The following is a 42,175-nucleotide window of genomic DNA, read 5'->3' as shown; positions in this document are numbered from 1 at the left end:
GACGGCCACGCTCGCGATCCCGGCATCCCGGCAGGCCCGAGCAACGCGGACAGCGATTTCGCCACGGTTGGCGATGAGCACCTTGCGCACGATGGATCTCCTCATGGCTTGTCCGGAAGCTGAATGTCAGCTTGTTCCGGGCGCTCATCAGGATCAAGGCGCCACTGTCCAGGCTTTGGTGAACTTCCTTCACAGATCCCGCAGTTCCGCGTAACAGGTGAGAGGCCGACGAGCAGAATGTCAGGGATATGTCAAAGATTCGGCCGGGTTACGGAGCCCCTGACGCCCCGTAACCCCCCAGGGCACCGCTTACGGGTGTCCGAGGCGGAAGCCGACTCCCCTGACCGTGACGATCCAGCTACTGGAACCGAGCTTGTTGCGCAGGCTGCTCACATGCGTGTCGATGGTCCGGCCCGGCCGCGACCAGGAGTCGTCCCACACCTGGACCATGAGCTGTCTGCGCGAGATGACGGCCTCGGGCTGGGAGGCCAGCAGGTGCAGCAGGTCGAACTCCTTGCGGGTCACCTCGACATGCCGCCCGTCGAGCCGGACCTCGCGCGTCCGTGCGTCGATGCGCAGCGATCCGCGCGTGATGACCTGCTCCACGGGCTGCTGCGGCCGGGCCCTGCGCATGACCGCTTCCATCCTGGCCATCAGCTCGCGGAAGCCGTACGGCTTGGCCAGGTAGTCGTCCGAGCCCGCCTGCAGGCCCAGCACCCGGTCGAGTTCGGTGTCCCGGGCGGTGACCACGATGATCGGCGTGTCGCACGTGGCCCGGATGCTCCGGCAGACCTCCAGCCCGTCCAGGTCGGGCAGTTCGAGATCGAGGAGGACCAGATCGGAGCTGCGGTGCACCTGCAACGCCTTGGCACCGGTGGCCACGCTCTCGGCCCGGTAGCCGTGCCGGCGCAACCCCTGGACCAGGGCTTCGGCGGCACGCGGCTCGTTCTCCACGACAAGGACCCGCACGGCTTCCCGCCGGGGACGGGTCCCGGCCTGCGCGGACGGCGCATGGGTGGGCAGCGGAACTAATCGATCTTCATGATTTCGACCAAGTATGTGAGGTTCGAGTGTGCCAGTGGACTGCTGTGTCATCTGCCGCTCCTGCACATCCGCGCGATGGGCGCATCACCAGTAGACCCTTCCGCCGCGAAGATACAAACCGGTACGCCGGTTTGTCAAAGTTTAAAAGTGCGAAGACACCCCTCCACCCGCCCCACCCTCATCCGACCGGCCTTCCACGAGTTCCCGCGACAAGAGGGTAGCTGAAGCCCAAGTCTCCCTGATTGAGCCAACTTTGCCCCCCATGCGCGAACAGGGGGCCGACGGCCACCCCTCCCTGATGCGACAGAGCGTCACCGCGAGTATACAAACCATGCAGTTGGTTTTATAGTTGCCGTAGTACCATCCCCCTTCCCCCAGGCCGCCAGGCCGCAGAAGTAGTCCCAGGACTGGAGCCGTCCGTGACCAAACAGGAACGGGGCGTCCGCACCCGCCATGCGCTGATCCGTTCGGCGGCCAAGCTGTTCGAGCGCCATGGATACGACCGGACGCGCCTGGCCGAGATCAGCTCGGACGCGGGTGTGAGCCCCGGCGCACTGCACTTCCACTTCAGGAACAAGGCGGCCGTGGCCGATGCCGTCGTGACCGCGGCCGCACGCGCCCTTCACCAGGCGGCGCACAGGGCCTCGCAGGGCCAGCCGAACGCGCTCCAGACGCTCACCGACATCTCGCACACCTTCGCCTTCCTGCTGAGCCAGGACGTGGTGGTGCGAGCCGGCTTCCAGCTCGGCTACGACACCGTCCGGCCCCCCAGCCTGAACCTCCGGCAGGAATGGAGGGAGTGCGTGGAGCGGCTGCTGGCCCGGGCCATGGACGAGGGCGTCCTCGCCGAAGAAGTGCCCCTGAAGCCGATGGCCGCGGCCGTGGTGGCGGCGACCACCGGCTTCGAAGTGCTGGGCAGGGGGGACAGGGAGTGGCTGTCGCGCCATTCGCTCACCGGGTTCTGGCAGTTGCTCCTGCCCCGGATGGCCGCCCCGCAGGCGCTGAGCACGCTGACCCCCGGCGGCACGGACTCCGTGATCGACGAATCCCTGCTCATCCCCGAGGAGTTCGTACCGGAAACCGGCCCGCAACCGCACGGTCGCCGTTGCCGCACCGCGCACTCATGGCCGTAGGACCACCTTGCCCGTGGTGCGACGGGCCAGCAGGTCCTCGTGCGCCCGACGCGCCTCGGCCAGCGGGTACTCGGCGCCGGTGACGGGCCGCAGGCGTCCCTGAGCGGTCAGCGAGAGCAGTTCCTTGAGCGGCTCGGTGAAGCCGCCGGGGCGGGCCAGGGCGGGGCGCAGCCAGAAACCGACAACTCCCGCGTTGAGGCGGCTGAGCCGCGCGGGATCAACGGGGGTGAACGGGGTGCGGGAGGCGTTTCCGTAGGTCACCAGGCGGCCGGAGTCGGCGAGGGAGTCGAGGGCCCGGTCGAAGAGCGGGCCGCCCGTCGCGTCGAGGATCACGTCGGCAGGCTCGTCCAGCGGGTACTCGGCCACATCATCGGCGCCCAGCGCCAGGGCGAGTTCCCGCTTGGCGGGGGTGGAGGCCATGGCCCGCACCCGTCGTGCGCCGAACTGCTTGGCCAGTTGTACGGCGAGGCTGCCGACACCGCCCGCGGCGGCATGGACCACGACGCTCTCACCGGGCAGCAGACGGGCGGCGGTACGCAGCAGGTGCCAGGCGGTCAGCCCCTGCATCAGCAGGGCCAGCGCCTGGCCCGCGGGCAGGTCGTCGGGGATGTCGATCACCGACTCCGCACCGGCCAGGGCGAGTTCGGCGTATCCGCCCGTCGTCCGGGCCAGGACCCGCCGCCCGTCCTGGGTCCTGCCGACCACCTCGCTGCCCGGTACGTACGGCAGCCGGTCCGGGCTCAGGTAGGAGCCGTCGACCTGGTGGGTGTCGGCGAAATTGACCCCGGCCGCCTCGACGGTGATCAGTAACTCGCCCTGTTGCGGGGCGGGTTCGGGCAGGTCGCGGAGGGTCAGCACCTCTGGGCCGCCGAAGCGGTCGAACTGGATGGCACGCATGACGGGTGAACGCCGCCCGCCCGGGCCGGTATTCCACCGTGTGACGACGCAGACCGTTTACCCGTCTGGTGTGAACGCGTCAACATGGGGCTGGAAGACTGCAGAGCATGATCGGAAGAAGCCAACTCCTGCAAGACAAAGTCATATTCATCACGGGAGCGAGCAGCGGCATCGGTGCCGCAGCCGCCTCCGTCTTCGCCCGGGAGGGAGCGGCGGTCGTACTCGCGGCACGCCGGAAGGAGAGACTCTCAGCCGTCGCGGCCGAACTGAACGACAAGGGATTCGACGCCTCCTACGTGGTGACCGACCTGACCCGCGCCCAGGACGTACGGGCGGCGGTCGACTTCGCGGTGGAACGCCACGGCCGGCTCGACGGGGCCTTCAACAACGCCGGCATCGGCGGCGACCAGGCACCACTGCACCGGATGAAGGACGACGTCTACGACTCCATCATCGACACCAACGTCCGCGGGGTGTGGAACTGCCTGCGTGCCGAGATCAGCGCCATGCTGGACAACGGCGGCGGCTCGATCGTGAACAACAGCAGTGTCGGAGGCCTGGTGGCCATACCCGCGGCCGCCCCCTATGTGGCCTCCAAGCACGCGGTCGTCGGTTTCACCCGGGCCGCGGCCGACGAGTACGCGCGCCAGGGGATCAGGGTCAACGCCGTGGCGCCGGGGTCGACCCGCAGCGAGATCACGGCCGACTGGTACGACCGCAACCCCGGGCTGGAGGAATCGATCCACGCGATCACTCCCCAGGGGCGCACCGCGGCCCCGGAAGAGATCGCCGAGGCGGCAGCCTGGCTGCTCAGTGACCGGGCGTCGTACGTCACCGGCGTCGTGATGCCGGTGGACGGCGGTTTCGTCAACCGCTGACCCCTGCGGCCGGCCCCCCGCGAAGGTGAGGACGCCCCGGCAGAACGGGCGTCCTCACCGGGCGGCCTAGGCCACGGAGGCAAGGGTGACGCTGAACGCCGCCCTGCCGTCCTGCACACCGGTGACCTCCACCCGCGTGACCCCGTCGCCCGCCGGAGGGACGACGGACGCATCGATCCAGCAAGGGGCGTCGAACTCGATGTAGTGAGCGTACGTGCTGGCCACCTCGACCGGACGGAACACCGCCGGACCGGTGGCGGCCTGTGCGGCCTGGCACGCCGCCTCTATCAGGACCAGCCCGGGAACATGGTCCACGGGGTGGTCGTACAGGGCCACGTTGCCGACGTCCGTACGCAGTTGCCACCGTCCGGGCCAGCCGGTGGGCGCGAGGACCACGTCGGACGCGTGGGTACGCCCGACGGTGGGCGCGGCCACGGGCGCGGGAACGGGGCCCTCGCCCCAGGCGACGTGCAGGTGCTCGCCGCGCAGCCGGCGGTAGACCGCGGGAGCTATCCAGCTGAAGTCGACCGCCGACTCCCCGACCGGGCGCCCCGCGTGCAGCAGGGCCAGCTCGACCCGCATCGAGCGGTGGCCCGTGCTCCGGCAGTACACCTCGACGGTCAGGTCGACCGGTTCGTCCCGGGGAACCCGGTAGTCCCGGTCGAGGGAGAAGTCCAGGCGCTCCATCAGCGTCTGGTGCGTCAGCGGAACCGATCTTTCCGCATGGGCGACGACCAGGCAGCTCTGCCTGATCGTCTGCGTGACTAAGGAGGGTTCACAGGGCCCGTCCGCCGCCGCGGGCCACCGCACCGTGACGGTGTACCGGTCGGAACCGCGCGGGGACCAGCCGGTGAGCAGGACAGCTTCCTCCCGGTGCAGATGCACGTACTTCTTGAGAACGTCGATCCCGACACGCCGGTCCACCTGACCGTAATCTGCAAGCAAACTATTGGACACGTTTCTCCCTCGAAAGGCCACTGAAGTCCCCTGCCCCAGTTAAGATACCGACCCATCGGTTCTTTTTTAAGAGATTGACTATTTCCCCAGGGAGCCCAGGCGTGGCACAACAGGAGCGGGCGATCCGGACCCGCAGGGTCATCTTGGAGGCCGCTGCCGCCGTTTTCGACGAGCTGGGCTACGAGGCCTCGACCATCTCGGAGATCCTGGAGCGGGCCGGTGTGACCAAGGGCGCCTTCTACTTCCACTTCCGCTCCAAGGAGGACATGGCCCGGGGGGTGCTCAGCGAGGCGGTGACGACCGAAGGCGTCCTGCCCCAGGGCCTCAAGCTCCAGGAAGTCCTGGACATGATGATGCTGATGGCCTACCGGCTGCCTCGGGAACCCATGTTCAGCGCCGCGCTGCGTCTGGCGGTGGACCGCAACTCACGGAGCATGTTCGGAACGCGCTGGCCCGACTGGACCGATCTCCTGGCGTCGTTGCTGGGCGAGGCCAAGGCGCGGGGCGAGGTGCACGCGTACATCGAGGAGACGGAGACCGCCCGCCTGCTGCTGTCCGCCTGGACCGGCGTCCGCATCGTGTCCGAGGGGATGCCGGGTGAGTACGACCTGCCCACCGAGGTGGCCGCGCTGCTCCAGCTGATGCTGCCCAGCATCGCCGTGCCCACGGTCCTCCCCCGGCTGGAGATCTCCACGGACCGTACCGCCCGGCTCTTCGCCCTGACGGACGGGGGCGATCCGGAAGACACTGGTGACACCTCCGGGAATGCGGCCGACCGGCACCCGTAGGCGCCGGTGGCGGCGGTCCTCCACCGGCCGCAGGGCCCGGCGGACCACGCTCACCACCGGCACGGGCGGCCCCTCACTTGATCCGGGCGGCGGGGGCGGCGGAAGGGGCCGGCGCCGGACCGCCGGGCCGGGGGCCGGTCACGCCCGCCCGGCTGACCCACAGGGCGGCCAGGGCCACTGCGGGCACGGTTGCCGCGAGGAGGAACCCGGTGGTGGGCGAGGTGGCCTGGATCAGCGGGCCGATCAGCAGCGGGGAGGCGAACTGCCCGGCGAAGGTGGCTGTTCCCGACAGCGAGGTGGCCTGGCCGCGTACGGCCGCGGGCACGCCCTCGCCGATCAGCACGGTGGTCACCGGGAAGAACACCCCCTGGCCGAGGCCGAACAGCAGCGGCGCCAGGAACAGCAGGGGGGCGTTGGGTGCGACGGCGAGCAGCAGGAAGGCCGCCGTCCACAGCGCCAGTGAACCCCGCAGCAGCACGCTGTAGGCCAGGCGGGTACGGAGCGAGGCGTACGCGAGGCCGATGAGGCTCATCGCGCCGGACATGCCCACGGTGTACAGGGAGACCAGCAGCGGATCCTCGACACCGGACTCCGCCAGGCGCTGCGGGAGGAAGACCACCAGCGCGTACAGCAGCAGCGAGCCGCAGAACTGCAGCCCGTACCAGACGAGCAGGATCCGGTGCCGGCGCAGCATCTGCCACGCCCCGATCCTTTCCCCGGCGGGACGGGCGGCCCCCTTCGGCCGCTCGCGGGGCAGGAGCAGAGCGGTGGCGATCCCGAGTGGCACGCCGATCAGGTAGACCCCGAAGGGAAGGTGCCAGGAGATTCCGCCGACGCCTCCGGCCAGCAGGGGCCACAGCACCCCGCCCATGCTGGTGGCCGTCCCGCGCCAGCCCATCGCACGGTCCTGCGCGGGGCCCTTGTAGAGGTTGAGCAGGGCCAGGGTGGTACCCGAGAACACCAGGGCGGCTCCGGCGCCGAACGCGACACGACTGGCGATGAGCGCCGGGTAGCTGTCGGCGACCAGGCCGGTGCCGCCCGCCAGCCCGTACAGGACGAGTCCGCCCGCCAGCGGCAGCCGCACGCCCCAGCGGTCGAGCATCCATCCGGCCAGCGGACTGGTCACGGCGATGGAGAGGCTGTGGGTGGTGATGATGAGGCCGGCCTCGGTACCGCTGAGCTGGAGGTCGCCGCGGATGACCTGGATGACCGGCGCCAGGATGGATCCCGCCATCACCGTCAGGGTCGAGGCGAACAGCAGGAGCGGCAGCGTGCCGGGCCGGACCGGGGCCGGTGCGGGTTCGGGTTCGGATTCGGGCGCGGGAGTGCTCACCGGGCTCCTTCCAGTACGGGGGCTCCGACTCCGCCGGGGCTGGCCAGACCGTGGTTGGTCAGGCGCAGGGTGCGGGTGTTGAAGGCCATGAAGGGCTGGATGAGACCGTCGACGAAGATCAGGAAGGCGAGGGTCCCGATGCCGACGGGTCCGCCCAGCAGCCAGCCGAGGGCGAGCAGGACGGTTTCGACGCCGACCTTGGCGGCCCAGAAGGGCACCTTCAGGCGCTGGTTGAGCGAGATGACGATCAGGTCCATGGCACGGATGCCGGTACCGCTCATGATGATCAGGGCGGAGCCGTAGGAGCACAGCAGGACCGCGACGACCAGGGACGGTACGGAGGCGAACCAGCCCAGGTCGGCCAGGAGCATCAGGTCGATGAGGCTGCCGCACAGGAGGAAGGTGACGAACGGCATCACGACCGGGCGGCGGCGGTTCCACACGGACCAGATGACGATGCACACGGCCGCGATGAGCGCCTGGGCCAGGCCGATGGTCAGCGGGAAGTGCTCCAGGAGGCCGAGGGAGAGGACGTCCAGGGGGTCCACGCCGAGACCGGAGTGGATGAACAGGGTGGCACCGGAGGCGAAGACCAGACACCCCGCGAGATAGAGCGCGTAGCTCTGGAGACGGTCGCGCAGGTCGATGCTGTGACGGGGCCGGACGTGGGCGGGGGTGCTGAGTAACTTCGACATGACGGGTTCCTCATCGCGACAGATGGACGCGGGCCGCCCTGGGGAGCGGAGGAAGGGTCGGACGGCCCGCGAGTGGTGGGGGGGTGATCAGGCGTTGACGAAGATCAGGTTGTTGCCCGCGGGGTCGCTGATCTCGAAACGCTCACCCGTCTTGTGCGGGACGACGCCGGTGGGGCGGAGGTCTTCCACGGCCGAGTGGGCGGCGGGGATGTCCACCTGCGTGAAGGCGAGGCTGATGGGCTGGTCGCCCTTCTGGATGATCAGCTCGCCGTCGTGGCCGGTGTCGAAGACCACGGAAATACCGGGGTACTCCTCGCGGATCTTCAGGCCGAGCCGGTCGCGGTAGAAGGCGACCATGGTGTCCAGGTCCGTGCAGAAGATCTTGATAACCGTCAGCTTGCCGAACATGACGTCCTACCTCTCGTGAACACCCCTTCTTCAGGGGGCTGTTGATGCGTCGACGGGGCCGGGCAGGCCCGGAGCGGAGACGGGAGGCGCGGGGCCTCGCCGGATCTCCCGACATGAAGGAAACTACACGGTGTAGTTCTGTAAGTAAACCGGGTAGGGCAAAAAGTGGCCCGTCGCGAACGGGCGCCCGCCGGGGCGCGCCGAGGACGGGGCGCCGGAAGGCGTGTCACGTAAACTAGCCGGTGTAGTTTCGTTCGATCCACGCCGGCCGGCGCGATCCGAGGAGTGAGCCGCCATGACGTCCCCCGCCACCGCCGCCCGAACAGGGCGTCCCGCCAAGCGCACCGCGATCGACTGCGCCGCCCGCGCCGTCTTCGGCCGCGAGGGCTACACCCGCGCCAGCGTGGACACCATCGCGGCCGAGGCCGGGGTCTCCAAGCGCACCATCTACAACCACTACCAGGACAAGGAGCAGCTCCTGCTGAGCGTGCTCCAGGAGAGCACGCACGCGGTGGCGGCCCATCAGGAGGAGCTGATCGACCAGCACCTGACCGGCCCGGCCGACCTGAGAACCGAGCTGATGGTGCTCGGCCGCGCCCTGGCCGCCCCGCAGAGCGGGTTCGAGGGGCACTTCGCCCTGGTGCGGGTCATCTTCGCGGAAGCGCCGCGACTGCCCTCCGAGGTCATCGAGAGCTGGCGCACCGAGGGGCCGCGACGCACCCAGACGCGGCTCGCCCAGCACTTCACCACCCTGACGGCAGCCGGCCGGCTGCACACGGACGACCCCCAGGACGCCGCCGCCCACTTCACCCAGCTGGTCATGTCCGAGGCCTACGAAAGGTCCTTCCACGGTGCCCTCCCGCTGCCACAGGGCGAGCTGGACGCCCTGGTCGCCTCAGGAGTGGCCGCCTTCCTGCGGCTGTACGGAAGCGGGATCTGACCCCCTCCCCCGCGGGGCCGGCCGGCGCTCCAGCGCGCCCCGCGACGGAGCGGGGCGGTCGGCGGGTTTCACCGACTGCCGCGCTCCGCCCGCCCCCTCCATGGCCGACGGCGAGGCCGCACGTTCGGCCGCGCCGCACCCTCACGACCGCCTCGACGCAGCCGGTGAAAGCGGAACGAGGAGGGCCTGGAGACTTTTTGCTCCGCACGGTGTAGTTTACTTTCGAGCCGGGGCACCATGCCCCGCCGGCCCCATCCGTTTCTTCCGGAGGTAGACCATGACCACCCAGCCCCTGTCCCTCGCCGTCATCATCGGCAGCGCCCGCGGCGGACGCCTCGGCGACAAGGTCGGTCACTGGTTCGCCCAGCAGGCCCAGACCCGCGGCGACCTGACGGTCGATGTGATCGACGTCCTGGAGCACCCGCTGCCGATGTCCATGCCGGCGATGGGCGAGGAGCCGGCCGACCACGTGCGACCGGTCAAGGACGCCCTGTCCCAGCGGCTGGCGGCGGCCGACGCGTTCGTCGTGGTCACCCCGGAGTACAACCACTCCTACCCCGCCTCGCTGAAGAACATCATCGACTGGCACCTCCAGGAGTGGGCCGCCAAGCCGGTCGGCCTCGTGTCCTACGGCGGCATGGGCGGCGGCCTGCGCGCCGCCGAACACCTGCGGCAGGTCTTCGCCGAGGTACACGCCATGACGGTCCGCGAGATGGTCAGCCTGCACAACCCCTGGACCGCGTTCGCCGACGGCGAGGCGCCCCAGGGCGCGGACGCGGCAGCGAAGAAGCTGCTGGACCAGGTGGCCTGGTGGGGCAAGGCGCTGCGCACCGCGCGCGCCGAACAGCCCTACGCCCTCTGAACCCGCCCGCGCCACGGTGCCGTCGGCACGGACAGCGCCGTGGGACCCGCGCGGCTCCCACGGCGCCGGGGCGGCGCCGGCCCCCGTTCCCGCAGCAGCCGAACGTCCGAGAGGTGAAGTTCCCATGCCGTCGGTCAGCTACAGCGACGCGGTCAACGAAGCCCTGGAACAGATGGACGACCTCGGGTACGAGCGCGGGCAGGGCGTGGACCTCGCCAACCACGGCCCGATGGGCGCCGAGGCCCTGGCCCTGCTCGGGCAGGAGGACGAGGTCGCCCGGTGGGTACGGCGCTACCGGGCCGCGATGGAGCACCACGAGCCGCCCGCCGCGCGCTTCGCACTGGACCCCGCGGACGAGTCCTCCTGGCGCCCCGCGCTCGGGAGCTTCGACCGGGCCGGGGACTGGGAGCGGCTCTTCGTCCGCGAACTGGCCGGGGCGCACTGGCGCGAGGTGCTGGTCCGCTGGTGGCCGCGCCTGCTCCCGGGCCTGTTCGCCGGCCTGACCCACGGCCTCATCCGCACCGCGCACGCGGTACGCGGCCTGTACGCCGCCGCAGGCAAGCCCACGCGGCTCCAGCTCAACGAGCTGGCCCGCGGACTGGCGTACTGGGCCGCCCGCCACACCGAGCTTCCCGGCCGCCCCCGGCTGCGCGGCCCCTACGGCCTGCCCGCCGCGGTCGCCGCGCTGCCCCGCGTGGCACACGACGGCCCGATGGGTCCGGGCACCGCCCGCCGGCGGCTGGACAGCCTCGGCGAACTGCCCGGCTACCACGCGTCGCTGGAATGGCTGGCCCCGGAACAGGCGCCCCGGCTGCTGAGCGAGATGACGGCCCAGTTCGCCGACGTCTTCCTCGGCCACCCCGAGGTCTACCCGGTTCCGCTGATCCACGGCGTCACCGCACCGGCCGCCGTACGCATCCTGCTCCCGCACCTGCCGCACGAGCTCCACGAACCGACACTGGCCCGGCTGTGGCAGGTGCACGCGGCGTTCCTGCTGGCCTTCACCACCGACCGGCGCGACGAGGGCACGGCGGCCTGGCGGTCGGAGGTCCCGGACCTGCCGCCGATGGACGAACTGGGCGCGCGGGCCGCCGAACACGGCGACGAGCACGTCATCAAGTTCACCGAGGCGTGCCTGCGCGAGTACGCCCTGCGGCCCGACCCCCGCTACCCGGCCGCCGCGTTCGCCGCGCAGCGCCGCATCACCCGCCTGGACGCGGGCGGCGGCGCCGGGGGCGTCCGGCCCGGCAGGCCCTTTCCCGCGTAGCGCCGCTCCGGGCCGGTCAGCGCAGGGCGCGCAGGCGCCTGCGCGCCGGGCCCAGCGCCCGGCCCCGGGAGGACACGTCCGACCAGGGGTTCGTGCGGGCCTGTTCCAGTACGGCGCCGGTGTCCGTCAACGCCCAGCTGCGCGCGGTCAGTTCCTTGTCGTCGAGCTGTCCCCACGAGAGGGGCGCGGCGACCGGCGCGCCCTCCTTGGGCCGGACCGACCAGGGGGCGACGGCCGTCTGCGCGTAGGCGTTGCGCTGGACGTCGAGGTAGAGGCGGCCGCCCCGGGACTGTTTGCGTACGGCCGTGGTCAGCGCGTCCGGGTGGCGCTCGGCGAGGGTGTCCGCGACCTCCTTGGCGAAGGCGCGGGAGTCGTCGAACGTGGTGTTCCCGTCGAGGGGCACGATCACGTGCAGGCCCTTGGAGCCCGTGGTCATGAGCGTGGACGGCAGTCGCAGCTGGTCGAGGAGTTCGCCGAGCCGGTGCGCCGCCTCCCGTACGGCCGGGAAGTCGTCCCCGGGAGGGTCGAGGTCGAAGACCAGCCGGTCGGGCCACTCGACGCGGCCGGCCCGCGAGAGCCAGCGGTGGAAGGTCAGGCACGCCTGGTCGGCCAGGAAGACGAGGGTGGCGCTGTTGTCGCACACGGTGTGCGTGACGGTGCCGCCCTCCTTGGGGACCCGCACACGGCGCACCCACTCGGGGTAGTGGGCGGGGGTGTCCTTCTGCATGAAGCGCGGGCCTTCGGTGCCGTCGGGCCGGCGCTCCAGCATGAGGGGCCGGCCGCGCAGCTGGGGCACCATGAAGGCCGACATCCGCCGGTAGTAGTCGGCGACATCGGCCTTGGTGAGGCCGCAGTCGGGGAAGAGGACCTTCCCGGGGCGGTGGACGGTCACCGTGCGGTGTCCGGCCCGCACGGTCGTGGTGTCGTCGCTCATCGTCTCTCCTCCTGGGCTCGCTCCGGGCCGTACAGCCACAGCGGCCGTGCTCGGAACAGCACGAGCACGGGCCCGCGCCGGTGGGCGGGCCCGCGCGGCGCGGGGAGGGCCGGCGGGGTGTTCAGGGCGCCCCGCCAGCCGCTCCCCGCCGCTCTCTCACCGTACGACCGCCTTCTCCGCCAGGAGCTTCACGGCGGCCGCGATCGAGTCCGCGTCGATGCCCGCGGCGTTCAGCTGCTCCTGCTCCGTGGCGGAACCCGGCATGTTCCCCACGGCCAGGCGGACCAGCCGCGGCGCCGGGCGCCCGTCGGCGAACACCTCGGCGACCGCGTCGCCCAGACCGCCCTGCGGGTGGTGGTCCTCCACCGTCACCAGGCAGCCGGTGGCCTCCGCCGCCGCCTGTACGGCGCGCTCGTCGACCGGCTTGACCGAGTACAGGTCGACGACCCGGACCGGCAGGCCGTCCTGGGCGAGCAGGTCGGCCGCGCGCAGCGCCTCGTGGACCGTCACGCCCGCGGCGAGCAGGGTGAGCCTGTCGTCGTCGCCGGAGCGCAGCAGCTTGCTGCCGCCGACCGGGAACTCCTCGTTGGGCCCGTAGAGGACGGGCATCGCACCCCTGCTGGTGCGCAGGTAGCGCACGCCCCGGCTCTGCGCGTCGCCCTCCGCCATCGCGGCGACGAGGTGCGCGGTCTGGTTGGCGTCGCACGGGTACAGGACGGTGCTGCCGTGTACGGCGCGGAACATCGCGAGGTCCTCGAGTCCCATCTGGGAGGGCCCGTCCTCGCCGATGGCCACTCCGGCGTGCGAGCCGACCACGTTGATGCCGGCCCTGCTGACCGCCGCCATCCGCACGAAGTCGTGGGCGCGGGTGAGGAACGCCGCGAAGGAGGAGGCGTACGGGACGTAACCGCGCGTCTGCATCCCGACCGCCGCCGCGACCAGTTGCTGCTCGGCGATGTAGCACTCGAAGAACCGGTCCGGGTGCTCCTTCGCGAAGAACTGCGCCCGCGTGGAGTCGCTCACCTCGCCGTCCAGGGCCACGACGTCGGGGCGTGCGGTTCCGAGTGCGGCGAGCGCCTCGCCGTACGCGTTGCGCGTGGCGACCTCGTCGCCCCGCTCGTAGCGCGGCAGTTCCAGGGGGCCTGCGGCGGGGGTGCCCGGACTCCGGTCGGCGTGCGGCTTGTTGACCTCCACCCGGACGAACCGGGGGCCGCCGAGCTCCTCGATCGCTTCCCCGGCGTCCTTCAGGGGCTTGCCGTGCTTGCCTTCCTGGTCCTCCACGGCGGCGACGCCGCGCCCCTTGCGGGTGCGCGCGACGACCGCGGTGGGCCGCCCGGTGGTCGAACGCGCCTCGTTGAAGGCGGCGTCAACGGCCTCGACGTCGTGCCCGTCGACCTCGATGGTGTGCCAGCCGAAGGCACGCAGCCTGCGGGTGTACGCCGCCAGGTCCCATCCGTGCCGGGTGGGGCCGCGCTGCCCGAGCCGGTTGACGTCGATGATCAGGGTGAGGTTGTCGAGGTGCTGGTCGGCCGCGTGCTCGACGGCCTCCCACACCGATCCCTCCGCCATCTCGCTGTCGCCGCTCAGCACCCACACGCGGTAGGGGACCTGGCCCAGGCGCTTGCCCGCCAGCGCCACTCCGACGCCGACCGGCAGCCCCTGCCCGAGCGAGCCCGTCGCCACGTCCACCCAGGGGAGCCTGGGCGTGGGGTGTCCTTCGAGGCGGCTGCCGAGCCGCCGGTACGTCAGCAGTTCCTCGTCGTCGACGGCGCCGGCCGCCCGGTACATGGCGTACAGCAGGGGCGACGCGTGGCCCTTGGAGAGGATGAACCGGTCGTTGCCGGGGTGGTCCGGCCGGTCGAAGTCGTAGTGCAGGTGCCCGGCGAGGAGTACGGCCGCGAGGTCCGCCGCCGACATCGACGAGGTCGGATGGCCCGACTGGGCCGCGTCGGCGGCCCGTACCGCGTCCACCCTCAGCTGCTGCCCGAGCTGGATGAGCTGTTCGCTGTCCATGTCACTCCTTGTGGTCACTCCTCGTGGTCACCCCTTGGGCGTGATTGTCGTCCGGCCGCTCGCGTGCGCCGGGGACCCTGGCCAGTTCCGGTGACGAGGTGTCGAGCGGGACCGACCAGGACCGTACGAGGCCCAGCTGTACGGCCTGGCGCGGCAGTACGGCGTCGAGCGCCCAGTCGGCCGCGACCCGGATCCGGTTCCCCGGCATGGCGGCGAGGTGGTAACCGCGCGTCACCGCGCCCGCGACCGGCCCGGACAGGGGGATGCCGAGCGGGTTGGCGGCGGCCTTGACCCCGCCGAGGTCCACGAGGAACCCCATGTCGTTGTGGCGGTACGCCTGCCGTTCCCCGTACCCCAGGGACGCGGCGACATTGCGGCCCGCCACCTTTCCCTGCCGGGCGGCGTGCTGGGCGGTCATCGGCGTGAACTCCCCCGGCCGGGTGAGGTCCGGTACGGCCGCGGCGTCACCGCAGGCGAAGACCTCCGGGTGCCCGGGCACGTTCAGTTCGGGTTCGACGAGCAGGCGCCCGCGTTCGACCGGCAGGCCGACCTCGGAGACCAGCGGGTCGGGACGCACGCCGACGCACCAGATCAGGGACTTCGTGCCGACGAACTCGCCGTCGTCCAGCCGGACCCCTTCCGGGGTGGCCTCCTTGACGGACGTCCCCGTCCGTACGTCGACCCCGCGCCCGCGCAGCACCTTGTCCGCGGTCTGCGACAGGCGCCGGTCCAGTTCGGGCAGGACGCGCGGCGCGATGTCGAGGAGCAGCCAGCGCGGCTTGTGCCCGGCGTGCCGCCAGGCACTCTGCTTGCGGACGAGGGCGTCGGTGAACATCTTGCCCTGGGCGGCGACCTCGGTCCCGGTGTAGCCGGCGCCGACGACGACGAAGGTGCAGCGCGCGGCGCACTCGTCGGGGTCGCCGGCGGCGGCGGCCAGTTCGATCTGGCGGGTCACGTGGTCGCGCAGGTAGAGGGCTTCGGGCAGCCCCCGGAAGCCGTGGGCGTACTCGGCGACGCCGGGGATCGGCAGCAGCTTGTTGACGCTGCCGACGGCCAGCACGAGCCGGTCGTACTCCAGCTCGCCCGTGTCGCCCTCGGGGCCCGTGTAGTGCACGCGGTGCGACGCCAGATCGATGCGGTCCGCCTCCCCGAGGACCAGCCGTACGCGGGGAAGCGTCCCCGGCAGCGACACCGTCACCCGGCGCGGTTCGAGGATGCCTGCGGCGACCTGCGGCAGGAGGGGGAGGTAGAGGAAGTAGTCGGTGGGGTTGAGGAGGACGATCTCGGCCTTGTCCCGGACCTCCCGGGAGAGGGTCTTCGCGGCCTGATGGCCCGCGAAACCGGCTCCGACGATCACGATGCGGGGACGTTGACGGGTCACGCTTTCACCTCGTACACGGGGCGGTGGCGATGGACCTTCCCGGTGCCCCCGAGCCCGGGGGCCAAACACCGGGCGGCGCGGGTTTCCCCGGGCGCGCGCCGGTTACCCGCCCGCGGAAACCGTTCACGCTGGAGGCACTTCCCATGACCGAGTTCGGATATTTCCTGTCGAGCGAGGAGTTCGGCCCCAAGGATCTCGTCGAGCAGGCGCGGATGGCCGAGCAGGCCGGCTTCCAGGCCCTGTGGATCTCCGACCACTACCATCCGTGGAACGAGGAACAGGGGCAGAGCCCCTTCGTCTGGTCGGTGATCGGCGCCCTGTCCGAGGCGGTCTCCCTGCCGGTGCAGACCGCCGTCACCTGTCCGACCGTGCGGATGCACCCGGCCGTGGTCGCCCAGGCCGCGGCCACGGCGGCCGTCCAGCTCGGCGAGGGCCGGTTCCGGCTCGGTGTGGGCAGCGGCGAGGCGCTCAACGAGCACATCCTGGGCGGCGCCTGGCCCAGCACCCGGGTACGGCTGGAGATGCTGGAGGAGGCCGTGCAGCTGATCCGCAGCCTCTTCGACGGCAACGAGGTCAGCCACGAGGGCAAGCACTACACGGTGGAGAACGCCCGGCTCTACACCGTGCCCGACGAGCACGTCCCGATCGACATCTCCGCCTTCGGTCCCAAGGCCATGGCGCTGGCCTCGCGCATCGGCGACGGGCTGATCACCATGGCCCCCGACGAGGATGCGGTGACCCGCTTCCGGAGCGGCGGCGGCACCAAGCCGGTCAGCGGCGGCACCAAGGTCTGTTACGGGCCCGACCGTGACGCGGCGGTGCGCACGGTCCACCGGCTGTGGCCGAACGACCAGCTGCCCGGCGAACTGGGCCAGATCCTGCCCACACCACGCCACTTCGAGCAGGCGTCGACCCTCGTCACCGAGGACATGGTCGCCTCGAACGTGGTGTGCGGCGACGACGCCGACGCGCACGCGCGTGAGCTGCTGGCCTACGCCGACGCGGGTTTCGACCGGGTGTACGTGAACCAGATCGGCCCCGACCAGCGCGGCTTCTTCGACTTCTACCGCACGAAGGTGCTGCCGCAGGTACGGGGCACATGAGACCGACGGAGCACCACGTCTCACATCTCAAGATACGCGTCTCACATTCCGGCGTGGCGGCGTAGCGTACGGCGTACCGCTTCCGCGAGAAGCCGAGAGAAGGAGTACGCCATGCCGGAGGAGACCGCGGTCTACACCCATGGGCACCACGAGTCGGTGCTGCGCTCGCACAGCTGGCGGACCGCCGCCAACTCGGCGGCGTACCTCCTGGACGAACTGCGGCCGGGGCTGGACGTGCTGGACGTGGGCTGCGGTCCCGGCACCATCACGGCCGACCTGGCCGCGCTCGTCGCCCCCGGCCGGGTGACGGCGGTCGACGCGGCCGGGGACGTGCTCGGGCGGGCGCGCGAGGCGGCGGCGGAACGCGGCCTGGAGAACGTGGAGTTCGCGGTGGCCGATGTCCACGCGCTCGACTTCCCCGACGAGTCCTTCGACGTCGTCCACGCCCACCAGGTGCTCCAGCACGTCGGCGACCCGGTGCGGGCCCTGCGGGAGATGCGCCGCGTGTGCCGCCCCGGCGGCGTCGTCGCGGCGCGCGACAGCGACTACGCCGCGATGACGTGGTTCCCCCAGGTGCCGCTCATGGACGAGTGGCAGCAGCTGTACGGCCGGGTCGCCCGCGCGAACGGCGGCGAACCGGACGCGGGCCGCAGGCTCCTGTCCTGGGCGCGGCGCGCCGGCTTCACCGACGTACGGGCCTCGGCGGCGGCCTGGTGCTTCGCCGCGCCGGACGAGCGCGCCTGGTGGAGCGGGCTGTGGGCGGACCGTACGACGGCATCCGTGTACGCCGAACTGGCGGTGGACGGCGGCCACGCGACCGCGGACGAACTGGCGGCGATCGCGGGGGCGTGGCACGAGTGGGGCGGCCGGGACGACGCGTGGTTCATGGTGCCGCACGGGGAGGTGCTCTGCCGCGCGTGACGTACCGGAGTGCGGGCCGGCGGCCCTGCGGGGCCGGTCCGCACCAAGGGCGTACACCCGTCGGACGGCCGGGCCACCAACTACCCTGGCCCCCATGGAGATCCTCGGAACCACGCTGCGCATCTGCGTCGACGACCTGGAGGCCACGGTGGCCTTCTACGAACGCCTCACCCAAAGCCGCGCCCTGCGCTTCGAGCGCGGCGGGGTCTCCGTCGCCGCGGTCGGCTGCTTCCTCCTGATGAGCGGCCCCGAGTCCGAACTCGAAGTGCTGCGCAAGGTGTCGGCCACCATCGCCGTCAAGGACGTCGACGAGGCGGGCGCGGCCCTGGCCGGGGCCGGCGCCCGCATCATCGCGGGCCCCGTCCCGACCCCGGTGGGCCGCAACCTGATCGCCGCGCACCCCGACGGCTCGGTCTTCGAGTACGTCGACCGGCGCGCGGCGGTCTGACCGCCGGCTACTCCGCCGCCGGCCGCATCCGGTAGTCGTACGCCTCGGGCAGCGGCTCGTCGCCGGCCACCGCCGCCCACACCTCGCCCAGCACCTCCGCGCCCTCGCGCAGGTCGGGCACCTCGAAGCCGGCGTCGAAGAGCGCGCGGGCACCCTCCCTGTCCCCCTCGGCGACGAGGAGTTGCGCCTCGACGAGCCGGAAGCGGCCGCTCTCGCGTACGGCGGGGTGCAGCCCCTCCCAGACGGCGCGGGCCGCCTCCGGACGCTGTGCCCCGAGAAGCGCGGCGATCGCCTCGCGGCCGAGTGCGGCCGTCGCCGCGGTCCACGCCTCGCCGTCGGCCCGCTCCTGGCCCTCGCCGTCGCCCCGCTCCTGGCGGAGGAGGTCGTCGAACGCCTCGGCGTAATGGTCGGCGGCGCGCCCGGAGTTGCCCGCCTCCCGGTCGGCGACGGCGAGGCAGCGCAGCAACGGCCAGCGCGCGGAGGCCAGTTTGAGCCCCCGCTCCCAGCTGCGCACGGCCTGGGCCTCATCGCCCGCGTGCCACTGGGCGACCCCCAGGTGGTATTCGGTGAGGGGCTCCGCCGGCGCCGTCTCCAGCATGTCCCGCCAGTGCGGCGCGACCAGCGACGGGCCCGGCAGGGCCGCCTCGTGCGACGCCGGGAAGGTGCCGCTGCGCTCCAGCTCCAGCCACGGCAGCTGCTGTTCGCCGAGCGTCGCCTCGTCGAAGGGCGTGCCGGGGAGCACCAGTGCGGCGCGCACGACTTCGAGCGCGCCCCACCCGGAGCCGGTGGCGAGCGACTCGCCGGGCTCGTGGTCGGCGTACGGCCGCCACGCCTCGTAGGCCGCCTCCACCCGCGCGCGCGGCAGCGCGTCCTCCAGCCGGGCCCCGGCCTCCGCGCGGGCCGCCGCCCAGTCCTCGCCGTGCACCGCCCCCGGGTCGGCGGCCAGCGGACCGTACGCCTCCAGCCAGCTGAACTCGGCGCCGGCCTCCAGCGGTACGTGCTCCAGCTGGGTGCGGGCGAGGCCGGCCTGGATCTCGGCGTACCCCGGGGTCCCCGGTTCGGTCAGCCACTGCTGCCAGCGCCGTCCGCCGCGGCCCGCGCCCCACAGGAACAGTTTGCGGCCGCGCAGCAGGTCGGTGGAGGTCTGGACGAGCCCCCGCCCGTCGGCGTCGAGCGAGGCGATCCACTTGCGGGCCCCTTCGGGCACCTCGTAGAAGTAGTCGGCCGGGAACTCGCCGCGCAGCGGGTACGTGCGGTCGGTGCCGTCGCCGTGGGACTCCGGCACCGGCACGCGCCGCAGGCGGCGTTCGTACCCGAAGTGCCAGGCTTCGTCCGCCGGGGCGAGCACCCGGCTCCCCTCGTCCTCCGGGACGGCGATGTTGGACCACCAGTAGGTGGGTACGGTCCGCTCGTGCGGGTTGCGTATCCGTACGCCGACGTACAGGAAGTCGGAGTCGGCCGGCAGCCACAGGTCCATCTGGAAGGGCAGGTCGCGCAGCCGTTCCCACTCCCAGAGCCTGACCATGTCGCCGCCGTCGGGGGCGGGGACGACCGCGGCGTGCAGCGGGGCGCAGGACAGCGCCGTGTGCCCGGTGGCGCCGATGTTCCACTCCAGTCCGCCGGAGAACCAGGCGCCGTTGAGCGCGAAGTCGGCGGGCTGGAAGACCGGGTTGCGGTAGAGCAGTTCGCGTCCCGACGGCTTGTGGAACAGCGAGTGCACGCGCCCGCCGAGCCCCGGCAGCACGGTCGCGCGCAGCCGGTCGTTCTCGATGACGATCGTGTCGAGGTCCGTCTGCGCGCGCTCGCGTCCGTATCCGTCCAGGACGCGTACGGGCAGGAGGGTGCGCAGCGGTTCGTAACCTACCTGGCGGGCCATGTCGCGCGGCAGCAGCGCGCGCGAACGCTCGTCGATGACGTGGGTCTCGTCGAGGGGGCGGAGCACCGGCAGCGGGTTCTCCGGCCCCAGAGGGGCGGCGGGCAGGGTCAGTACGGCACGTCGCACGGTCGTGGCCAAGGCAGTCTCACTCCCTCACACGGGCCGCCGCCCACCGGCGCCCGACGCCCATCCGAACACGGCGGACGCCTCTGTGACCAGGGGTCCTGAGGAGGACCGCCGAGGGTCAGCGGCGCATCTGCGAGGTGATCGCCCACCGTTCGTGGTCGCGCCAGGCGCCGTCGATGTGGATGAAGTCCGGCGAGAAGCCCTCCAGCCGGAACCCGGCCCTGCGGACGAGCGCGATGGACGCCTTGTTCGCGGGCTGGATGTTGGCCTCCAGCCGGTGCAGGCCCATGGGGCCGAAGGCCTGGTCCATGACCAGGCCGAGGCCCTCGCTCATCAGGCCGCGGCCCGCCGCGTGCGCGAACGCGCCGTAGCCCAGCGCGCCGCACAGGAAGTTGCCCCCGACGATGTTGTTGATGTTGATGAAACCCGCGATGCGGCCGTCCGGGCGCTCGTACACCAGGAAGCCGGCCCGCGCCGGGTTGTCGATGAGCAGGCTCGCGTAGGCGGTGTACGCCGCGGGCCGCTCCGGCGGGAAGAGCCACGGGTGGTGCAGGCTCCTGCTCTCGCGCGCCAGCGCGGTGAACTCGTCGGCGTCGGCGTGGCTGAAGTGCCGCAGGCCCACGCGCGGGCCCTCGGCGAGGCAGGGGGCGCGCTCGGGGCTCTCGGACATTCCTCCAGGCTACTTCCGTCCTCCCCCGGCGCGCGCGACCGGGTGTGCGGCGGGGAGCGCCGTCAGCCGAGCGAGCCCCTGGTCACCGGAAGCTCCAGGACACCGGTGTCCTCGGGGGCGCTGGTGACCGTCACCGGCTTGACGCCCCGGTTGCCGTAGTACGCGTCGTCGCTGGCCGCGACGACGAACTCCAGCCGGTGTCCGGTCTCGTAGCGGTGCACGATGCCGGGGAGCGAGACGGTGAAGCGGCGGGTCACGTCCGGCACGCGGACCGGTGCGACGAGGCGCTGGACGAGCGTCTTCGTGCCGTCGGGGGCGACGTCGTACAGCTTGGCGAAGAGGACGAGCTTGTCGGCGGCGTCACCCGAGTGCTGTACGCGCTCGGTCTTCGGGGAGACGACCTGGAGGGTCGCTCTCGGCGCGCCGACCACGTCCACGGGGGCCTTGAGCGGCTCGGTGGACCAGCCGAGGTAGGTGCCCGGGGCGTCGCCGGGCCCGCGGTCGGGCAGACCGGCCAGACCGGCCAGGGAGTTCTCGGAGTGGCTGGTGGGGAAGAGGCGGTTGCGGTACTCGCGGGCGCCGCGCACGACCTTGGAGCGGTTGTCGACGAGCTTGCCGTCGCCGGAGAGGTACACCTTCCGCGACAGGGCGGGCGGCGCGGCGGCCGTGCCGTAGCCGCTCTGCCAGTCGCGGTAGTACGCGAAGGCGGGGCCGGTGCCGGTGCCCTTCCTGCCGTGCAGGTAGCGGTCGAACCAGGCGAGGATGCGCCGGCCGACGTAACTGGCCTCCAGATCGCCCCGGGCCAGGTCGAGTTCACCGGCTGCGGGGTCGGTGAGGCCGCCGCTGTGGCCCCAGGACTGCCAGATCATGCGGGTCTCGGTGCCCTGGGCCTTGAGGGCCTTGTACGTCGCCTCCGCCTCGTTGAGGTTGAAGAGGGTGTCGGCCTGGCCCTGGACGATCAGTGTCGGCGCCTTGACCTTGTGGAGGTACGAGACCGGGGAGACGCTGCGCGCGTAGGCGAGCATCTCGGCGGTGCGGCCTGCGGGGTAGCGGCCCGAGGCCAGCAGGCGGGTGGTCCCGCAGGCCTCGGAGACGAAGTGCAGGCAGCCCCCGCCACCGGCCCGGGACAGGTCGAGGCCCGGGTTGAGCAGGCCCTGCGCCTCGCCCATGAGGAAGAAGCCGGACGTCCACTGGTACTTGTACGCGCCGGGGACGGCCCGGTCGTCCGTGGCGTTGTTGGGGTCGAGGGAGTAGGCGAGGTCGTTCCAGGTGATCAGGGGCACGAGGGCGTCCAGGCGGCGGTCGTTCGCGGCCGTGGCCAGCTGGACGGTGCCGCCGTACGAGCCGCCGATCATCCCGACGCGCGGGTCGCCCGCGCCGTCCCTGAGGACGTAGTCGGCGCGGGTGCCGTCGTCGGCCGCGCGGGTGCCGCCCAGGAAGTCGATCAGGCCCGACGCGGCCCTGCCGTCGATGTCCGGGTCGTTGAGCGAGACGGGGCAGCCGGACTTGCCGAAGCCGAGGCCGGAGTAGGCGAGGGCGACGTAGCCGCGGGTGGCGAAGGCCTTGGCGGTGGCGTCGGTGGAGCCGTCGGCCTTGCTGCCGCCGAAGCCGTTGGTGGTGAGGACGGCGGGCGCGGGGCGGGCCCTGTCCGCTCCGGCGGGGCGGTAGAGGTCGGCGTCGACGGTGCACTTCCTGCCGCCCGCCTGCACCGTGAACTTCAGGGGGGTGACGGTGAACCCGGCCGTCGCGCCGGCCTGCCCGGGGGCGGCCAGGGCGAGGGGCGCGGCGAGCGCCGCGCCGACGGCGAGGACGATCGGTCTGCGGGACGCGGGAACGGGCCGGCGAGGGCGACGGGGCATGCGGACCTCCACGCTGAGGGCACCTTACCGACCGGTCAGTATCGGCGCCCGTCATGCTGGGACACGCGTCGTACGGCTGTCAACGGTCGCGGCCGGGGCGGATGCCGGAGAATCTGTGAAGAACGGCCGGCCGGGCCTGGCCACGGCTTCGGGAAGAGCGTTGTCGGACCCGGCTGTTACGTTCTGGGAATGACGAAACGTGTTCCCTTCACCGGTGGCGAGAAGGAAAGCCTCCAGGCCGCCCTGGACCGGCACCGCGATGCCGTGCTGTGGAAGCTCGACGGCCTCGACGACGAGCAGCTGCGCCGGCCCATGACCCCGTCCGGGACCAGTCTGCTGGGCCTGGTGAAGCACCTGGCGAGCGTCGAGTACGGGTGGTTCTGCACCACGTTCGGGCGCGAGAGCGAGCCGATGTGGTTCGAGCCGCAGGACGACATGACGGTGACGGACGACGAGTCCACCGCGGACATCGTGGAGTTCTACGGCCGCGCACGGGCCGCCGCCGACCGGGCGACAGCCGAGCTCGGCCTGGACACGCGGGGCACGTCGTGGTCGGGCAGCACCGTGTCGATGCGCTGGGTGCTCATCCACATGCTGGAGGACACCGCGCGGCACGCGGGCCACATGGACATCATGCGTGAGCTCATCGACGGGGCGACGGGCGACCACCCGGGGACCTGAGCGCCTGCCGCCTCACCGCAGCGCGGGCACGTCGAGGGTGAGGGTGCGGGTGTCCGTGTCGAGTACGGCGGGCACGCCGAGCGGCATGGTCAGAGCGGTCGCGCAGTGCCCGAAGCCCAGCTCCTCGACGACCGGCACCCCCAGGGAGCCCAGCCGGTCGTGCAGCAGCGCCCGCACCTCCTCCTCGTACGGGCCGCACCCCTCCCACGAGCCGAGGGCGATGCCCGCCACGCCGTCCAGCCAGCCGGAGCGCAGCAGCTGGGTGAGGATCCGGTCGAGGCGGTACGCCTCCTCGCCGATGTCCTCGACGAGCAGCAGGCCGCCGCGGGCGCCGGGTCTGGCGTACGGAGTGCCCAGGTCGGCGGCGAGCAGGCTGACGCAGCCGCCGAGCGTGACGCCGCGCGCCCGGCCGGGGACCAGGACGCCCGCCGCCTCCAGGCCGAGCGTCATGACCGACTCGGGCTCGAAGAGCGTGGCCCGCAGCGAATCCCGCGTCGGGCCGTCCTTGAGGAAGGGAACGCTCGCGGTCATCGGCCCGTGCAGCGTGGCCAGGCCCAGCCGTACGGCGAAGGCCTCGTGGAGGGCGGTGATGTCGCTGTAGCCGACGAAGACCTTGGGTCCGGCCGCGCGCATCGCCGCCCAGTCGACCAGGTCCACCATGCGCTGGGACCCGTAGCCGCCCCGCGCACAGATCACCGCGTCCACCGACGGGTCGCACCAGGCCTCCTCCAGGTCCCGGGCCCGCGCCTCGTCCGTTCCCGCCAGGTATCCGAACCGCCGGTGCACGTCCAGCACATGGGGGCCTGTCACCGGTTCGAGGTCCCAGCTCCGCAGGATGTCGAGGCCCTCTTCGAGCCGCTCCCCGGGAACGGGCCCGCCGGGGGCCACGACGGCGACCCGCGCCCCCGCCCTCAGCCGCGGGGGCCTGGTCAGAGGCGTCAGAGGCATCGGGGACAGCGGAGGCATCGAAGGAACAGGGGTCATGGGGTGAGCTCCAGAGGGGGTACGTCGTCGCGGTCGATGCCGAAGGTCCGGACGTAGAGGGAGAGTTCGGCCTCCAGTGCGCGGGTCATGGTCTCGGCCCTGCGGAAACCGTGCCCCTCCCCCTCGAAGGCGAGATACGCGTGCGGGATGCCGCGTCCCGCCATGCGCTCCAGGAACCTCTCGCACTGCGCGGGCGGGCAGATCACGTCGTCGAGCCCCTGGAGCAGCAGGAACGGTGCGGTGATCCGGTCCGCCCGGTGCACGGGCGAACGGTCGCGGTAGCGGTCGGGGCAGGCGGCGAGCGGTCCGACGAGGCTCTCCATGTACCGCGACTCGAAGTCGTGGGTCTCGCCCGTCGCCCAGCCCTCCAGGTCGAGGATCGGGTAGATCACGGTGCCGCAGGCATAGACGTCGGTGCCGGCCAGCGAGGCCGCCGCCGTCCAGCCGCCCGCGCTGCCGCCGCGGATCGCGAGCCTGCGCGGATCGGCCGTGCCCTCTTCGGCCAGGGCGACGGCGACGGCGGCGCAGTCCTCGACGTCCACGACGCCCCACTGTTCGCGCAGCCGGTCACGGTACTCGCGTCCGTACCCGGCGGAGCCGCCGTAGTCGACCTCGGCGACGCCGATGCCGCGCGAGGTGAAGTAGGCGATCTCCAGGTCGAGTACGAGCGGGGCGCGCCCGGTCGGCCCGCCGTGCGCCCACACCACGTACGGCGGCAGCTCGTCGCCGGGGGCGACGCGGCCGGGGTTGTGCGGCGGGTAGATGTGGGCGTGGATCTCGTGGCCGTCGGGTCCGGTGAAGACGCGGATCTGCGGCTCGGGATAGAAGGCGGGGTCCACCGGGTCGTCGTGCGCGGAGCCGATGACCCGGGTGTGCCCGGTGAAGGTGTCGAGCTCCATGACCTCGTACGCGCTGCGCGGGCTGGCGGCGACGCCGACGACCCGGCTCCCGTGCACGGCGAGCGTGGGGGCCCACTCGGTCCAGGGGCCCGCCGAGTCGACGACTTCGCAGCTCTCCGGGTCGAGAATGCCCAGCGCTGTGGTGCCGCTGCCGTGGATGACGGCGATCAGGCCGTTGTCCAGCGGGTGGAACCAGCGCAGGCCGATCTTCCAGAGCGGCCCGGCGAACTCCTCGGCGCGGGCGCAGAGCGGGACCGCCGCCGCCCCGTGCGGGTCCGCGCGGTACAGGTTCCACCACCCGCCGGCGTCACTGGCGTAGAGCAGTTGTCCGTCGGCGGTCCAGTCGACCTGGGCGACCGACTCCTCGGGTCCGCCGAGGAAGCTCCGCGGGTCGCGGAAGGTGCCGTCCTCGGCGACGTCCGCGAGGATCACTTCCGTGCCGTCCCAGGGCATCCGGGGGTGGTCCCAGGCGATCCAGGCCGCCCGCAGTCCGTCCGGGCAGAGGCGGGGACCGGTGACGAAGCGGTGCGCGCCGTCGGAGAGTTCCCGTACGGCGGCGCGGTCCTCGGCGGCGGAGCCGTCGAGCGGTACGGCGACGATGACGCGCCGTACGTCGGTGGGGGCCTCGCCCGTGAACTCCTCCATCACGCACCACACCTCGCCCGCCGCGCCCCGGTCCGTACGCAGCTGCGGGTCGACCCAGCGCAGCCCGCCGCCGACGGCCGAGACGGGGGTGAGGGGCCGGGGCCCGGCGCCGGGCACGTCGGGTTCGTACGCGTAGAGCCGCTGGTCGGGGAAGTGGACGAAGACGACGAGCGGGCCGCCCGCCGCGCGCTGGGCGCCGGCCCAGGGCAGGCCGCCGTACTCGACGACTCTGCTGCGTACGTTCCAGGGGGCCGGCAGAACCGATTCCTCGGCGCCGTCCGCCCGCCGGCGCACCAGCGCGCGCCGTCCGCCCTCGGTGGGGCGCGGCACGGTCCACCACACCTCGTCGCCGATCATCCCGACGTACTCCGGGTGCCCGCCGTGCGAGGCGGCGAGCCCGGCGCCGATCGGCGACGGCCAGCTTCCGTACGGCCCTGTGGGCACCATGCCTTTCAACTCCCCGAGCTGTGGGATCTGCTGTGCGGTCTGCTGTGCGGTCTGTTACGCGGTCTTCAGATAATGGTCGAGCACCCGCACGCCGAAGTGGAGGGCCTCGACCGGAACCCGTTCGTCCACGCCGTGGAAGAGCGCCCCGTAGTCGAAGTCGGCGGGCAGTTTCAGCGGCGAGAAGCCGTACCCCGTGATGCCGAGCCGGGAGAACTGCTTGGCGTCCGTGCCGCCCGACATGCAGTACGGCACGACGTGCGCGCCGGGGGCGAAGTGCTCCACCGCGGCGCGCAGTTTCGCGTACGTCGGGGAGTCGGTGGGCGCCTGGAGGGCGGTCTCCCGGTGGTGGAACTCCCAGTCCACCAGGTCTCCCGTGAGCAGGTCCATGGTCCGGCGGAACTCCTCCTCGCCGCCGGGCAGGAACCGCCCGTCGACGTAGGCGGTCGCCCGTCCCGGGATGACGTTGACCTTGTAACCGGCGTCCAGCATGGTCGGGTTGGCGCTGCCCCGTACCGTCGCCTCGACCAGCTCGGCGGCCGGGCCCAGCTTGTTGAGCAGCGCGTCCACATCGAAGCCGGGCGCGTCGAAGTCCGGTGCGTCGAGGTGGTGCAGGGCGGCGAGCTCGGTGAGGGCGGCCCGGACGGTCGGGGTGAGCCGCACCGGCCACTCGTACGCGCCGATCCGGGCGACGGCGGCCGCCAGCCTGCTCACGGCGTTGTCCCGGTTGACCTTGGAGCCGTGGCCCGCCGTGCCGACGCCGGTGAGCTTGAGCCAGCCGGTGCCCCGCTCCCCCGTCGCGATCGGGTAGATCTCCATGCCGGGGCCCGCGTGGAAGGTGTAGGCGCCGGATTCGCTGATGCCTTCCGTACAGCCCTCGAAGAGCTCGGGGTGCTCGTCGGCGAGGAAACCGGAGCCGTCGGCCGCGCTGGCCTCCTCGTCGGCGGTGAAGGCGAGCACGATGTCGCGGCGGGGCCGGGTGCCGGAGCGCGCCCAGCCCCGTACGACGGCGAGGACCATCGCGTCCATGTTCTTCATGTCGATGGCGCCACGGCCCCAGACCACGCCGTCGCGGACCTCCCCGGAGAAGGGGTGCACGCTCCAGTCGGCGGGCTCGGCGGGTACGACGTCGAGGTGACCGTGGACGAGGAGGGCGTCGGCGGACGGGTCCGTGCCGGCGATCCTGGCCACGACGTTGGTCCGTCCGGGGGTCCGTTCGAGCAGGAGGGGGGCGAGCCCGGCGCCGGCCAGCCGCTCGGCGACGTACTCGGCGGCCGGGCGCTCGCGACAGTCGCCGCCGCCGCGGTTGGTGGTGTCGATCCGGATGAGGTCGGACGTGAAGGTCACGACCTCGTCGAGCGCGAGCCCGTCGGCCGTTCCCCCGTCGGCCGGCTGGTGGTCAGCCATACTGCTCCTCCACTGCGGCCGAGACGATCGTCGTCACGGCCTTGAACGTACGAATGCCCTCATACATCGTCCCGCTGGTGTACGCGACACGCCGTTCTCCGGTCGCCTCCACCCCCGGTACCACGGTCGCGACGCCTGAAAGGTGCTCCGCGTCGAATTCCAGCTCCACGGTGAACGGGCCGCCGCGCACCGGTTCGTGGCGTACGGCGAGAGCCGTCGCCTCCTTCGCGGCGGCCCTGATGTCGGCGGCGGTGCGGGCCGGGGTGCGGCACACCGCGGCGTACCGCGAGACGTGGTCCTTGACCGCGACCTTGCGGGCCCGGGGCGCGTAGCCCTCGGCGTCCTCGCAGGTCAGGTCGTCGCCTGTGACGAGGACCACCGGTACGCCGTACTCCGCGACGACGTGGGAGTTGAGCAGGCCCTCACTGGCCCGCTCGCCGTTGACCCACACGCCCGTGATGGAGTTGGCGAGGTAGGTGTGCGCGAGGACGCCCTCGGTGCCGGCGCCGGTGTGGTAGCCGACGAAGGCGATGCCGTCCACGTCCCCGTGCTGCACGCCCTCGACCATGCTGAGCGACTTGTGCCGGCCCGTGAGCATCTCGACGCGCTCGTCGAGGTGCTCCAGGAAGAGGTTGCGCATGGTCCAGTGCGCCTCGTTGACGAGCACCTGGTCGGCGCCCCCGTCGAAGAAGCCGAGAACGGCCGCGTTGACGTCGGACGTGAACAGGGAGCGGCAGCGCTCCCACTGCGGTGTGCCCGGCAGCACGTCGGCGGGCCAGGTGACACCGGTGGCGCCCTCCATGTCGGCGCTGATGAGGATCTTCATGAATCAGCCGTCCCCTCGCAGGTCATGCCGCGTCACGTTACGCGCCGGGCCACCACCGGGCCAGAGCCACATGCGGGTTCAGTGGTCCAGTCCTCTGCAAGGAGAGGGCGCGGGGAGGGCGAGGGGAGAGCCAGGGGTCCGGTCAGTCGTCCGGTCCCTCGACCAGAACCACCTCCAGGGTGCGCGGGCCGTGCACGCCCTCGACCCGGTCCAGCTCGATGTCGCTGGTCGCCGAGGGGCCCGAGATCCAGGTCAGCGGCCGCCGGGGATCCAGCCGCTCCAGGGCCTGGGGCACCGAGCCGACCACCTGGTCCGGGACCCGTACGACACAGATGTGGTGATCGGGCACCAGGGTGATCCGGCGCCTGCCCTGGTCGGGGCCGCCGTCCAGAACGATCGTGCCGGTCTCGGCGATCGCGACCGCGCAGCCCGTGACCACGCTGTCCACGGCGTCGAGCTGACGCGTGGTGCTCGCCTCCCGGTCGTGCACCCGGACCGGGCCCGCGGAGGCCAGCCAGTGCGGCGGGAGCCCCGGCGGTACGAGCACCGACCGCGCACCGCGCTCGGCCAGGAGCCGCATCAGCAGGCCCTCCAGCCCGGCCGGGTCCGTCCGGTGCACGACCGCCCGGTAGTCCGCCAGGTTCTCCGCGAGCAGTTCGACCGTCTCCTCGGTACTCCGGTCGCCGTGCACCCGCAGGTAGCCGCGCTCCACCCGTACGTCCTGCGGCCGCTCGCCGGCCGGTACGTCCGCCAGGGCCCGGCGCACCCGCGCCAGCACCCGCTCCCTGCTGCCACTGCCACTGCCACTGCCACTGCCACTGTTCATCGGGCTCCTCCGCGGGTGCGCTGCCACCAGTCCCTGAACGGTTCCGCGGGCAGCTCGGGCAGTGCCCGCGTGTCGCTCCACGCGCGCCCCGGCCCCGGCAGCCGCTTCGGATGGATGCGGCGGGTACGGGACGCCAGCCGCTGTCCGGCCCGCAGCGCGCCCGGGTGGTCCAGCGCCCAGCGCGCCGCGCGCATCGCCGCGCGCTCCGCCACGTGCCCCTTCGCGGGCCTGATCGTGACCCGCGCCCCGTTCCTGGTCACCGTCCCGCCCTCCACCACCCGCTCCCGCAGGTGCACCAGCACCTCCGGGATGTCGATGGCGACGGGGCACACCTCGTAACAGGCCCCGCACAGCGACGACGCGTACGGCAGTGAGGCGTCGACCTCGCTCCCCGTACCGCGCAGCTGCGGGCTGAGGATCGCGCCGATCGGCCCCGGGTAGACCGAGCCGTACGCGTGCCCGCCGGCCCGCTCGTAGACCGGGCACACGTTCAGGCACGCCGAGCAGCGGATGCAGCGCAGCGCCTGGCGCCCCACCTCGTCGGCCAGCGTGTCGGTGCGGCCGTTGTCCAGGAGCACCAGGTGGAAGTCGCGCGGCCCGTCGCCGTCCGTCGTACCGGTCCACATGGTCGTGTACGGGTTCATCCGCTCCGCCGTCGAGGAGCGGGGCAGGAGCTGCAGGTACACCTCCAGGTCCCGCCAGGCCGGGACGGTCTTCTCGATGCCGACGACGGAGATCAGTGTCTCGGGGAGGGTCAGGCACATCCGCCCGTTGCCCTCGGACTCGACCACGACGAGGGTGCCGGTCTCCGCCACCATGAAGTTGGCGCCCGAGATGCCGACCTTGGCGCGCAGGAACTTCTCCCGCAGGTGCAGCCGGGCCGCCTCGGCCAGTTCGGCCGGGGTGTCGGTCAGCCCCTCGGGGGCGGCCCGTCCCCAACTCCCCATCTCACGCGCGAAGATGTCACGGATCTCGCCCCGGTTGCGGTGGATGGCGGGCACCAGGATGTGCGACGGCCGGTCGTCGCCGAGCTGCACGATCAGCTCCGCGAGGTCGGTCTCGTAGGCACGGATGCCCTCGGCCTCCAGCGCCTCGTTGAGCCCGATCTCCTGTGTGGCCATCGACTTGACCTTGACGACCTCGGGCTCCTGCGTGTCGTCGCCGACGGCCGCCTTCACCAGCCCGGTCACGATCCGGTTGGCCTCCTCGGCGTCCGCGGCCCAGTGCACGGTGCCGCCGGCCGCCGTGACCGACTCCTCCAGCTGGACGAGGTAGTGGTCGAGATGGCGCAGCGTCCGGTCCTTCACGTCCTTGCCTGCGGCGCGCAGCTGCTCCCAGTCGTCCAGCTCGGCGACGGCCCTGGCGCGCTTGTCGCGGATGGTGTGCGTGGCGTGCCGGAGGTTCCTGCGCAGCGTCTCGTTGCCCACGGCCTCCCGCGCGGCGGCCGGGAACGCCGGCATCCCCAGGTACGTACCGCTCGTACCGCTCATGTGTACGGCTCCTCCTCGGTCGCGGCGAGGATCTCCGCGATGTGCACGGGCCGCACCGCGGACCCCTGCCTGGTGAGCGTCCCGCCGATGTGCATCAGGCAGGAGTTGTCGACGGTGCACACCGCCCCGGCGCCCGTGGACTCGATGTTGCGCACCTTGTCCGCGCCCATCGCCGCCGACACGGCGGCGTTCTTCACGGCGAACGTGCCGCCGAAACCGCAGCACTCCTCCGCACCCGGCAGTTCGCGCAGCTCCAGCCCCCCGACCCGCTCCAGCAGCCTGCGCGGCCGGTCGCGCAGGCCCAGCACGCGCAGCCCGTGACAGGTCGGGTGGTAGGTGACGGGGTGCGGGAACCAGGCACCGACGTCGGTCACGCCGAGGACGTCGACCAGGAACTCCGTCAGTTCGTACGTCTTCGGCACGGCCCGCGCCGCGGCGTCCGCCAGCGCCCGGCCGCGCCCTTCGGCGGCCGCCCTGGCGCCGATCCGCGGGTAGTTGTCGCGGACCATCGCGGCGCAGGAACCGGAGGGCGTGACGACGTACTCGTAGTCGGCGAAGGCCGCGTCGTACCGCCGTACCAGCGGCTCGGTCTCGTGGCGGTAGCCGGTGTTGAACTGCGGCTGCCCGCAGCAGGTCTGGGCCTGCGGGAAGTCCACCTCCACCCCCAGCCGCTCCAGCAGCCGCACGACGGCCTGCCCGGTGCGCGGATAGAGCGTGTCGTTCACGCAGGTGACGAAGAGAGCTACGCGCACGTCACATCCTCCTCCCCCGGCAGCCTGTGCCGATCCGGTCCGCGGCCTCGTCCCATGCGGAACGGTCACCCGCCGGACGGTAGTACCGCAAGGGCTGGGTGGCGCGCAGCAGGGCCCGCAGCCCGGCGAGTCCGCCGCCGACCGCCCCGGCCGCGCGCGCCTGGACCAGTACGTTGCCGAACGCCGCCGCCTCGGCGGGGCCCGCGACGACCGGCAGGCCGGTCGCGTCCGCCGTCAGCCGGCACAGCAGTGTGTTGTGCGCGCCGCCGCCGACGACGTGCACCGTGCCCGCCGTCCGGCCGGACAGCGCCTGGGCCTCCTCGACGGCCGCGCGGTGGGCCAGGGCGAGCGAGTCGAGCACGCAGCGGGTGGTCTCGACGGGTGTACGGGGCTCCGGCTGCCCGGTGCGGGCGCAGGCCCGTGCGATACGGCGGGGCATGTCGTCCGGCGCGAGGAAAACGGGGTCGCCCGCGTCCACGACCGAGCGCAGCGGGGCCGCCCGCGCCGCCCCGTCGAGGAGGGCGGCGAGGTCCTGCGGATCCCCCTGCGCCTCCCAGGTGCGCAGGCACTCCTGCAACAGCCACAGCCCCATGATGTTGCGGAGGTAGCGGACGGTGCCGTCCACCCCCAGCTCGTTGGTGAAGTTCGCGGCCCGGGACGCCTCGGTGAGCACCGGCCGGTCGAGTTCGAGCCCGGCGAGGGACCAGGTCCCGGTGGCGATGTACGCGAAGCCGCCCCCGTCCGCTCCCTCGTCCGCGGGGACGCCCACCACCGCCGACGCCGTGTCGTGCGAGCCCACGGCGGTCACCGGGACGGGGCCGGTCAGTCCCGTCTCGGCCAGCACCTCGGGCCGCAGCAGTCCGGCCGGGTCGCCGGGGCTGCGCAACGGCGGGAACAGCCCGAGGTCGATGCCCAGGCGCGCGGCGACGACGGGCGACCAGGTGCGGGTGCGCGGGTCGACGAGCTGGGTGGTGGAGGCGTTGGTGATCTCGGTGCCCGCCTCGCCCGTCAGCCAGTACGAGATCAGGTCGGGGATCAGCAACAGCTGCTTCGCGGCGGCGAGTTGTGGCGTTCCCTGGGCCGCGACGAGCTGGAAGACGGTGTTGAACGGCAGGTGCTGGAGCCCCGTGGCGGCGTACAGCTCCTCGGGCGGCAGTGCGGCGGCGACCTTCTCCGGGGCGCCGTCGGTCCGGGTGTCCCGGTAGTGCACGGGGTTGCCGAGCAGGGCGCCGCCGGCGTCGAGCAGCCCGTAGTCCACCGCCCAGCTGTCGATCCCGACCCCCGCCAGCCGCCCGCCGGCCGCCGCTCCGGCCGCCCGCAGGCCGTCGAGCACGCCCCGGTAGAGGGCGAGGACGTCCCAGTGCAGCGTCCCGCCGGTCCTCACGGGCCGGTTCGCGAAGCGGTGCACCTCCTGGAGGTCCAGGGTCCCGGGCCCGACCCGGGCGACCATGACGCGTCCGCTGGAGGCGCCCAGGTCTACGGCGGCGAAGGTGTGGGTGGGTGGCATCAGTTCCTCGTGGAGTGCGGTGGGGTGGGGGCGGGGCGGGGCCGGGTGGAGCAGGGCGGGAAACAGCGGGAGCGTTACCGCAGGAACGCCGCCGCGACCCCCGCGTCCACCGGGATGTGCAGCCCCGTCGTGTGCGTGAGCTCACCGCCCGTCAGCGCGAACACCGCGTTCGCGACGTGCTCGGGCAGCACCTCCCGCTTCAGCAGCGTCCGCTGGGCGTAGAACTCCCCCAGCTTCGCCTCCTCCACCCCGTAGACGGCGGCGCGCTGCGCGCCCCAGCCGCCCGCGAAGATGCCGGAGCCCCGCACCACCCCGTCCGGATTGACGCCGTTGACCCGGATCCCGTGCTCGCCGAGTTCCGCGGCCAGGAGCCGCACCTGGTGCGCCTGGTCGGCCTTGGTGGCCGAGTAGGCGATGTTGTTCGGTCCGGCGAAGACGGAGTTCTTGGAAGCGATGTAGACGATGTCACCGCCCACGCCCTGCGCGATCATGACCCGTGCGGCCTCCCGCGAGACCAGGAAGGAGCCGCGCGCCATGATGTCGTGCTGGAGGTCCCAGTCCTTCGCCGAGGTGTCCAGCAACGGCTTGGAGATGGAGATACCGGCGTTGTTGACCACCAGGTCGACCCCGCCGAACGCCAGCAGCGCCTCCCGGAAGGCCCCGGTGATCTGCTCCTCGCTCGTCACGTCGACCGTGACCGCGACCGCCCTGTCCGGTCCGCCCAGTTCCTCGGCGGTCTCCGCCGCCTTCCGTGCGTCGAGGTCGGCGACCACGACGCACGCGCCCGCCGCGACGAGCCGGTGCGCGATCGCCCGGCCGATGCCGGAGCCGGCGCCGGTGACCAGCGCGATCCGCGTCGCGAGGGGCTTGGGCTGCGGCATCCGCCGCAGCTTGGCCTCCTCCAGCTCCCAGTACTCGATGCGGAACTTCTCCCGCTCCTCGATCGGCGCGTACGAGGAGACCGCCTCCGCGCCCCGCATCACGTTGATCGCGTTGACGTAGAACTCGCCCGCGACCCGCGCGGTCTGCTTGTCCTTGCCGAAGGAGAACATCCCGACGCCGGGGACCAGCACGATCGCCGGGTCCGCGCCCCGCATCGCGGGCGAGGTGGGCTCCGCGTGCCGCTCGTAGTACGCGCGGTACTCCTCTCGGTACCCGGCGTGCAGTTCCTTCAGCCGGGCCACCGCCTCCTCCAGGGGCGCGGACGCCGGCAGGTCGAGCACCAGCGGCCTGACCTTCGTGCGCAGGAAGTGGTCCGGGCAGGAGGTGCCCAGCGCGGCCAGCCGCCCGTGTTCGGCGCGGGAGACGAAGTCCAGTACGACGTCGGAGTCGTCGAAGTGGCCGACCTGCGGCCGGTCGGCGCAGGCGAGGGCCCGTACGTACGGGGCGAGGGCGGCCGCCTTCTCCCGGCGTTCGGCCTCGCCCAGCGGCTCGTACCCCTCCAGCACCGGGCCGAAGGGCTCGGGGCGGCCCCGCTCGGCGAGGAAGGCCTCGGCGGTGCGGATGATGTGGAGCGAGTTGGCCTCGCACTCCTCGGACGTGTCGCCCCAGGCCGTGATGCCGTGCCCGCCCAGAACGCAGCCGACGGCCCCGGGGTTGGCCTCCTTGACCGCGGCGATGTCCAGGCCGAGCTGGAAACCGGGCCTCCGCCAGGGCACCCACACCACGCTGTCGCCGAAGCACTCGGCGGTCAGCTTCTCCCCGTCCGCCGCACAGGCCAGCGCGATCCCCGAGTCGGGGTGGAGGTGGTCCACGTGGGCGGCGTCGAGGAGTCCGTGCATGGCGGTGTCGATCGAGGGGGCCGCGCCGCCCTTGCCGTGCAGGCAGTAGTCGAAGGCGGCGACCATCTCGTCCTCGCGCTCGACGCCCGGGTACACCCCGGTCAGTGCGCGCAGCCGGTCCAGGCGCAGCGCGGCGAGCCCTTCCGCCTCGAGCGTGCCCAGGTCGCCGCCGGACCCCTTGACCCACATCAGCTCGACGTCGCCGCCGGTCACCGGGTCGACGGCGGTGCCCTTGGCCGACGTGTTGCCGCCGGCGTAGTTGGTGTTGCGCGGATCGGATCCCAGCCGGTGCGAGCGCTCCAGCAGTGCGTCCACCGCTTCATGCTGCCGTGTCATACGGATCACGCTCCCCATCCGGCCTGGGCCCCGCCCACGCGCTCGTCGACGATCTTCCGGGCCCAGCCCGAGCGGTGGTACGCCGCCATCGGGTCGGGGTCGATGCCCAGGTCCTCGCGCACCTCGGCGAGCAGCGGCCGGACATCGGTGTTGTACGCGTCCATGAGGACCGCGTTGGCGGCCAGGACGTCGCCCGACGCCTGGGCCTCGGCGAGCGCGCCGCCGTCCACCAGCAGCGCCTTGGCGGTGGCCTCCTGGACGTTCATCACGGAACGGATGACCGCCGGGATCTTCGCCTCGATGTTGTGGCACTGGTCGAGCATGAAGGCCACGTCGGAGGTGAGCCCGCCGCCCCGTACCACCTCGTACATGATCCGGAACAGCTGGAACGGGTCCGCCGCCCCGGCCATCAGGTCGTCGTCGGCGTAGAAGCGGGAGTTGAAGTCGAACCCGCCGAGCCGGCCCTCCCGCAGCAGCAGGGCGACGATGAACTCGATGTTGGTGCCGGGCGCGTGGTGTCCGGTGTCCACCACCACCTGCGCCTTCTCGCCGAGCTTGAGGCAGTGCGCGTACGCCGTGCCCCAGTCCGGCACGTCCATGGTGTAGAAGGCGGGCTCGAAGAGCTTGTACTCCAGCAGCACCCGCTGGTGGTCGCCGAGGCGCTCGTACACCGCGGAGAGGGCCTGCGCGAGCCGGTCCTGACGGGCCCGGATGTCGTCCTGGCCCGGGTAGTTGGTGCCGTCGGAGAACCACAGCTTCAGATCGCGGGAGCCGGTGGCGTCCATGATGTCGACGCACTCCAGCAGGTGGTCCAGGGCCTTGCGGCGCACGGCGGCGTCCGGATGGCAGACGCTGCCGAGCTTGTAGTCGTCGTCCTGGAAGACGTTGGAGTTGATCGCCCCGAGCCGCAGGCCGCGCTCCTCGGCGTACTTGGCGAGTTCCGCGTATCCGCCGGAGCCGTCGACCCTGTCCCAGGGAATGTGGAGAGCGACGGTCGGGGCCGCGCCGGTGTGTTCGTGGACGCGGGCGGCGTCGTCCAGTTTCTCCTGCGGGGTACGGGGGACCCCGCGCTGCGCGAACACCTTGAAGCGGGTGCCCGAATTCCCGTACGCCCATGACGGCGTCTCGATGGCCTGTGCTCTGAGGGCTGCCTTCACGGTGGAGACGTCGGCTCGGCTCGTCATCGTCAGCGCTCCTGTGTGCCACGCGAATGTGTGAATCGTTTCATCGCGGTGAAGCTATGGGTGCCCACAGCACCTGTCAAGAGCCCGAGGCCGGACGGCCGCCCACGCATCACAAATTGAAAGGCCCCGAAAGTTTCAAGGGCCGACCCATTGACGGGGTCTGCGCACCACGTCTAGCTTCCGGTGGACTTCGTTGAAACCTTTCACGGCGTGGGAGGCGGTAAGCGCCGTCCTTGAGGAGCTCCCCATGAACCAGCCCGGCACGGGCCCGGCCCCCGTCCTCGCCGGGGAGAACGGCGCGGGCAGGTCCACCCTCGTCAAAGCCCTTGCCGGAGTGCGCCGCCCGGACACCGGCCAGGTGCTCCCGGGCGGCGCCCCGGTGGACTTCCACGGCCCGCCGGCCGTCTTCGGCAGGAAGAACATCGACGAGTCCGACTTCTGATTCCGGCCCCCGGGACGAGAGAGGCACTACGAGGACATGCAACGCGTCTGCTTTCTGCTGAAGGTCCGCCAGGAACGCCTCGAGGAGTACCGCGAACGGCACGCGGCGGTCTGGCCCGACATGCTCGAAGCCCTCTCGGCCACCGGCTGGCACAACTACTCGCTCTTCCTGCGCGAGGACGGACTGCTCGTCGGCTACCTGGAGACGGAGGACTTCGCCGAGGCCCGGGCCGCCATGGCCGCCACGGACGTCAACGCCCGCTGGCAGGCCGAGATGGCCCCCTTCTTCGAGAACGAAGGGCCCCCCTTCACGGCGCGGACGCCCGGCGGTGACCGGCCCGACGAGGCGATGAAGCCGCTCACCGAAGTGTTCCACCTGCCTTAGCGGACCCCTCGGAGAAGACCGGAAGGACACCATGCCCCTCGCCCGCACACCCGCCGTCGTCCGCAGGCCCCGCATCGGGCCCGGCCGGAGCAGGGACGGAAAGCGCCGGCCCGTCGCCGCCGAAGGTAAGGTGGTCGGCGGCCCGCTGCTGGAGACCGGCGACACGACATCGCGTGTCGGCTCCGGCCGCGACTCCGGTGAGGGGACCGACGCGTGGAGCGCGAGCGGTGCCACCCACCACCGGGCGCTCGCCACGGGCAGTCTTCTGCCCGGTCTGCGGGCGCCGGCCGGTCTGAGTGCACTGGAGCGCGTGGAGGTCTCCGCCTGATGGCGCAGTCGGTGGGTATCAAGGACGTCGCCCGGGTCGCCGGGGTCTCCGTCGGCACGGTCTCGAACGTCATCAACCGCCCCGAGTCGGTGACGGAGGAGACGCGGGCGCGGGTCCTGTCCACCATCGACCGGCTCGGCTACGTACGCAGCGAGTCGGCCCGCCAGTTGCGGGCGGGCCACAGCCGGATCATCTCCCTGCTCGTGCTCGACATGGCCAACCCCTTCTTCGTGGACGTCGCCTCCGGCGCCGAGCGGGCCGCGCGGGAGGCCGGGCTCGGGGTGATGCTGTGCAACAGCGGCCAGAGCACCGACGAGGAGACGGAGTACCTCGGCCTCTTCAGCGAGCAGCGGGTGCGGGGCGTACTGATCACTCCGGTCGACCCCACCGGCGGCAACCTGCGCCACTTCCGGAGGCAGGGCATCCCCTACGTGCTCGTCGACCGGGTGGCCCCCAGCGCCGAGGGGTGCTCCGTCTCCGTCGACGACGTCCTGGGCGGAACGCTGGCCGTACGGCACCTCCTCGCCCAGGGCCACACCGAGATCGCGTACGTCAGCGGGCCCCTGCACCTCGCCCAGTGCCGGGACCGGCGGACGGGCGCCCTCCAGGCGCTGGCCGAGGCCGGGCTGCCGGCGGAGCGGCTGCGGCTGATCGAGGCCGAGCGGCTCGACGTGGCGGCGGGGCGCGACTCCGGTGCGCGGCTGCTGGGCATGTCCTCCCGCCCGACCGCGGTGTTCTGCGCCAACGACCTGCTGGCACTGGGGATGCTCCAGGCGCTCTACGGGGCCGGGGTGAGCGTTCCCGACGACGTGGCCCTGGTCGGCTACGACGACATCGAGTTCGCCTCGGCGGCCGCGGTGCCGCTGACCTCCGTACGCCAGCCGGCCTTCCGGATGGGGCGGATGGCCGCCGACCTGCTCATCGAGGAGACCGGCGACGGGGCGCAGAGTCACCAGCACCAGCGGATCGTGCTCCAGCCGGAACTGGTGGTGCGGGACTCGTCGCTCTCCCGCCGCTGACGCGCCCGCGCCGGACCGGCCGCACGCGTCGCGCCGTACGACGCGGGAGCCGCTCGCCGGGGAGGTGGGCGGGCGGATGCTGGGTAGTCGCAGGGCATGGACGACGAGGAGAGGCACGCCACACCGGGAAAGGGCGCCCGCACCACCGCCGCCCGGCTCGAACGGACGGCCGCCGAGGTGTTCGGCTGGCAGGAACTGAGGCCCGGACAGCTGAGGGCGATGGAAGCGGTCGCGGCCGGCCGCGACACCCTCGTGGTCATGCCGACCGGCGCCGGGAAGTCCGCCGTCTACCAGGTGGCCACGCTGTCCCTCCCCGGCCCGGCCGTGGTCGTCTCCCCGCTCATCGCCCTGCAACGGGACCAGATCGCCGGGCTGCTGCGGCACAGCGCCCCGGAGGCGGTCGCCGTCAACTCGGCCCAGGCGGCCGGGGAGACCACGGCGGCCTGGGAGGCGGTGCGCGGTGGTGACGCCGAGTACCTGTTCCTCTCCCCCGAGCAGCTCGCCAAGGACGACGTGGTCGAACGCCTGGCGCAGGCGGGGCCCGCGCTCTTCGTCGTCGACGAGGCGCAGTGCGTGTCCGCCTGGGGCCACGACTTCCGCCCCGACTACCTGCGCCTGGCCCAGGTGGTCCGGCGGGTGGGCCGGCCCACGGTCCTCGCGCTGACGGCCACGGCCGCGCCTCCGGTGCGCGAGGAGATCGTGGAGCGGCTGGGCATGGAGGATCCCGCGCTGGTCGTCGCCGGGTTCGACCGGCCGAACATCGCGCTGGAGGTCCGCCGCTTCCTGGACGACGAGGACAAGCGCCGGGCGGTGGTGGAGAGGGCGGCGGCGGAGGCCAAGCCCGGAATCGTGTACGCGGCCACCCGCAAGGACGCGGAGAGCTACGCGGCCGAACTGGCCGGGCTGGGGCTGACGGCCGCCGCCTACCATGCCGGCCTGCGCGGCGAGGAACGCTCGCGGGTGCACGACTCCTTCCTGGCCGGGGAGACGGACGTGGTCGCCGCGACCTCGGCCTTCGGCATGGGCATCGACAAGGAAGACGTGCGGTTCGTGCTGCACGCCTCCGTGCCCGGGTCCCTCGACGCGTACTACCAGGAGACCGGCCGGGCCGGGCGTGACGGCGCGCCCGCCGTCGCCGTACTCCACTACCGGCCGGAGGACACCGGCATGCAGAACTTCTTCGCCGCCCGCGCGCCCGGCAAGGACACGCTCACCGAGGTCACGGCCCGTCTGCACGAGCACGGCGGCCCCCTCGCGCTGAAGGAGCTCGGCGAGGAGACCGGCCTGTCGCGCAACCGCGTGACCGCGGCGGCCAACCTCCTGGAGCAGGTGGGGGCGGCGACCACGGACGAGGAGGGGGACGTGCGCGCCGTCCCGGACGTGACGGCGGACGACGCCGCCGAGCGGGCGGCACAGGCGGCGCAGGCGCGGCGGAAGCTGGAACGCTCACGGGTGGAGATGGTCCGGGCGTACGCCGAGACCACCGGCTGCCGCCGCCGCTTCCTCCTCGGTTACTTCGGCGAGTCCTACGAGGCCCCGTGCGGGAACTGTGACGTGTGCGCGGCGGACTCCGGCGACAGCGGGCCCGGGGCCGGGGAAGGGCTCGAAGAGAGGCTTTTCGAACGGGACAGCGGTACGCCCGGGCATCCGGCGGCCGCCGAGTTCCCCACGGGGACGCGGGTGCGGCACAGCGAATGGGGCGACGGCATGGTTCTCGGCGAGGAGGGCGACCGGATCACCGTCCTGTTCGATTCCGTGGGTTACCGCACCCTGTCACTGGCGGCGATCACCGGCCAGGACCTGCTCACCGTGGTCGTGAAGCCCGCCGGGTGAGTGACCGGTCACCCCTGGTGACAGGGTGATCAAGGGGCATGACGTCGCCGGAAGTGGGCATCAGGATTTCCTCGGATGCGGAGGATGCCATGACCATGACGGAGGAGCCGGCCGGCTCGAACACGGCGGTTCGCGAGTGTGCCTCTTGCCAGGCGGACACTCCTGGCACCGGACCCGCCCACGAACCGCCGGAGCCGGCGCGCGAGCGGGTCAACCGCCGGTGGAACGAGATCCTGCAGGAGACGAGGGTCGCGCAGACCGGCGTGCAGATCCTCTTCGGCTTCCTGCTCAGCGTGGCCTTCACCCCCCTCTTCCGGGAGCTGGCCACGATCGACCGCGCCATCTACGTGATCACCGTGGTGCTCGGCGCGTCGGCCACCGGATCGCTGATCGCGCCGGTGTCGCTCCACCGCTTCCTGTCCGGGCAGCGCATGAAGGACGAAGTCGTGGAGGCGGCGAGCCGGCTGATGATGTGCGGCATGGTGCTGCTCGCACTGACCATCGGCTGCACGCTCCTGCTGATACTCCGCGTGGTACTGCCGAGCGTCCTCGCCGAGGTCCTGGCCGGCGGCGTGATGCTGTGGTTCGCCCTCTGCTGGTACGCGCTCCCGCTGCGGCTCCGCCGTCGCTCCGCCGCCCAGCGCGGCGACACGTAGGCGCTGGTCCGGCGCGGCCGTCTCCCGTGATCACGTATGTGCATCGAATCGCGCCGCGCTCTGGCCCTGCCCCTCTCTCGTGGAGATCATTTTCACGGCTCCCCGTCCGTGGAGGCACTACGGGAACAGAGGGCTGATGCGCAAGCGTTTCACGCTGGTGGGTGCGGGCGCCCTGGGGGCGGCCGCCGTGGCGGTCGGCATCTGGCTGATCTGGTTCCGGCTGCCCTACGGCCCGGCCGACTCCCCGCCGGTCGACGTCACGGTGCGGGCGGAGAAGTCCGAGTACCAGGACGTCGCGGAGACCGCGGAGGACGTCGACACGCTCGTAAGGGTGTACGTACAGCGGCTGAAAGCCGAGGACGCCGAAGGGCTGGCACAGCTCGCGGGCCCGGACTACGACCGGCCCGGCCCCGAGGCGCGGGGGCTCGTCCGTGAGTACGGCGCGGGCGCGCGAGGCCATGTGGAAGCGACGGTGCTCGAGAGCGACGTGCCCTACTTCAACCAGGTGGAGCTGGTGTACCAGAAGACGGGAAAGCGGCAGAAGCTGCTCCTCGTCAGGGACGAGAGGAACTGGTGGATCGCCATCGGCGAGGGAGATCCGGCGGCGGGCCTCGAAGCCCGCTGAGGGGATCCCCGGCGCCGTCACTCTCCCCCGGCGGCCGGCAGCGTCTGCGTGATCCGCCACAGCCTGCGTGGCAGGTCGCCCTCCTCGAAGGCGTGGACCTCGCGGAGCTCCCACCCCTGGGCGAGGGCGTCGACCAGGTCGCGGTCGAAGAAGTGCACCGCGAACCCGCCGTGCTCGAAGACGCCGTCGCCGTGGACCGTGCCCGCCCCGTAGTGGGCGTCGCCGGTGTGCCGGACGGTGTAGACGAAGGTGCCGCCGGGCCTCAGCACCCGCCGGACCTCGCCCACCAGCGCGTGGATCTCCCCCGTCGTCAGCGCCATGCACAGCAGCATGTGTGCGAAGACGGCGTCCACCGATCCGTCCGGCAGCGGCAGCGGGCGCCGCACGTCGTGGACCATGGCGCTCACCGAAGGGCCGAGGCCCGACTCCGCCGCCCGCTCCTCCAGCTGGCCCAGCCCCGTGGCGCTGAAGTCCGCGGCCCGGACGGTGAACCCGCAGCCGGCGAAGTACAGGGCGTCGCGCCCGTGCCCCGCCCCCAGCTCCAGCACGTCCTGCGCGCCGGCCACACGGAACACCGCGGCGGCATGGACCGC

40 protein-coding genes and 1 pseudogene are annotated in these 42,175 nt (G+C 72.3%); 17 read left to right on the top strand and 24 right to left on the bottom strand.

What is annotated here, in order from left to right:
- Both ACWD0Y_RS25125 and ACWD0Y_RS25120 read right to left on the bottom strand, forming a co-directional pair.
- On the bottom strand, positions 1 to 90 hold a 90-nt coding region (locus ACWD0Y_RS25125), incomplete at its 3' end, for a biotin carboxylase N-terminal domain-containing protein (RefSeq protein WP_308427085.1).
- Positions 91 to 309: 219 nt separating this feature from the next.
- Entirely contained in the window at positions 310 to 954 is a 645-nt protein-coding gene (locus ACWD0Y_RS25120) for a response regulator transcription factor (RefSeq protein WP_450262577.1), read from the bottom strand.
- A gap of 509 nt (positions 955 to 1,463) precedes the next feature.
- On the opposite strand from ACWD0Y_RS25120, the gene ACWD0Y_RS25115 reads away from it, so the two are divergent.
- A complete protein-coding gene (locus ACWD0Y_RS25115; protein ID WP_450262576.1) occupies positions 1,464 to 2,177 on the top strand; it encodes a ScbR family autoregulator-binding transcription factor in 714 nt (237 codons plus the stop codon).
- On the opposite strand, the gene ACWD0Y_RS25110 is transcribed toward ACWD0Y_RS25115, so the two are convergent.
- A complete protein-coding gene (locus ACWD0Y_RS25110) occupies positions 2,166 to 3,074 on the bottom strand; it encodes a quinone oxidoreductase family protein (RefSeq protein ID WP_450262575.1) in 909 nt (302 codons plus the stop codon). The two genes, ACWD0Y_RS25115 and ACWD0Y_RS25110, sit on opposite strands and share 12 nt — an antisense overlap.
- Before the next feature lie 107 nt (positions 3,075 to 3,181).
- Between ACWD0Y_RS25110 and ACWD0Y_RS25105 the strand changes: the two genes are divergently transcribed.
- Complete coding sequence (locus ACWD0Y_RS25105) at positions 3,182 to 3,952, top strand: SDR family NAD(P)-dependent oxidoreductase (RefSeq protein ID WP_450262574.1); 771 nt, start codon at positions 3,182 to 3,184, stop codon at positions 3,950 to 3,952.
- Positions 3,953 to 4,018: 66 nt separating this feature from the next.
- Here ACWD0Y_RS25105 and ACWD0Y_RS25100 read toward each other — a convergent pair whose 3' ends face one another.
- A complete protein-coding gene (locus tag ACWD0Y_RS25100; protein ID WP_450262573.1) occupies positions 4,019 to 4,876 on the bottom strand; it encodes a ScbA/BarX family gamma-butyrolactone biosynthesis protein in 858 nt (285 codons plus the stop codon).
- Between the two features lie 134 nt (positions 4,877 to 5,010).
- Between ACWD0Y_RS25100 and ACWD0Y_RS25095 the strand changes: the two genes are divergently transcribed.
- Positions 5,011 to 5,697, top strand: a complete 687-nt coding sequence (locus ACWD0Y_RS25095; protein WP_450262572.1) for a ScbR family autoregulator-binding transcription factor — start codon at positions 5,011 to 5,013, stop codon at positions 5,695 to 5,697.
- A gap of 73 nt (positions 5,698 to 5,770) precedes the next feature.
- Here ACWD0Y_RS25095 and ACWD0Y_RS25090 read toward each other — a convergent pair whose 3' ends face one another.
- The 3 genes from ACWD0Y_RS25090 to ACWD0Y_RS25080 form a co-directional block, all read right to left on the bottom strand.
- The gene (locus tag ACWD0Y_RS25090; protein WP_450262571.1) at positions 5,771 to 7,030 is read right to left on the bottom strand and encodes an MFS transporter; all 1,260 of its coding nucleotides are present in this window, start codon (positions 7,028 to 7,030) and stop codon (positions 5,771 to 5,773) included.
- The gene (locus ACWD0Y_RS25085; protein WP_450262570.1) at positions 7,027 to 7,725 is read right to left on the bottom strand and encodes a YczE/YyaS/YitT family protein; all 699 of its coding nucleotides are present in this window, start codon (positions 7,723 to 7,725) and stop codon (positions 7,027 to 7,029) included. Before ACWD0Y_RS25085 ends, ACWD0Y_RS25090 begins: the two co-directional genes overlap by 4 nt.
- Before the next feature lie 87 nt (positions 7,726 to 7,812).
- A complete protein-coding gene (locus ACWD0Y_RS25080) occupies positions 7,813 to 8,133 on the bottom strand; it encodes a VOC family protein (RefSeq protein WP_093798160.1) in 321 nt (106 codons plus the stop codon).
- Positions 8,134 to 8,428: 295 nt separating this feature from the next.
- Between ACWD0Y_RS25080 and ACWD0Y_RS25075 the strand changes: the two genes are divergently transcribed.
- The 3 genes from ACWD0Y_RS25075 (at position 8,429) to ACWD0Y_RS25065 (ending at position 11,202) form a co-directional block, all read left to right on the top strand.
- A complete protein-coding gene (locus tag ACWD0Y_RS25075) occupies positions 8,429 to 9,073 on the top strand; it encodes a TetR/AcrR family transcriptional regulator (protein ID WP_450262569.1) in 645 nt (214 codons plus the stop codon).
- Between the two features lie 277 nt (positions 9,074 to 9,350).
- Positions 9,351 to 9,935, top strand: coding sequence for an NADPH-dependent FMN reductase (locus ACWD0Y_RS25070; RefSeq protein WP_450262568.1), 585 nt, complete (start codon positions 9,351 to 9,353; stop codon positions 9,933 to 9,935).
- 124 nt (positions 9,936 to 10,059) lie between these two features.
- Positions 10,060 to 11,202 (top strand): questin oxidase family protein, encoded by a 1,143-nt coding sequence (locus ACWD0Y_RS25065; protein WP_450262567.1) that lies wholly within the window; start codon positions 10,060 to 10,062, stop codon positions 11,200 to 11,202.
- Between the two features lie 16 nt (positions 11,203 to 11,218).
- On the opposite strand, the gene ligD is transcribed toward ACWD0Y_RS25065, so the two are convergent.
- The 3 genes from ligD to ACWD0Y_RS25050 form a co-directional block, all read right to left on the bottom strand.
- Positions 11,219 to 12,136 carry a non-homologous end-joining DNA ligase gene (gene ligD, locus ACWD0Y_RS25060; RefSeq protein ID WP_450262566.1) on the bottom strand — a complete coding sequence of 306 codons (918 nt, stop codon included), beginning with the start codon at positions 12,134 to 12,136 and terminating at the stop codon, positions 11,219 to 11,221.
- 156 nt (positions 12,137 to 12,292) lie between these two features.
- Complete coding sequence (locus tag ACWD0Y_RS25055; RefSeq protein WP_450262565.1) at positions 12,293 to 14,149, bottom strand: transketolase; 1,857 nt, start codon at positions 14,147 to 14,149, stop codon at positions 12,293 to 12,295.
- Position 14,150: 1 nt separating this feature from the next.
- The gene (locus ACWD0Y_RS25050) at positions 14,151 to 15,530 is read right to left on the bottom strand and encodes an NAD(P)/FAD-dependent oxidoreductase (protein WP_450262564.1); all 1,380 of its coding nucleotides are present in this window, start codon (positions 15,528 to 15,530) and stop codon (positions 14,151 to 14,153) included.
- Positions 15,531 to 15,673: 143 nt separating this feature from the next.
- Between ACWD0Y_RS25050 and ACWD0Y_RS25045 the strand changes: the two genes are divergently transcribed.
- The 3 genes from ACWD0Y_RS25045 to ACWD0Y_RS25035 all read left to right on the top strand — a co-directional run bounded on the left by ACWD0Y_RS25045 (position 15,674) and on the right by ACWD0Y_RS25035 (position 18,002).
- Positions 15,674 to 16,633, top strand: coding sequence for a TIGR03557 family F420-dependent LLM class oxidoreductase (locus ACWD0Y_RS25045; protein ID WP_450262563.1), 960 nt, complete (start codon positions 15,674 to 15,676; stop codon positions 16,631 to 16,633).
- 111 nt (positions 16,634 to 16,744) lie between these two features.
- Complete coding sequence (locus tag ACWD0Y_RS25040) at positions 16,745 to 17,554, top strand: class I SAM-dependent methyltransferase (RefSeq protein WP_450262562.1); 810 nt, start codon at positions 16,745 to 16,747, stop codon at positions 17,552 to 17,554.
- 94 nt (positions 17,555 to 17,648) lie between these two features.
- Complete coding sequence (locus ACWD0Y_RS25035; protein WP_450262561.1) at positions 17,649 to 18,002, top strand: VOC family protein; 354 nt, start codon at positions 17,649 to 17,651, stop codon at positions 18,000 to 18,002.
- Positions 18,003 to 18,009: 7 nt separating this feature from the next.
- On the opposite strand, the gene ACWD0Y_RS25030 is transcribed toward ACWD0Y_RS25035, so the two are convergent.
- The 3 genes from ACWD0Y_RS25030 to ACWD0Y_RS25020 all read right to left on the bottom strand — a co-directional run bounded on the left by ACWD0Y_RS25030 (position 18,010) and on the right by ACWD0Y_RS25020 (position 22,533).
- Positions 18,010 to 20,016 (bottom strand): DUF5107 domain-containing protein, encoded by a 2,007-nt coding sequence (locus ACWD0Y_RS25030; RefSeq protein WP_450262560.1) that lies wholly within the window; start codon positions 20,014 to 20,016, stop codon positions 18,010 to 18,012.
- Positions 20,017 to 20,122: 106 nt separating this feature from the next.
- Positions 20,123 to 20,674, bottom strand: a complete 552-nt coding sequence (locus ACWD0Y_RS25025) for a GNAT family N-acetyltransferase (protein ID WP_450262559.1) — start codon at positions 20,672 to 20,674, stop codon at positions 20,123 to 20,125.
- Positions 20,675 to 20,736: 62 nt separating this feature from the next.
- Positions 20,737 to 22,533: an alpha/beta fold hydrolase gene (locus ACWD0Y_RS25020; RefSeq protein ID WP_450262558.1), complete on the bottom strand. Its 1,797-nt coding sequence runs from the start codon at positions 22,531 to 22,533 to the stop codon at positions 20,737 to 20,739.
- A gap of 189 nt (positions 22,534 to 22,722) precedes the next feature.
- Between ACWD0Y_RS25020 and ACWD0Y_RS25015 the strand changes: the two genes are divergently transcribed.
- Entirely contained in the window at positions 22,723 to 23,214 is a 492-nt protein-coding gene (locus tag ACWD0Y_RS25015; protein WP_450262557.1) for a DinB family protein, read from the top strand.
- A 12-nt stretch (positions 23,215 to 23,226) separates the two neighbouring features.
- Here the strand turns inward: ACWD0Y_RS25015 and ACWD0Y_RS25010 are convergent, their stop codons facing one another.
- The 10 genes from ACWD0Y_RS25010 to rhaI all read right to left on the bottom strand — a co-directional run bounded on the left by ACWD0Y_RS25010 (position 23,227) and on the right by rhaI (position 36,295).
- On the bottom strand, positions 23,227 to 24,162 hold the full coding sequence (locus ACWD0Y_RS25010; protein ID WP_450262556.1) for a S66 peptidase family protein: 936 nt from the start codon (positions 24,160 to 24,162) through the stop codon (positions 23,227 to 23,229).
- A gap of 32 nt (positions 24,163 to 24,194) precedes the next feature.
- A complete protein-coding gene (locus tag ACWD0Y_RS25005; RefSeq protein ID WP_450262555.1) occupies positions 24,195 to 26,189 on the bottom strand; it encodes a prolyl oligopeptidase family serine peptidase in 1,995 nt (664 codons plus the stop codon).
- A gap of 54 nt (positions 26,190 to 26,243) precedes the next feature.
- Entirely contained in the window at positions 26,244 to 27,593 is a 1,350-nt protein-coding gene (locus ACWD0Y_RS25000) for a M20/M25/M40 family metallo-hydrolase (protein ID WP_450262554.1), read from the bottom strand.
- On the bottom strand, positions 27,586 to 28,419 hold the full coding sequence (locus ACWD0Y_RS24995) for a M55 family metallopeptidase (RefSeq protein WP_093798186.1): 834 nt from the start codon (positions 28,417 to 28,419) through the stop codon (positions 27,586 to 27,588). Before ACWD0Y_RS24995 ends, ACWD0Y_RS25000 begins: the two co-directional genes overlap by 8 nt.
- A 142-nt stretch (positions 28,420 to 28,561) precedes the next feature.
- Positions 28,562 to 29,245 carry a LutC/YkgG family protein gene (locus tag ACWD0Y_RS24990; protein WP_450262553.1) on the bottom strand — a complete coding sequence of 228 codons (684 nt, stop codon included), beginning with the start codon at positions 29,243 to 29,245 and terminating at the stop codon, positions 28,562 to 28,564.
- Positions 29,242 to 30,735 carry a lactate utilization protein B gene (locus tag ACWD0Y_RS24985; protein ID WP_450262552.1) on the bottom strand — a complete coding sequence of 498 codons (1,494 nt, stop codon included), beginning with the start codon at positions 30,733 to 30,735 and terminating at the stop codon, positions 29,242 to 29,244. The genes ACWD0Y_RS24990 and ACWD0Y_RS24985 overlap by 4 nt, the downstream gene beginning before the upstream one ends.
- Positions 30,732 to 31,487, bottom strand: a complete 756-nt coding sequence (locus ACWD0Y_RS24980; RefSeq protein ID WP_450262551.1) for a (Fe-S)-binding protein — start codon at positions 31,485 to 31,487, stop codon at positions 30,732 to 30,734. Before ACWD0Y_RS24980 ends, ACWD0Y_RS24985 begins: the two co-directional genes overlap by 4 nt.
- Before the next feature lies 1 nt (position 31,488).
- A complete protein-coding gene (locus tag ACWD0Y_RS24975; RefSeq protein WP_450262550.1) occupies positions 31,489 to 32,994 on the bottom strand; it encodes a rhamnulokinase in 1,506 nt (501 codons plus the stop codon).
- 74 nt (positions 32,995 to 33,068) lie between these two features.
- On the bottom strand, positions 33,069 to 35,111 hold the full coding sequence (locus ACWD0Y_RS24970) for a bifunctional aldolase/short-chain dehydrogenase (RefSeq protein WP_450262549.1): 2,043 nt from the start codon (positions 35,109 to 35,111) through the stop codon (positions 33,069 to 33,071).
- 5 nt (positions 35,112 to 35,116) lie between these two features.
- Complete coding sequence (gene rhaI / locus ACWD0Y_RS24965; protein WP_450262548.1) at positions 35,117 to 36,295, bottom strand: L-rhamnose isomerase; 1,179 nt, start codon at positions 36,293 to 36,295, stop codon at positions 35,117 to 35,119.
- 247 nt (positions 36,296 to 36,542) lie between these two features.
- Between rhaI and ACWD0Y_RS24960 the strand changes: the two are divergent.
- From ACWD0Y_RS24960 to ACWD0Y_RS24930, 7 genes and pseudogenes are all read left to right on the top strand, one after another.
- Positions 36,543 to 36,692 (top strand): annotated as a pseudogene (locus ACWD0Y_RS24960) (ATP-binding cassette domain-containing protein); the annotation flags it as partial.
- Between the two features lie 81 nt (positions 36,693 to 36,773).
- Entirely contained in the window at positions 36,774 to 37,121 is a 348-nt protein-coding gene (locus tag ACWD0Y_RS24955) for an L-rhamnose mutarotase (RefSeq protein ID WP_450262547.1), read from the top strand.
- Positions 37,122 to 37,152: 31 nt separating this feature from the next.
- Complete coding sequence (locus ACWD0Y_RS24950; protein WP_450262546.1) at positions 37,153 to 37,449, top strand: hypothetical protein; 297 nt, start codon at positions 37,153 to 37,155, stop codon at positions 37,447 to 37,449.
- Complete coding sequence (locus ACWD0Y_RS24945) at positions 37,449 to 38,468, top strand: LacI family DNA-binding transcriptional regulator (protein ID WP_450262545.1); 1,020 nt, start codon at positions 37,449 to 37,451, stop codon at positions 38,466 to 38,468. Before ACWD0Y_RS24950 ends, ACWD0Y_RS24945 begins: the two co-directional genes overlap by 1 nt.
- A 96-nt stretch (positions 38,469 to 38,564) precedes the next feature.
- On the top strand, positions 38,565 to 40,301 hold the full coding sequence (locus tag ACWD0Y_RS24940) for a RecQ family ATP-dependent DNA helicase (protein ID WP_450262544.1): 1,737 nt from the start codon (positions 38,565 to 38,567) through the stop codon (positions 40,299 to 40,301).
- An 89-nt stretch (positions 40,302 to 40,390) separates the two neighbouring features.
- Positions 40,391 to 40,957 (top strand): DUF6328 family protein, encoded by a 567-nt coding sequence (locus tag ACWD0Y_RS24935; RefSeq protein ID WP_450262543.1) that lies wholly within the window; start codon positions 40,391 to 40,393, stop codon positions 40,955 to 40,957.
- Positions 40,958 to 41,093: 136 nt separating this feature from the next.
- Positions 41,094 to 41,582, top strand: a complete 489-nt coding sequence (locus tag ACWD0Y_RS24930) for a hypothetical protein (RefSeq protein WP_450262542.1) — start codon at positions 41,094 to 41,096, stop codon at positions 41,580 to 41,582.
- 17 nt (positions 41,583 to 41,599) lie between these two features.
- Here the strand turns inward: ACWD0Y_RS24930 and ACWD0Y_RS24925 are convergent.
- Positions 41,600 to 42,175, bottom strand: a 576-nt coding sequence (locus ACWD0Y_RS24925) for a class I SAM-dependent methyltransferase (protein ID WP_450262541.1), incomplete at its 5' end; no start/stop codon positions are given.

Source organism: Streptomyces altiplanensis, from assembly GCF_053591575.1.
The sequence above is the reverse complement of the archived record's forward strand: the minus strand, read 5'-3'. Positions and strand labels throughout refer to the sequence as shown.

Excerpts from the sequence above, each read along its gene's own strand:
- ACWD0Y_RS25035 (WP_450262561.1), top strand. The coding sequence starts at position 17,649 with ATGGAGATCCTCGGAACCACGCTGCGCATCTGCGTCGACGACCTGGAG.
- rhaI (WP_450262548.1), bottom strand. The coding sequence starts at position 36,295 with ATGACGAGCCGAGCCGACGTCTCCACCGTGAAGGCAGCCCTCAGAGCA.
- ACWD0Y_RS25040 (WP_450262562.1), top strand. The coding sequence starts at position 16,745 with ATGCCGGAGGAGACCGCGGTCTACACCCATGGGCACCACGAGTCGGTG.
- ACWD0Y_RS25015 (WP_450262557.1), top strand. The coding sequence starts at position 22,723 with ATGACGAAACGTGTTCCCTTCACCGGTGGCGAGAAGGAAAGCCTCCAG.
- ACWD0Y_RS25110 (WP_450262575.1), bottom strand. The coding sequence starts at position 3,074 with ATGCGTGCCATCCAGTTCGACCGCTTCGGCGGCCCAGAGGTGCTGACC.
- ACWD0Y_RS24950 (WP_450262546.1), top strand. The coding sequence starts at position 37,153 with ATGCCCCTCGCCCGCACACCCGCCGTCGTCCGCAGGCCCCGCATCGGG.
- ACWD0Y_RS25010 (WP_450262556.1), bottom strand. The coding sequence starts at position 24,162 with ATGCCTCTGACGCCTCTGACCAGGCCCCCGCGGCTGAGGGCGGGGGCG.
- ACWD0Y_RS25075 (WP_450262569.1), top strand. The coding sequence starts at position 8,429 with ATGACGTCCCCCGCCACCGCCGCCCGAACAGGGCGTCCCGCCAAGCGC.
- ACWD0Y_RS25025 (WP_450262559.1), bottom strand. The coding sequence starts at position 20,674 with ATGTCCGAGAGCCCCGAGCGCGCCCCCTGCCTCGCCGAGGGCCCGCGC.
- ligD (WP_450262566.1), bottom strand. The coding sequence starts at position 12,136 with ATGAGCGACGACACCACGACCGTGCGGGCCGGACACCGCACGGTGACC.
- ACWD0Y_RS25065 (WP_450262567.1), top strand. The coding sequence starts at position 10,060 with ATGCCGTCGGTCAGCTACAGCGACGCGGTCAACGAAGCCCTGGAACAG.
- ACWD0Y_RS24985 (WP_450262552.1), bottom strand. The coding sequence starts at position 30,735 with ATGAGCGGTACGAGCGGTACGTACCTGGGGATGCCGGCGTTCCCGGCC.
- ACWD0Y_RS25005 (WP_450262555.1), bottom strand. The coding sequence starts at position 26,189 with ATGGTGCCCACAGGGCCGTACGGAAGCTGGCCGTCGCCGATCGGCGCC.
- ACWD0Y_RS25000 (WP_450262554.1), bottom strand. The coding sequence starts at position 27,593 with ATGGCTGACCACCAGCCGGCCGACGGGGGAACGGCCGACGGGCTCGCG.
- ACWD0Y_RS24945 (WP_450262545.1), top strand. The coding sequence starts at position 37,449 with ATGGCGCAGTCGGTGGGTATCAAGGACGTCGCCCGGGTCGCCGGGGTC.
- ACWD0Y_RS25045 (WP_450262563.1), top strand. The coding sequence starts at position 15,674 with ATGACCGAGTTCGGATATTTCCTGTCGAGCGAGGAGTTCGGCCCCAAG.
- ACWD0Y_RS24930 (WP_450262542.1), top strand. The coding sequence starts at position 41,094 with ATGCGCAAGCGTTTCACGCTGGTGGGTGCGGGCGCCCTGGGGGCGGCC.
- ACWD0Y_RS25055 (WP_450262565.1), bottom strand. The coding sequence starts at position 14,149 with ATGGACAGCGAACAGCTCATCCAGCTCGGGCAGCAGCTGAGGGTGGAC.
- ACWD0Y_RS25080 (WP_093798160.1), bottom strand. The coding sequence starts at position 8,133 with ATGTTCGGCAAGCTGACGGTTATCAAGATCTTCTGCACGGACCTGGAC.
- ACWD0Y_RS24970 (WP_450262549.1), bottom strand. The coding sequence starts at position 35,111 with ATGACACGGCAGCATGAAGCGGTGGACGCACTGCTGGAGCGCTCGCAC.
- ACWD0Y_RS24940 (WP_450262544.1), top strand. The coding sequence starts at position 38,565 with ATGGACGACGAGGAGAGGCACGCCACACCGGGAAAGGGCGCCCGCACC.
- ACWD0Y_RS24935 (WP_450262543.1), top strand. The coding sequence starts at position 40,391 with ATGACCATGACGGAGGAGCCGGCCGGCTCGAACACGGCGGTTCGCGAG.
- ACWD0Y_RS25085 (WP_450262570.1), bottom strand. The coding sequence starts at position 7,725 with ATGTCGAAGTTACTCAGCACCCCCGCCCACGTCCGGCCCCGTCACAGC.
- ACWD0Y_RS25020 (WP_450262558.1), bottom strand. The coding sequence starts at position 22,533 with ATGCCCCGTCGCCCTCGCCGGCCCGTTCCCGCGTCCCGCAGACCGATC.
- ACWD0Y_RS25105 (WP_450262574.1), top strand. The coding sequence starts at position 3,182 with ATGATCGGAAGAAGCCAACTCCTGCAAGACAAAGTCATATTCATCACG.
- ACWD0Y_RS24955 (WP_450262547.1), top strand. The coding sequence starts at position 36,774 with ATGCAACGCGTCTGCTTTCTGCTGAAGGTCCGCCAGGAACGCCTCGAG.
- ACWD0Y_RS25070 (WP_450262568.1), top strand. The coding sequence starts at position 9,351 with ATGACCACCCAGCCCCTGTCCCTCGCCGTCATCATCGGCAGCGCCCGC.
- ACWD0Y_RS24990 (WP_450262553.1), bottom strand. The coding sequence starts at position 29,245 with ATGAACAGTGGCAGTGGCAGTGGCAGTGGCAGTGGCAGCAGGGAGCGG.
- ACWD0Y_RS24975 (WP_450262550.1), bottom strand. The coding sequence starts at position 32,994 with ATGCCACCCACCCACACCTTCGCCGCCGTAGACCTGGGCGCCTCCAGC.
- ACWD0Y_RS24995 (WP_093798186.1), bottom strand. The coding sequence starts at position 28,419 with ATGAAGATCCTCATCAGCGCCGACATGGAGGGCGCCACCGGTGTCACC.